Below are 42,463 nucleotides of genomic sequence, written 5' to 3' on the forward strand. Positions count from 1 at the left end.
CCACCCGCTGAGCTGCCGGATCGTCGGCGACGGCCCCGAGCCGGCCTCCGACCACTACGCGGTCCTGGCCGAGCTGCGCTACTAGAGCCAGCCCCGGGCGCGGGCGTGCCGCACGGCCTCGATCCGGTTGCGGGCACCGGTCTCCTGGATGGCCGACGACAGGTAGTTGCGCACGGCCCACGGCACCGCCGTGCTCATCACGGCGGCGGACAGCGCCCCGTACGCGGCCATCGACACCATGATCACCACGCTGTACGTCACACCGCCCGGATCGATCTGCCGGCCGTACATGTTGGCGTTGATCAGGTAGAGCATGACGGGGAAGGCGACGACGAAGATGATGTGGCGCCGGTTGCGCAGCAGGCGCAGGGCCTCGGTCTTGGCGTAGTGCGGCATCAGGACTCCCTGGTGAGGGTGAGGAAGGCGGGTTCGAGGCCGGCGTCCGGCAGGCACACGTCGCGTACGTCGAGCGTGGTGCCCCGGTAGAGCCCGGCGCGGGTGGCGTCCACGTCCGAGGTGTGCAGCGTGGCGACGCCCGCGGCGATCTCGACGGCGCTGACGCCCGGCAGCAGGCCGAGCCCGGCGGCCGGCTGGTCGCGGAGCGAGAAGCGCACGCTCCGGCCGCCGGCGGCCGCCTTGATCTCGGCGGGGGTGCCGTCGGCCGCGAGCCTGCCCCCGGCGACGTCGACCGCCCGGTCGGCGTCCTCGTCGGCGTCCTCCAGGTAGTGGGTGGCGAACAGCACGGTCCTGCATCCGGCCGCGTAGTCGTGCATGCCGGCCCAGAAGCGCAGCCTCGACTCGACGTCCATGGCCACGGTGGGCTCGTCGAGCAGCAGGATCCTGGGCGCTCCGGCGATCGCGAGAGCGAACCTCACGCGCTGCGCCTGCCCGCCCGACAACTTGCCGGCCCGGCGGTCCGCGAGTTCGGACAGGTCGGCGAGCCGGAGCACCTCGTCCAGGGCGAGCGGGCGCGGGTAGAGGCGTCGTACCAGGTCGACGAGCTCTTTGACGGACAGCTCGGGGATGAGCGCGCCGTCCTGGAGCATGGCTCCCGGCTCGCCCGCCCGCACCGCCTCGGCGGGAGTGCGGCCGTTCAGGGTGATCCGGCCGCGCGTGGGCGCGAGGAGGCCGAGCAGGAGCTTGACGGAGGTCGACTTGCCCGCGCCGTTCGGGCCGAGCAGGGCCACGGTGGTGCCTGGCTCGATGGCGAGTGAGAGGTCGTCCACGGCGGGCACGTCCCGTAGAGCTTGCTGACGTGGTCGACACGATGGCGTTCATGTTCAGAACGCTATGGCCGGGGATCTTGCGCGGTTAGTGCGATCCATCCGGCTTAAGTCGCCGTTAGGGTCTCGGAGGGTTCATTCCCTTGACGTGTGACCAGCAAATGCGGACGAGTTCTGCGAGAAAGGTGGCACTACATCGGGCGAGTTCGACTCGGACGCCGATCGGCTTGCCGTTCCGCTCGATCAACTCAATGGACGCCGGGGCCTGCAAGGCGGTTGCCTCGGCAGCCTCAGCCGGCAGGGCAAAGGTGACGTGGGTTTCTCCCTCGACGCCGATCACGTTCTTGCCTTGGATCCGGATCGTGGGCCGTTTGAAGTGAGTTCCCTCCGTCGTGTCCGGCAGACTGAGTGCCAGGCTGCGTAGATCATGCACGGTGCTCACCCGATCACTCTCGCGTCAGCGAGGCGGTCCGGGGCCGCGGCAGCGGCCGTCGTCCGGTGATGGTCAGCAGGATGTCCTTGACTGGCATGTCGACGGGCTCACCCTCGCCCAGGCGTATGTCGGCGTCAGTGCCACGCAACTGCATACCCGTGAGGTCGACCCCGAAGTAGGACAGGCTCCGGTCGTTCGCGGTAGCCAGCACGAGGGCCACGCGCTCGACCGGAGGCGACGGCAGCCCCAGCGGCTCGGTGATGTCAAGGCCGTGGATGGTGTCGTGACTCAGTGCGCCGGCAGGCCCCCCGCCTGGTGGCTGCCACGCGTTGGTGATGTTGGCGCGCAGACATTCGAGGAGTTCGGCATCGGACATACGGGTGGTGTCCTTGCGGGCGGCCCGGTCGGCGTACCGATCGAAGGAGAACCGCGCCGCGGCCAGTCCCGCCACGAGCCGGGGTAGGTTCGTGCGGAACGGCGCGGTGATGTGAGCGACGACTTCACGAATCCGCCACCCCGAGCACAGGGACGGGCTGTCCCACCCCTTGTCGGAGAGTCCGGCGAGCAGACTGGCCAGTCGCTCTCTCTCGGCGTGGATGTGCTGCTTCAGGTCTGCGTCGATCGATGACATGAACGTGGCCTTCTGGTCGTAGTGGACGTGTCGCCCCTTATACGACGGAAGGCGGCTGGACTCATCGGTTCTTCTGAATCAGGGTTCGAGCAGTTCAGGCAGACCGAACTCGCCGAAGCGGTCACCATGGCCCAGGAACGTGGCGATCTCGCTGATGCGCCCGTCCCGCAGTTCGAGCACCAAGAGGGCGAAGGGCATCAGGACCCCGTTCTGGTCTGGCCGATACTGACCGAGCGTCCAGCACCCGTTGGCTGACCCGCCGAGGAGGAGACGGTCCTCAGCGCAGGCATCCGACCCCGCCATCGCCGCAGCGATATGGGCCGGCCCGTCCAGCCACCACAGGAAAGGCGGCATCCCCGACCGGGCATCGTGGGCCAGCACAGCGACCAGTTCGTGGACGTCGTGCGTCTGGAACGCCTGCACATAGCGCTGCAGAAGATCGCGCTGAGTCACATTGTCCAGCTCCGGCACATCAGTGGGATGCGGTCGGTGCTTCTCTAGCGTTGCCCGCGCTCGCTGTAGTGCACTGTTCGCCGCCGCCACCGACGTCTCCATGACATCGGCGGCCTCCGCGGCGGTGAACCCGAGGACGTCCCGCAGCACCAGCACAACACGCTGACGTGGCGGCAGCCACTGCAGAGCGGTGATGAAGGCCAGGCGCAGCGTCTCATGTCGCATCGCGAGGGACGCCGGGTCGACAGTTCCCATCAATCGAGAGTCCGCCAGCGGCTCCACCCACCGCGCAGCCGGAAGAGGGACTCCGATGTCAGTGTTGCCGCTCGATGCCGGCCCCATGTCCCACGGCAACGCCCGTCGCTCTGCGCTTCGCATCATGTCAAGGCAGACATTCGTGGCGATCCTATGCACCCAAGTTGAGAGCCCCGCTCGATCCGGGTCGTAGCCCTCGATGGCCCGCAACGCCCGCACCATCGTCTCCTGCACGGCGTCGTCGACCTCACTTGAGGAACCGAGGATGCGATAGCAGTACCCGGTCAACGGACCCCGCAACGATTCCAGAATCGTCAACAAAGAGTCGAGGTTATCCCTTACGACCACTCACCCATGATGACATTGGATCGATGACCTCAGCAGGCGGGGCAGACGTTGCCGTCTCGCATCTCGTCGGCGTCATCGCCATGGCGCCGGGGGGAGCGGTTGGTCGCACAGCCGTACCCCTTCGAGTGACCGACTTTGGCATGGCCGCCGCCCTCGTTCGCTACTGCCAACTCGCCAAATGAGACGACGTCTTAGGCCATGACATTTGTCAGACCACGCGGCTCACCAGTCCCGTGTCGAGGCTGTAGTACGCGCCGATCATGGTGGCCGCGCCGTGCAGGAGGGGATCGGCCCTCAGGAGGGCCACGGTACGCCGGATGTGCGCGTGCGCCATGGGCTCGACCTGGCCGTCGGCGGTGGAGTAGGCGGGTTCGAGCGCCGCGACGAGGTGGGGCAGCGCGCCGGGCAGCGTCTCCCGCCCGCGTAAGGCCTCGGCGGCCGCGGTGACCGCGCCGCAGCGCTGGTGGCCCAGCACGACCACGAGGGGCGCGCACAGGGCCTGCGGGCCGTACTGGACGGCGGCCGTGACGAGGGAGTCGAGAGTGTGCGCGGCCGTACGGACGACCAGGAGGTCGCCGAGTCCGACGTCGAAGACGACCTCGGGCGGCACACGGGAGTCGATGCACGACAGGACCACCGCGCACGGTGACTGGCCTGCCGCGACCTGACGGCGACGCTCGGGATCCAGGCCCGGGCGGCGGTACGAGCCCGCCGCCCAGCGCCGGTTGCCCTGCTTGAGCATGATCCAAATCCGCCTGGCGTCACCACGCCAGGCAACCGTTTCGTTACGCACGGCTGCGATATGCCCGGCATGCCGGTGACCTAGCGGGAAGATGTCAGAGGCGGCAGGCGTAGATGTCGGTGACCAGAATGGCTCTTGCGCCGATGTCCCACAGTTTGTCCATCACCTGCTGGTGGCCTTTGCGCCGCACCATCGCGCGGACCGCCACCCAGCCCTCGCGGTGCAGCGGGGAGACCGTGGGGCCCTCCATGCCGGGCGTGAGCGCGATGGCCTCCTCTATGCGCTCGGCACGGATGTCGTAGTCCATCATGACGAAGTCGCGGGCGGTCACGACGCCCTGCAGGCGGCGTACGAGCTGCTCGACGCCCGGCGTGTCGATCGCGCCCTGCTGCTTGATGAGCACGGCCTCGGAGCGCATGATCGGGTCGCCGAACACCTCCAGGCCGACGTTGCGCAGGGTGGTGCCGGTCTCCACGACGTCGGCCACCGCGTCGGCCACGCCGAGCCGGATCGCGGTCTCGACGGCGCCGTCAAGCTTGATCACCCGCGCGTCCACACCCTCGTCGGACAGGTATTTCTCCAGCAGGCCCGCGTAGGAGGTGGCGATGCGCTGGCCGTCGAGGTCTTTGACGGACGTCATCGCGCCCGCGCGGGCGGCCAGGCGGAAGGTGGAGGCGCCGAAGCCGAGCGGCATGATCTCCTCGACCGGCGCGCCGGAGTCGATGAGCATGTCGCGGCCGGTGATGCCGGCGTCGAGGGTGCCCTCCCCGACGTAGACGGCGATGTCGCGCGGGCGCAGGAAGAACAGCTCACAGCCGTTCTCCTCGTCGACCACGACGAGCTCCTTGCTGTCTCTGCGCGACCGGTAGCCGGCCTCTTTGAGCATGTTCTGCGCGCCCTCGCTGAGCGCGCCCTTGTTCGGTACTGCCAGACGCAGCATGTCAGGTCCTCGATGTCTCGATGGTGCTTCTCCAGGGGCTTTCTGCGGCGGCGGGCGCGGCGCGCCCTAGAGATGCTTGTAGACCTGGTCGAGGCCGATGCCCTTGGCGATCATGAGCACCTGCACGTGGTAGAGGAGCTGCGAGATCTCCTCGGCGGCCCTGTCGTCTGACTCGTGCTCGGCCGCCATCCAGCTCTCGGCGGCCTCCTCGACGACCTTCTTGCCGATGGCATGGACGCCGGCGTCGAGCGCGGCCACGGTGCCCGAGCCCGCGGGCCTCGTCCTGGCCTTCTCTGACAGCTCGGCGAACAGCTCTTCGAAGGTCTTCATGGTCTCTCTCGTCGGTCGGCTGACGTGCGTGTCAAGCCTAGTCTGCGTCATGCGATGGCCTCGCCCCCCGTCCGCCACGCGAGACAGCCCAGGTCAAATCCCCGGAAAACAGCGCTGCCCGCCGGGCCTCCTGCGAGGGAGGCCCGGCGGGCAGCGGTGAAACAGGGGTCAGCGCTCGAAGCGGCGCCCACCGGTGTTGCTGCGGAAGCCACCGTTGCCGCGCTCGTCCGCGCGCCCGCCACCGGAACGGTAGCCGTCGCGCGGCCCGCGGTCGTCGGACCGGAAGCCGCGGTCACGCTCGGCCGAGAACGGACGGCCCCGGTCGGAACCGAAGCGCGTGCCGCGGTCGTCGGGACGGAAGCCGGGGCCGCGCTGGCCGCGGTCGTCCTGGCGGACAGGGCGGTCGTCGGAGCGGTAGCCGCCCCGCGGCCGGCTGTCGCGGCGGCGATCGTCGCCGACCGGCCGCGACTCCTGGGGACGGCCGAACGGCCGCTCCCCCTCGGTGTGCCGGCGCGGCCGGCGGTCGTCCGAGCCGGACACGAACGGCCGATCGCCGTTCTCGTGCCGGCGCGGGCCCGACCCGAACGAGCGCTCGCCGTCGTTGTCGTGTCGGCGCGGACGGCGGTCACCGTCGAAGTCACGGCGGCCACGACGGCCACGACGCTCGGAGGCGCCGCCGCCCTCACGGCGCGGGCGCAGCGGCTTGCGGACGTCGGGCTCCCACACCGGGATGGACTCGCCACTCGGCGTGCGGGCGCCCGTCACCTCGGCGATCCGGGGATGACCGGGGGTGGCCTTGAGCCGGAACGGCTGGATGCCGGCGCGGCGGGTCAGCGCGTCGGTCGCGCGGCGCTCGTTGGGCAGCACCAGCGTGACGACCGTGCCCTTCTCGCCCGCGCGCGCCGTACGGCCGCCGCGGTGCAGGTAGCTCTTGTGGTCCTGCGGCGGGTCGACGTGCAGGACCAGGCTGATGTTGTCGACGTGGATGCCGCGGGCGGCGACGTCGGTGCAGACCAGCACGTTGACAGCGCCCTCGCGGAACTCGGCGAGGATGCGCGTGCGCTGGTTCTGGCGCTTGCCGCCGTGCAGGCCGCCCGACTTGACGCCGACCCGGGCCAGCTGCTTGCAGAGCCGGTCGACGCCGTGCTGGGTGCGCACGAAGATGATCGTACGGCCCTCGCGGTTGGCGATCTCGGCGATGACGTCGAACTTGTCGTCGCGCGTGACCTGCATCACGTGGTGCTCCATGGTCTCGACCGGCGAGGTCGCGGGGGCCACGGAGTGGGTGATCGGGTCCTTCAGGAAGCGCCGCACCAGCTTGTCGACGTCGCCGTCGAGCGTGGCGGAGAACAGCAGCCGCTGCCCGTCGGACGGAGTCTGCGCGAGCAGCTCGGTGACGACGGGGAAGAAGCCGAGGTCGCACATGTGGTCGGCCTCGTCCAGAACGCTGACGTCGATCTCGGCCAGCGAGCACTCGCCCTGCCGGATCAGGTCACCGAGGCGGCCCGGGGTGGCGATGACGACGTCGACACCGCGCCGCAGCGCCTCGATCTGCTTGCCCATGGACATGCCGCCGACGATGACCTTCATCCGCAGCCCGAGGCCGCGGCCGAGCGGCTCGAGCGCGTCGTGGACCTGGAGGGCGAGCTCACGGGTGGGCACGAGAATCATCGCGCGCGGACGGCCAGGGGCGGGCCTGGTGCCGGCGATGCGGGCCATGGTGGGCAGGCCGAAGGCCAGTGTCTTGCCGGAGCCGGTCTGGCCGCGGCCGAGCACGTCGTGGCCGGCGAGCACGTCGGGGATCGTCGCGCTCTGGATGGGGAACGGGCTGTCGAAGCCCAGCTTGGCCAGTCCGGTGACGAGCGGCTTCGGCAGGCCGAGCAGCTCGAACTCGGACGGGCCCGGCTCGGGAGTCTCACCGAGCGTGGGCATGACAGCGTCAAGCATGGTCACGAAATTCGTGCCTTTCCGTCGAAGTGGCACGTCACTTCTGCGAAAGGACGAGCCGGGACGTGCGGCTCGGGGCCGCACTCGTTCAGGGGCACCCGCCGCCATGGGGGCGGGATCAAAGTGAGGGGGGATACACCAGGGCACCGGCCGCAGGCGATGCGAGACGCGCGATGAGACGTTGGTGTATGTGTACCTCGTGCCAACGCCCGGGATGTTATCGGATATTCCCCGTCATGGACCGGGACTTTCCGAAAACCCGCTGCTGGCACACTGAAGCGGCTGACGTGGGACGCCAGCCGAGACAGCGACGAGAAGATCAGACGTTGAAGCCTAGCATACGGAGCTGGTCACGCCCTTCGTCGGTGATCTTGTCCGGCCCCCATGGCGGCAGCCAGACCCAGTTGATCTTCACTTCGGAGACCATGCCGTCCAGCGCCGAGTTGGCCTGGTCCTCGATCACGTCGGTCAGGGGGCACGCGGCGCTGGTCAGCGTCATGTCGATGGTGGCCACGGGCTTGCCGCCGTCAGTGGGGTCGAGGTTGAGCCCGTAGATCAGGCCGAGGTCGACGACGTTGATGCCGAGCTCGGGGTCGACGACGTCCTTCAGTGCCTCCATCACCTCGTCGACACTGCTGTCGCCGTCGAAGTCGGTAGGGGTCTCCACTGGCTTGCTCATTCGGCGCTCCTCACAACAGCGTCCTTGTACGCCATCCACGAAAGCAGCGCGCACTTGACGCGCGCCGGGAACTTGGCCACGCCCGCGAACGCGACCGCGTCGCCGAGGACGTCCTCGTCGGGCTCGATCTGTCCCCTGCCCTGCATGAGCCGGGTGAACTCGTCGACCACGGCGAGCGTCTCCTCGACCGTCGAGCCGGTGGCGAGCTCGTACAGCACCGAGGCGGCGGCCTGGCTGATCGAGCACCCCTGGCCCTCGTAGGAGACGTCGAGCACTTTGCCGGCGTCGCCCACCTTGACCCTGAGCGTGATCTCGTCGCCGCACGTCGGGTTGACGTGGTGGACCTCGGCGTCGTACGGCTCACGCAGCCCCCGCCCCTGCGGGTGCTTGTAGTGTTCCAGGATCAGCTCCTGGTACATCGACTCGCCGATCATGGCTATGCGAACACCTTCTGAACGTGGTGGAGGCCGCGCACCAGGGCGTCGATCTCGCCCGTGGTGTTGTACAGGTAGAACGACGCCCGCGTGGTCGCCGGTATTCCGAAGCGTAGGTGCAGGGGGCGCGCGCAGTGGTGACCGACGCGTACGGCGACACCGAACCGGTCGTCGAGGATCTGCCCGACGTCGTGCGGGTGGATGCCCTCGATCGCGAACGACACCGTGCCGCCGCGCTGCTCCAGCGAGTCGGGGCCGATGATCCGCAGGCCGGGGATGTCCCTCAGGGCGTCGAGCGCGTAGGCCGTCAGCGTGCGCTCGTGCGCCTCGATGGCGTCCATGCCGACCTCGGTGAGGTAGTCGACCGCCGCGCCGAGCCCGATGGCCTCGACGATCGGCGGCGTGCCGGCCTCGAACTTGTGCGGGATCGGCGCGTACGTCGAACGGTCCATCCAGACCGCCTCGATCATCTCGCCGCCGCCCAGGAACGGGGGCATGGCCTCCAGCAGCTCGGCCCGGGCCCACAGCACCCCGATGCCCGAGGGACCGACCATCTTGTGGCCGGTGAAGGCCACGAAGTCGGCGCCCAGCTCGGTCACGTCGACCGGGTGGTGCGGCACGGACTGCGAGGCGTCCAGCATGATCAGCGCGCCGACCTCGTGCGCCCGCCTGGCCACCTCGGCGACCGGGTTGACGGTGCCGAGCACGTTGGACTGGTGGGCGATCGAGACGATCTTCGTCCGCTCGGTGATCAGGCCGGGCGCGTAGTCGAGCCGCCCGTCGTCGGTGACGCCGAACCACTTCAGCGTCGCGCCGGTGCGCTGCACGAGCAGCTGCCACGGCACGATGTTGGAGTGGTGCTCCATCTCGGAGATGACGATCTCGTCACCCGGGCCGAGCGTGAAGCGCGGATCGGTGTTGGCGGGGTTGCCGAAGGAGTAGGCGACGAGGTTGAGCGCCTCGGAGGCGTTCTTGGTGAAGATCACCTCGTCGCGGGACGGCGCCCCGACGAAGCCCGCGATCTTGTCGCGGGCGTTCTCGTAGGCGTCGGTCGACTCGGCCCCGAGCACGTGCATGGCACGCCCGACGTTGCTGTAGTGCAACGCCAGGTGCTCCCGCATGGTCTCGATGACCTGGTTGGGCTTCTGTGAGGAGTTGCCCGAGTCGAGATAGACGAGCGGTCGCCCGTCGGGCAGCTCGCGGGAGAAGACCGGGAAATCCTTCCTGATCTTCTCCACATCGAAGCTGATGGAAGTCATGCAGATGCCTTCGTGTACTGCTCGTAGCCCTCGGACTCGAGCTTGTCGGCCAGTTCGGGGCCGCCCGCCTCCACGATGCGCCCGCCCGCGAAGACGTGCACGAAGTCGGGCTTCACGTAGCGCAGGATGCGGGTGTAGTGCGTGATCAGCAGCACACCCGTCTCACCCGAGGCGCGGAAGCGGTTGATGCCCTCCGACACCACGCGCAGCGCGTCGACGTCGAGGCCGGAGTCGGTCTCGTCGAGCACCGCGATCTTCGGCTTGAGCAGCTCCATCTGGAGGATCTCGTGGCGCTTCTTCTCGCCGCCGGAGAAACCCTCGTTCAGGTTGCGCTGGGCGAAGGCGGGGTCGATGGACAGCGCGTCCATGCCGTTCTTCAGGTCCTTGGCGAACTCGCGCAGCTTGGGAGCCTCGCCGCGGACCGCGGTGACGGCCGAGCGCAGGAAGTTGGACACCGACACCCCGGGCACCTCGACCGGGTACTGCATGGCGAGGAACAGGCCGGCACGGGCCCGCTCGTCGACCGACAGCTCCAGCAGGTCGGCACCGTCGAGCAGCACCTGGCCGCCGGTGATCGTGTACTTGGGGTGACCGGCGATCGCGTAGGCGAGCGTCGACTTGCCGGAGCCGTTGGGGCCCATGATGGCGTGAGTCTCACCCGACTTCACGGTCAGGTTGACGCCGCGCAGGATTTCCTTGTCCTCGACGGCGACCTGCAGGTCACGAATCTCCAGGGTTGACACTTATGACTCCTTCGAGAGCGAGACGAGGACGTCATCGCCGTCGATCTTGACTGTGTAGACGTTCACGGGCTTGGTGGCGGGCGGGCCGGTGGGCTTGCCGGAGCGGACGTCGAAGCACGAGCCGTGCAGCCAGCACTCCAGTGTGCCGTCGTACACCTCGCCCTCGCTCAGCTTGACCTCGGCGTGGGAGCAGACGTCGTGCAGTGCGAAGACCTCGCGGCCCTTGCGCACGAGCGCGACCGGCGTCTCGCCCACCTCGATGCCGAGCACCCCCTCGTCGGGGATGTCGTCGAGCCTGCACACCTTCTCGAAACTCATCGGGCGAGCTCAGCCTCCAGCGCCCCGAAGACCCGCTCGCGGATCTCCTCGATCTGGATCTTCTCGATCAGCTGGCCGAGGAAGCCCCGCACGACCAGGCGGCGGGCCTCGTCGTAGGGGATGCCGCGGGCCTGGAGGTAGAAGGTGTGCTCGTCGTCGAGGCGGCCGGAGGCGGAGGCGTGCCCGGCTCCCGCGACCTCGCCGGTGAGGATCTCCAGGTTGGGCACCGAGTCGGCGCGGGCGCCGTCGGTGAGGATGAGGTTGCGGTTGAGCTCGTACGTGTCGGTGCCCTCGGCCTCGACCCGGATGATCACGTCGCCGATCCAGACGGCGTGCGCATCCTGGCCCTGCAGCGCGCCCCGGTAGTCGACGTTGCTCTTGCAGTTGGGCTGCGAGTGGTCGACCAGGAGGCGGTGCTCCAGGTGCTGACCGGCGTCGACGAAGTAGACGCCCGACAGGTCGGCGTCGCCGCCGGGGGCGGTGTAGGACACGCTGGGCGACAGGCGTACGAGGTCGCCGCCGAACGTCACCACGAAGCTGCGGAACGTCGCGTCCTTGGCGAGCTGGGCGTGGTGGTGGGAGACGTGGACCGCGTCGTCGTCCCAGTCCTGGAGGCTGACGACCTTGAGGTTGGCCCCGTCGCCGACGATGAACTCGATGTTGTCGGCGTAGACCGCGCTGCCCTTGTGGTCGAGCACGATCACGGCCTCCGCCAGCGGCTCCACCTTGACCACGATGTGGCCGTAGGCGGCGCCGTCGCCCGAGCCCGTCAGCGTCAGCACGGTGTGCTTGGACGTGACGGCCTCGCGCGGCACCGTGATGACGGTGGCCTTCTCGAAGCTGTTCCACGCCTGCGCGCTCACCCGGTCGCCCGGCACGAACGACTTGCCCACGCGGGCGTCGTCGCGGCCGACCGTCTCGACGGTGACCTCGGGGGCCGCGTCGACGTCCACACGGACGTGACCCACGGCCTCCGAGGACGCCGCCTCGCCGTTGTGCAGGCCCTTCAGCCGCGACAGCGGCGTGAAGCGCCACGCCTCCTCGCGCCCGGTCGGGACCTCGAAGTCGGCCAGGTCGTAGGACGCCTTCTCGTGCAGGGTCGACAGGGGCTTCTCGTTCAGGCCCATCAGCCGACGGCTCCTTCCATCTGCAGCTCGATCAGCCGGTTGAGCTCGAGCGCGTACTCCATGGGCAGCTCGCGCGCGATCGGCTCGACGAAGCCGCGCACGATCATCGCCATCGCCTCGTCCTCGCCGAGGCCGCGGCTCATGAGGTAGAAGAGCTGGTCCTCGCTGACCTTGGAGACCGTGGCCTCGTGGCCCATCGAGACGTCGTCCTCGCGGACGTCGACGTAGGGGTAGGTGTCGGAGCGGCTGATCTGGTCGACCAGGAGCGCGTCGCACTTGACGGTGCTGGCGCTGCCGTGGGCGCCCTCCTCGATCTGCACGAGACCGCGGTAGGAGGTACGGCCGCCGCCGCGCGCCACCGACTTGGAGATGACGCTGGAGCTGGTGTTGGGCGCCAGGTGCACCATCTTGGAGCCGGCGTCCTGGTGCTGGCCCTCGCCGGCGAACGCGACGCTCAGCGTCTCGCCCTTGGCGTGCTCGCCCATGAGGTAGACGGCCGGGTACTTCATCGTGACCTTGGAGCCGATGTTGCCGTCGATCCACTCCATGGTCGCGCCCTCGTAGGCCACGGCGCGCTTGGTGACCAGGTTGTAGACGTTGTTGGACCAGTTCTGGATGGTCGTGTAACGGCAGCGGGCGTTCTTCTTCACGATGATCTCGACGACGGCGCTGTGCAGCGAGTCGCTGGAGTAGATCGGCGCGGTGCAGCCCTCGACGTAGTGGACGTAGCTGTTCTCGTCGACGATGATCAGCGTCCGCTCGAACTGGCCCATGTTCTCGGTGTTGATCCGGAAGTAGGCCTGCAGCGGGATCTCGACCTCGACGTTCGGCGGCACGTAGATGAACGAGCCACCGGACCACACGGAGGTGTTGAGGGCGGCGAACTTGTTGTCGCCCACCGGGATCACGGAGCCGAAGTACTCCTGGAAGATCTCCGGGTGCTCCTTCAGGCCCGTGTCGGTGTCGAGGAAGATGACACCCTTCTCCTCGAGGTCCTCACGGATCTTGTGGTAGACGACCTCGGACTCGTACTGGGCGGCGACACCGGCGATGAGGCGCTGCTTCTCGGCCTCGGGGATGCCGAGCTTGTCGTAGGTGTTCTTGATGTCGGGGGGCAGCTCGTCCCACGAAGCGGCCTGCTTCTCGGTCGAGCGCACGAAGTATTTGATGTTGTCGAAGTCGATGGCGGTGAGGTCGGAGCCCCACGTCGGCAGCGGCTTCTTGTGGAACAGGCGGAGGCCCTTCAGGCGAAGGTCGAGCATCCACTCCGGCTCGTTCTTGAGCGCGGAGATGTTGCGGACGACCTCCTCGGACAGGCCGCGCTTGGCCGCCGCACCCGCGGCATCCGGGTCGGCCCAGCCGAACTTGTAATTCCCGAGGCCTTCCAGCTCCGGGCGGTCGGTGACAGTCACCTTCCGGTCTCCTTGCTCTTGTCTCTCTGTGCGGGATCGCCCAAACTCTGCGGGCTCACATGTGTCGTGCAGACCCCGTCGCCGTGGGCGATCGTGGCCAGGCGCTGCACCGGCGTGCCGAGCAGTTGCGCGAACGCCTCCGTCTCGGCCTCACACAGCTGCGGGAACTCCGCGGCCGCGTGCGCCACCGGGCAGTGGTGCTGGCAGAGCTGGTCTCCGCCCGACTTGGCCTTGCTGGCCGAGGCGGCGTACCCCTCCGCCGACAGCGCCTGCGCCAGCACCTGCACGCGCTGGTCCGCCGGCACCGTCCGCATGACCGGCTCCAGCCGCTTCAGCAGGCTTGAGACCTGCGAGCGGGCGAAGTCGGCCACGGCTTCTTGCCCCATGCGGTCGGCCAGGTAGCGCAGCGCGCTCCCGGCCAGGTCGTCATAGGCGTGCTCGAAAGCACTGCGCCCCGCGTCGGTGATGGCGAACAGCTTGGCCGGCCGTCCGCGCCCGCGCTGCCCGCGCGGCCGGACCGTGCGGGGCTCTATCATTCCGTCTGCCAGCAGCGCGTCGAGATGACGGCGAACCGCTGCGGGGGTGAGCCCGAGCCGCTCGCCCAGGGCGGCGGCCGCGACGGGACCATGCTCAAGAATCAGCCTGGCGACGCGGGCACGCGTGCCGCGCTCACCGCCTGGCTCCATCGTGGGCATGTTTTTCACAACATCAGTGTGCCGTAATTCCTTCCCGCTTCACAAACGGATCTGAGCAGGGACGGGAATGGAATTACTCACGCAGGGTAGCCTTACCTAACTGCGCGGACCGCCGTTCGGCGGCCCAGCAGGACGAACATGAGGCCCGCGCAGATGATGAGGCCGAGCATCACGCACGCCATCGGCACGGCGGTGCCGGAGCCCACCAGGCCGACGAGCGGCGCCGCCAGCGCGCCCAGCGCGAACTGCAGCACTCCGAGCAGGGCGGAGGCGCTGCCCGCGATCTGCGGGGGCTGCGAGGCCAGCGCCAGCGCGCCCGTGCCGGGCATCACCAGGCCCTGGCCGAGCATGATGACGAACAGCCCGCCGACGACCCCCCACAGGCCCATCCCGGTCAGCGCCGCGGTCAGCAGCAGCACGGCGCCGACCAGGGCGATCACCAGGCCGATGAGCACCAGGCGCACCGGCGGCACCCGGCCCGACAGCCGTCCGCCGACCTGGGCCGTGAGGGTCAGGCCGAAGGCGTTGAGCCCGAAGATGAGCGAGTACTGCTGGGGCGTGGCGCCGTAGACCTCCTGCAGCACGAACGGCGAGCCGGAGATGTAGCCGAACATCGCCGCGAACGCCAGCCCCGCGGTCAGCGCGCAGGCCATGAACGCCCGGTCGCGCAGCAGGTGCCAGAAGGTGCGGATGGTGTGCCGCAGCCCGCCGCTCTCGCGCGCGGAGGCGGGCAGCGTCTCCCGTACGCCGGTCAGCACGCACACCAGCAGCACGATCCCGGCGACGCTGAGCGCGACGAAGACGCCCCGCCAGGAGGTGAAGGCCAGCAGCTGGGCCCCGGCGATGGGGGCCAGGATGGGCGCCAGCCCGCTGACGAGCATGAGCGTGGCGAAGATGCGGGCGATGGCCGCGCCGTCGTACAGGTCGCGGACGACGGCCCGCACGATGACCAGCGCCGCGCCGCCGAGGATGCCCTGCAGCAGCCGGAAGGCGATGAGCATGGGCACCGAGGGGGCGAACGCGCACAGCAGCGAGGCCGCCATGAAGCCCGCCACGCCGACGATGAGCGGCACCCGGCGCCCGCGTACGTCGCTCACCGGGCCGGCGATCACCTGGCCGACGGAGACGCCGATGAGACACGCCGTCAGGGTGAGCTGGACCTGCGCCGGCACGCTGAGCATCTCGGAGGTGATGGCGGGCAGGGCGGGCAGGTACATGTCGATGGACAGCGGGCCGATCGCCGAGAGCGCGCCCAGGATCACCAGCAATAACGCCCGGCGGCTCCTCTGCTCCGGCCGTACGGCGGTGGCGGTGGCGGTGGCCTCTGCCACGGACATTCGTGACCCCTTCCTCGCAGGCATGGCGGCCCACGAGGGCCCTCGGGTCAAACCGGGTTAAGGATCCTCCTAATTCCCGGTTATCAGATATTTAACATGATAGTTTCCTGCCCCTCTGTCTCATAGGTCCCGGCCGCATGAACGCCCGGCGGCGGCGGGCCGCGCCGTCGCCGGGAAGAACGCACCTGAGGCCCGGACCGGGCGGGACAGTCCCTAAACTCGTGGCCATGGACTCCCCAGCCGTCGAGATCGTCGACCTGGTCAAACGCTACGGGGGCACGACCGCCGTCGACGGCCTCACGCTCAGGGCCCGCCGCGGCGCGGTGACCGCGGTCCTCGGCCCCAACGGCGCGGGCAAGACATCCACGGTCGAGATCTGCGAGGGGTTCCGCGCCCCCGACGCGGGCACGGTCCGGGTGCTGGGCCTCGACCCCGCCACTCCCGGGCTGCGCCCGCGGATCGGGGTGATGCTCCAGGCGGGCGGCGTGCCGCCGGCGATGCGCTGCGCGGAGTGGCTGCGGCTGGTCGCGCGCTTCTACGCCCATCCCCTCCCGCCACAGGCGCTGCTCGACCGGCTGGGGCTCGCCGACCACGCCCGCACGCCCTACCGGCGGCTGTCGGGCGGCCAGCAGCAGCGGTTGTCGCTGGCCGCGGCCGTCGTGGGCCGGCCCGAGCTGGTCTTCCTCGACGAGCCGACCGCCGGCCTCGACCCGCAGGCCCGCCACGCCTGCTGGGACCTCGTCGGCGAGCTGCGCACGGCGGGCGTCTCGGTGGTGCTGACCACCCACCACATGGACGAGGCCGAACGCCTGGCCGACCACGTGGTGATCATCGACAGGGGCCGGGTCGTGGCCGAGGGCACCCCCGCCACCCTGACCGGGGCCGAACGCCAGCTCCGCTTCCGCGCCCGGCCGGGGCTGGGCCTGGAGGAGCTGCTCAACGCGCTGCCGACCGGCAGCGCGGCCAAGGAGTCGCCGGCCGGCCACTACATCATCGAGGGCCAGGTCGGCCCCGAGCTGCTGGCCACGGTGACGGCCTGGTGCGCGGCCGAGGGCGTCACGGCCGACGACCTGAGCATCGAGCGGCGCACCCTCGAAGACGTCTTTCTCGAGCTGACCGGCAGGGAGCTGCGTTGACCGCCCACGATCCGGCACTCGACCTCACCCCGGCCCCCGGCGCGGCGCCGTTCGGGCGCATGGTGGCCGCCCAGGCGGGCGCCGAGCTGCGCGCGATGCTGCGCAACGGCGAGCAGCTGCTGCTCACCCTGGTCATCCCGGTGCTGCTGTTGGCCGGGTTCTCCCTCGCACCGCTGATCGACGTCGGCGGCGGCCGGCGGGTCGACTTCCTGGTGCCCGGCGTGCTGGCGCTGGCGGTGATGTCCACGGCGTTCACCGGGCAGGCCATCGCGACCGGGTTCGAGCGCCGCTACGGCGTGCTCAAGCGGCTGGGCGCGACCCCGCTGTCCAGGAGCGGGCTCATGCTCGCCAAGACGACGGCGGTGGTGGGCGTGGAGGCCATCCAGGCCGCGGTGATCGTGGTCGTGGGCCTCGCGCTGGGATGGCGGCCGCAGGGGTCGTTCCTGGGTGCGGCGCTGCTCGTCGTGGTCGGCACGGCCGCCTTCACCGGGCTGGGGCTGCTCATGGCCGGCACGCTGCGCGCGGAGGCCACGCTGGCCGCGGCCAACCTGGTCTACCTGGTGCTGCTGGGCGCGGGCGGGGTGGTGTTCCCGCTGTCGAAGTTCCCCGAGTCGGTGCGGCCGGTGCTGGAGCTGCTGCCCATCTCGGCGCTGACCGGCGGGCTGCGCTCGGTGCTGGCCCAGGGCGCGGGGCTGCCGCTGGTGCCGCTGGCCGTGCTGGCCGTCTGGGCGGTGCTGTCGCTGGGGCTGGTCTCGCGTACGTTCCGCTGGGAGTGAGGGCTCAGCCGGGCTGCGTGCCGTAGCGGTGCCGGGTGACGACGGCGACCGCGGTCAGCGGCACCGCGGCGACCGCCGCGATGCCGAACAACAGCCCGTACCTGCCGTGCTCGGCCAGGGGGCCGGCCGCCCACGAGGCGATGGCGCTGCCGGTGAACAGCGCGCAGGCGAAGAACGCGATGGTCGTCCCCCTGGCCTCGGGCACGACCGAGGTCGCCCAGTTCTGCAACGAGGAGTGCAGGAACGAGTAGCCGCCGCCCAGCAGCAGCGCGGTGACGACCACCGCCGGGACGCTGACGTGCACGCTCACCAGGGCGAACCCGGCGCACAGCTGGCTGCCGCCGGCGAGCATGAGCGCGGGGGCGGGCCAGCGGCCGGACAGCCGCTTGACCAGCCGGGAGAACGCCCACAACCCGAGCCCGTACGCGGTGATGGCCAGGCCCGCCACGGCGGCGGCCAGCCCGTCGTGCTGCAGCGCGGTGGCCAGGAACGGCATGGTGCCGAGCATGATCGCCCCCTCGGTGAAGGCCAGCGCGAACACCAGCAGCGCCCACCGGTGCCCGAGCACCAGGCCGAGGTAGCGGGCCACCCCGTGACCGGCGCCCTCGTGGCGGGGCGGCTCGGGCAGCGTGCGCAGCGCCAGCGCGCACGCCAGGGCGCACGCGGCCGGCACGGTGAAGGCCACCCGCCAGTCGACCAGGCCGGCGAGCACGCCGCCGAGGCCCGTGGCCACGGCCGTGCCGAGGGCGGTGGCGGCCATCAGGTCGGTGAGCGCCCGCTGGCGTACGGCGGGCCGCACGGTGTCGCCCACGTACGTCAGGCTCGTGGGGATGACGGCGCCGAAGCACGCGCCCGTCACGACGCGGGCCACCACCAGGGCGGCGAGCGCCGGCATCAGGGCCGAGACGGCTCCCGCCAGGGCCGCGACGTACAGGGCGAAGCGCATCACCCGCACCCGGCCGAACCGGTCGGACAGCACGCCCCACAGCGGCTGCGTCAGCCCGTAGGCGAGGTAGTAGCCGCTGGCGGCGGCGACCGAGGCCGACAGCGAGACGCCGAGGTCTGCCGCGATGAGCACGAGCATGGGGCTGACGGCGAAGCGGTCGAAGGCGCTGACGAACGAGGCCACGGCGAGAGCCGGCGGCGGTCGGGTGAGGCTCACGGGGGATGGCTTCATTACGTCCATTTGTCCGAGTAAATGATCGATTTGGCAGTAGGACCACCTTAAATGCCGCCACTTTGGGCGGGGTCAGTAGGCTCGGACGGTTGACGCGCATTCCCACAAGGAGCCCTGTGACCTCCTACGACGACGCACTCCCGGGTGACCGGCGCCTGCCGGGCAACCCCCTGCGCAGCGCCGCGGACTCGATCCCGCCCTCCGGGCTCGTGCTGCTGGCGATCTTCTCGGTGCAGCTGGGCGCCGGTTTCGCCAAGGAGCTGTTCGCGGCGCTGCCGCCGAGCGCCGTGGTGTTCCTGCGCATCGCGGCCGGGGCGCTCATCATGGGGGCCGTCGCGCGGCCCCGGCTCAGAGGACTCTCCCGGGGCTCCTGGGCGGTGGGGCTCGCCTTCGGCGTGACGCTCGCCCTGATGAACCTGACCTTCTACGAGGCCCTGTCGCGGCTGCCGATGGGCATCGCGGTGGCGATCGAGTTCCTCGGGCCGCTGGGCGTGGCGGTGGCGGCCTCGCGGCGCCGGATCGACCTGCTGTGGGTGGCGCTCGCGGCGGCGGGCGTGGTGATGCTCGCCCCCTGGTCGGAGTCGGCGTCGGTGAGCTGGATCGGCATCGGGTTCGCGCTGCTGGCCGGGGTCTGCTGGGCCGGCTACATCCTGTTGTCGGCCGCCGCCGGGCAGCGCTTCCCCGGGACGACAGGGCTGTCGTTCGCGATGATCGTCTCGGTCGTGGTCATCGCCCCGGTCGGCGTCACAACCGGCGGGACCGACCTGCTGCAGCCGGAGCTGCTGCTCATCGGGCTGGGGGTCGGGCTGCTGTCGTCGGTGATCCCGTACTCGCTGGAGCTGCAGGCGCTGCGGCGGATGCCCAAGCACGTGTTCGGCATTCTCATGAGCGTGGAGCCGGCCGTGGCGGCGCTGATCGGCCTGCTGGTGCTGAGCGAGGTGCTGCACGTGCAGCAGTGGGCGGCGATCCTGTGCATCGTGGCGGCCAGCCTGGGCTCGACCCGCACGTCGCGGCGCCAGTAGCTCCCGGAGCCGCCGCGCGCCCGTTGGGATGGGGTCTCGGGCGCGCGGCGGAGGGCTCGGCTCGGTGGGCGGGGTTGTGCCGAGCCCTGCGACGGTCAGCGGAATGCGGGTGTCCGCGTGACCAGGCACGAAGCCACCACCTGAGGAAGGGGTGACCGGGACGGTGGGACCGCCGGCGCTCTCGCGCGGCGTCACTCGCGCCGTTCCGCTTCGAGATTACCGCCATCAGGGAGCGGACGATCCCCGAATATCCGAACTTTTCCTCAGTGTTCAGCCCAGATGCCGCGTACGTGCCCGATGTGCTCGGTCATGATCCGCCCGACGGCCTCGGCGTCGCCGTCCTTGAGCGCGTCCAGCAGCGCCAGGTGCTCAAGAGCGGAGTCGGTCAGCGTGCCGCGCTCGGACAGCTGCGACAGGCCGTAGAGGCGGGCCCGGTTGCGCAGGTCACGCACCACCTCCACCAGGTGGGCGTTGCCCGACAATGCCAGCAGCTCGACGTGGAAGCGCAGGTCGGCGTCGACGTAGGCCAGCAGGTCGCCGCGCTCGCCGGCCGCGACGATCTCCTCGGCGACGGGCCTGAGGCGTTCGAACTCCTCGGCCCGCGAGCGGTCGGCCAGCCTGGCCGCGGTGGGCACCTCGATGAGCTGGCGGATCTCGGTGAGCTCGTCGAGGTCGCGGTCGGACAGCTCGGTGACCCGGAAGCCCTTGTTGCGCACGGCCTCGACCAGGCCCTCCTTGGCCAGGTCGAGCATGGCCTCGCGGACCGGCGTGGCCGAGACCCCGAACTGGGCGGCCAGCACGGGAGCGGAGTAGACCACCCCCGGCCGCATCTCCCCGGTGATCAGCGCGGCGCGCAGCGCGTGCGCGACCTGCTCGCGCAGGCTCTGCCGCTCCCCCACCATCGGCAGGTCGAGTCGGTCGTCGGCAGCCATCCGCCCATCCCTTCCTACGTCCACGCCTCGTAAGCGGCAGCCGCGACCACGAGGTCCTCCCATGCCATGCCCGTGCTCTTGAACACGCGCGGCCCCGGGCCGGCGACCACCCTTCCGGCGATCAGATCGGCGAGGTCTCCGGCGAGATGACGGGAGGTGATCGTACCCCGGCGGATCGCGACGACGATGTCTCCAGCCTCTTCCAGGGCGGCCGTCCTCGCCTCGACGACCACCGTGGCGCGGGCGACGAGGTCGTCGCCGAGCTCCCGGGCGTCGGGCTCGTGCGAGCCGACGGCCACGACGGTGGCGCCGTCGCGGACGAGTTCACCGGGGAAGAGCGGCTCCCTGGCCGTCGTGCAGCAGGCGACCAGGTCGGCCCCAGCCACGGCTTCAGCCACGGCTTCTGCCACCGCTTCGGCCACAGGGCCCGCCGCGGCGCTCGTGAGCCCTCGTGCCGTCAGCCCGAAGTCGCGGCAGCGGGCGGCCAGCGCCTCCGCACGGTCCAGGTCGCGGCCGACGACCGTCACGTCCCGCACCGGCCGCACCGCGCGCAGGGCGAGGACGTGCCCCCACGCCTGCGGGCCGCTGCCGAAGACCACCAGCCGCCGCGCGTCCGGCTCGGCCAGGTGCCGGACGGCGAGCGCGGAGACGGCGGGCGTGCGCAGGGAGGTGAGCGCGATGCCGTCGAGCACGGCCAGCGGCGCCAGGCTCCCCCCGTCGAACAGCAGGTACGTCCCCTGGATTCGGGGCAGCCCGCGCTCGGAGTTGGCGGGGGCGATGGTGACGGCCTTGACGCCGGCGTACCGGCCCGTGAACGCGGGCATGAGCAGGAGCTGCCCGGCGGGCACGTCCACGATCGGCCGCTGCGGCGTGGCCTCGGGGTCGAGCCCGGCGCGCAGGGCGTCCTCCAGGACGTCCACGGCCCGCTCCATCGGCACCAGCCGCTCCACGGTGGCGGCGTCGAGATACGGCAGCGCGCTCATCGCAGGGTGAACCCCGTTCCGATCGGATCGTCGGGGTCGAGTTCGAAGGCGTGCCGCCCGGTGCGGTACGCCATGCCCTCGATCTCCGGGACGACCCCGTCCCCGGTGACCTCGGCCACCCGCGCGCGGAACTCGCTGCCCACGATGCTCGTGTGGAGCAGCGGCCGGCGCAGCCCTTCGTCGTGCAGCAGCGCGAGCCGCGCGGCGGTGCCGGACCCGCAGGGCGAGCGGTCCACCTCGCCGTCGGCGAACACCGTGACGTTGCGCTGGCACGCCGCGTCGCCCGCGTCGGGCAGCTCGTCGTAGAAGATCACGCCGTAGACGCCGGACAGCCGCTCGTCGGCGGGATGCCGGGAGGCCGGGTGGCCGGCCAGGTCGGCCTTGATGCGGCGGGCGTACCCGATGAGCTCGGTCAGGTGCCGGGGCTCCACCGACAGCCCCAGCGCCGCGGCCGGCACCGAGGCGTAGATGGCTCCCCCGTAGGCGAGGTCGGTCTTCACCCCGCCGGCCGGCACGCCACGGGCGATGACGTACGACGGGACGCTGACGAAGGTCACCCCGCGCACCTTGCCGCCGGCGCGGCGCACGCGGGCCGTGACGCGGCCGGACGGCACGTCGATCACCACGTCCGTCTCGCCGTCGGGGTCGGCCTCGACCAGCCCCTCGTGCACCGCGTACGCGCCCAGCGCGATGGTGCCGTGCCCGCAAGCGGTGGAGAAGCCGTCCTTGTGCCAGAACAGCGCCCCGAGGCGGGCCCCCGGGTCGTCCGGCGGGACGAGGAAGCAGCCGTACATGTCGGCGTGGCCGCGCGGCTCGTGGCAGAGCAGCCGCCGCACGTCGTCGAGGCGCTCCATGGCGGAGCCACGGCGGGAGAGCAGGTCGGAGCCGGGGATCTCGGGCACCCCGCCGGTGACGATCCGGAACGGCTCGCCACCGGTGTGGTAGTCGACGGTGGTGATCACGGCACCGGCCGCGCCGGCACCGTGATCGTGATGCTGCTGGTTCACTGGCTACGCTCGCTCACAGCTCGAACCCCGCCGGGAACGGGTCGCGGGGGTCGAGGAAATACTGGGCGGTGCCGGTGACCCAGGCCCGCCCGTTGATCGACGGCAGGACCGCGGTGCCGCCGCCCACGGTCGTCTCCTCCAGCAGCCGGCCGATGAACCGGGTGCCGATGAACGACTCGTTGACGAAGTCGCGGCCGAGCGGCAGCTCGCCGCGGGCGTGCAGCTGCGCCATGCGGGCGCTGGTGCCGGTGCCGCAGGGCGAGCGGTCGAACCAGCCGGGGTGGATGGCCATGGCGTGCCGCGAGTGGTGGGCGTCGGAGCCGGGGGCGGTGAAGTACACGTGGTGGCAGCCGCGGATGCGGTCGTCCTCGCGGTGCACGGGCTCGTCGGCGGCGTTGATCGCCTCCATGGTCGCCAGGCCGGCCGCGATGATCTCGTTCTTGGCCTTGCGGTCGAACGGCAGGCCGTAGCGGTCGAGGTCGACGACGGCGTAGAAGTTGCCGCCGTAGGCCAGGTCGTACGGGATCTCGCCGAAGCCCGGCACCTTCACGGAGGCGTCCAGCCGGTCGCAGTAGGAGGGCACGTTGCGCAGCGTCACCGACATCGCCTGGCCGTCCTCGACGGCCACGTCGACCTCCACCAGCCCGGCCGGCACCTCCAGGCGCACGGTCGTGATCGGCTCGACGACCTCCACCATGCCGGTCTCGACCAGCACGGTGGCCACGCCGATGGTGCCGTGGCCGCACATCGGCAGCAGCCCGGATACCTCGATGAACAGCACGCCGAAGTCCGCGTCGGGCCGGGTGGGCGGCTGCAGGATGGCCCCGCTCATGGCCGAGTGGCCGCGCGGCTCGGTCATCAGCAGGGTGCGGATGTGGTCGAGGTGGTCGCGGAAGTACACCCGGCGCTCGGCCATGCTGGCGCCGGGGATCACCCCGATGCCGCCGGTGATGACGCGGGTCGGCATGCCCTCGGTGTGGGAGTCGACGGCGTGGAAGACCCGTTTGGTCCTCATCTGAGGCCCTCCGCGAGCGCCTTCTCGGTCGCCGCGCGGATGACGGTGGCCTGCTCGTCGGTCAACGGCTGCCGCGGCTGCCGGCAGGGGCCGCCGTGGCGGCCTGCGAGGTCCATGGACAGCTTGATCGCCTGGACGAACTCGGTCTTGGAGTCCCAGCGCAGCAGCGGGTGCAGGGTCCGGTAGAGCGGCAGCGCGGTCTCCAGGTCGCGGGCGACCGCGGCGCGGTAGAGGGCGACGTTGGAGGCGGGCAGCGCGTTCGGGTAGCCGGCGATCCAGCCGACCGCCCCGGCCACGGCCAGTTCGAGCAGCACGTCGTCGGAGCCGACCAGCAGGTCGAGCCCGGGCGCGAGCTCGGCCAGCTCGTACGCGCGCCGCACGTCGCCGCTGAACTCCTTGATCGCCACGATCAGCCCCTCCTCGTGCAGCTTGGCCAGCAGCGCGGGGGTCAGGTCGACCTTGGTGTCGTAGGGGTTGTTGTAGGCCACGATCGGCACGCCGGCCTTGGCCACCTCGCGGTAGTGGGCGATGACCGCCCGCTCGTCGGCCCGGTAGGCGTTGGGCGGCAGCAGCAGCACCGAGCCGCACCCGGCCTCGCGCGCCTGCTCGGCCCAGCGGCGCGACTCGGCGGCGCCGTACGCACCGACCCCGGCCATCACGTTGTGGCCGCCGACGGCCGCGACGGCGGTCTCGATGACCTTGGCGCGCTCCTCCGGGAGGAGCGCCTGGTACTCGCCGAGCGAGCCGTTGGGCACGACGCCGTCGCAGCCGTTGTCGACCAGCCAGCGGCAGTGCTCGGCGTAGGCGTCGAAGTCGACGGACAGGTCCTCGCGCAGGGGCAGCGCCGTGGCGACCATGACGCCCTGCCAGGGCTTGCTGCGGTGTTCCATCAGGGAGTCCTCCATGTCATTGGGCGGCTTCATCGGGCGAATCTTCTGGGGCGGCCTCGGCGAGGGCGCCGAGGGTGACCGGCTGGGCGACGGGCCTGCGGGGCGGCCGGGGTGCCTCACCGGCCAGGCAGGATACGGCGTAGCCGCAGACGCGGCCCTGGCACCACCCCATGCCGGGGCGGGCCAGCAGCTTGACGGAGCGCGCGTCGGTGGCGCCGAGCTCCAGCGCCTCGCGGACGCGGGCGAGCGGCACCTCCTCGCACCGGCACACCAGCGTGTCGTCGCGCAGCCAGCTCTGCCAGCCGGGCCGCACCGGGTAGGCGCGCTGCAGCGCCTCGCCGAACGCCCGCCACTGCCTGCGCCGCCGCAGGAGCACACCGTCGGGACCGCGGCGGGCGATCGGGCGGGCTTCGCCCACGATGGCGCGGCCCGCGATGCGGCCCTCCACCTCGGCCTGCCGCCAGCCGGCCACACCGGTGGGCTCGCCCGCGGCCCAGACGCCGGGGACGCTGGTGCGCTGGGCGGCGTCGACGCGCAGCACGGGGCTGCCGTCGGGGTCGCCGCGCGTCTCGCAGCCGAGCTGCGTGCCCAGCTCGATCTGCGGCACGAACCCGTAGCCGACGGCGAGCGTGTCGCAGCCGACGATCCGGGTGGACAGAACGTTCCAGTCGGGGTCGAGGCGGGCCACGGTGACGGCCTCCACCTCGCGCTCGCCGTGCGCCGCGATCACCGCGTGACGTGTCCGGTACGGCACGCGGTGGCGGGCCAGCGCGGCGGCGTACGCGGCGGCCTCGCCGGCCTTGCCCAGGGCCAGCAGCGGGTGGCGGGCCAGGCCGAGGCCGCCGTTGGCCTCGTACACGCCGAGCACCGCCGCCCCGGCCCGGGCGAGTCCGGAGGCGACCGGCAGCAGGAACGGCCCGGTGCCGGAGATCACGACGCGCCGGCCGGCGAGCACCCCGCCGCCCTTGAGCAACGCCTGCGCGCCCCCGGCGGTGAGCACCCCGGGCAGGTCCCAGCCGGGGAACGGCAGCGGGCGATCGTGGGCGCCGGTGGCGATCAGCAGCCTGCGCGCCCGCAGCGTCACCGGCCGCTCGCCGGAGGAGTCGCGCGTCAGGGCGTGCACGGTGAGGTCGCCGCCGGGCTCGCGGGAGACGTTCCACACCTGGTGGCGCGTCAGCACGTCGGCCCGCCCGTCGAGCAGGCGGGCCTGCAGCAGGAACCGGTCGAGCCCGGGCTCCCGCTCCGGGACGGCCGCGTGCCGGAAGTACTGGCCGCCGAGGCGCGCGCCGGAGTCGAGCAGCGCCACGCGCAGCCCGGCCAGCGCCGCCGTGAGCGCGCCCGCCACCCCGGCGGGCCCGCCGCCGACCACCACGAGATCGTACGGTGCGCCCGTCATGCCGTCGTCACCTCGTCCCCCGGCTCGGCCTCCAGCAGGCAGGCCCGTTCGGGCGGCCGCCCGTTGACCGAGATCAGGCAGTCGAAGCAGACCCCGATCCCGCAGAACAGCCCGCGCGGCCGCCCGCCGAACCGGGTCGTGCGCCAGGACCGCACCCCGGCGGCGTGCAGCGCCGCGCCGATGCTCTGGCCCGGCACGACCGGCACCGGCCGGCCGTCGACGGTGATGTGGAAGGTCACGCGGCCTCCTCGGAGAAGCGGTCGGGGCGGAAGGGACGCAGGTCGAGGTCGGGCCGCTCGCCGGCGAGGAGCTGGGCGAGCAGGTGCCCGGTCGCCGGCGCGAGCCCGATGCCCGCGCCCTCGTGCCCGCACGCGTGGTAGAGCCCCGGCACGCGCGGGTCGGCGCCGATGACGGGCAGGTGGTCGGGGCAGTACGGCCGGAAGCCGCAGTAGGAGCGGATGGCGCGCACCTCGCGCAGCGCGGGGAAGAGCGCGACGGCCTGCTCGGCCAGCCGCGCCAGCACCGGCACCGACGTCGTGCGGTCGAAGCCGACCCGCTCCCTGCTGGCCCCGATGAGCACGGTGCCGGCGGGCGTGCCCTCGACGACGGCCGAGGTCTCCAGGCCGGCGGAGTCGCTGGCGACGTTCGTCACGTAGGCGGCGGTGTAGACCTTGTGCCGGATGAGCGGCTCGCGCAGGGGCTCGGTGACGAGGATGAAGCCGCGCCTGGGCAGGATCGGCAGCTCGACGCCGGCCAGCGCGGCGATCTCACCGCCCCACGTGCCGGCCGCGTTGACCACGGCGTCGCCGAGCACGTCGCCCTGGGAGGTGCGCACGCCCGTCACGCGGCCGCCCGAGCGCAGGACGCCGGTCACGGTGACACCGAGCCGCAGCCGCAGCGTGCCGCGGCCGAAGCTCTCGGCGCCGTGGCGCAGCAGGCTCGCGGCGGCCAGCATGGGCTGGACCTGCGCGTCCTGCGGGTAGTAGACGCCGCCGGCCAGCCCTTCGGCCAGGTGCGGCTCGTAGTCGCGCAGCTCGGCGCCGCTCACCATGGCGTGCTCGACGCCCTGCTTGCCCGCCAGCTCGGTGAGCCGGCGCTGGATCTCGTCGGTCTCGGCGACCACGAGGCCGCCCTTGGGCTCGAACTCGAACCCGCCGTGCTCGGCCAGCGCCCGCCACAGCCCGTTGGAGAGCATGGCGAGCTCCAGCTCCGGCCCGGGCTCCTTGTCGGACACCAGGACGTTGCCCTCGCCCGAACCCGTGGTGCCGCCGGCCACCGGCCCCCGGTCGACCACGGTCACGTCGAGGCCCGCGCGCGCGGCGTAGTAGGCACAGGCTGCCCCCACGACTCCGGCGCCGACCACGATCACGTCGGACATCGTCACCTCCCTTCGGTAATATGTCACATACTTATACGCTTGAGAAGCCCGTTCCCGGTGGCGGGACCGGGCACTACGGCCCGTACCATCGATGCCGTGAAGCTACCCTCGGACTCTGTCAACCCTCTCGTGCGCCTCCTGCGGTCGTTGTGGGCGCCCACGACGCGGTCGATGCGTGGCTGGGCGATGGCGTCCGTGGTCGTCAACGCGGGCATCGCCGTGACCGGCGCCGGTGTCCGTGTCACCGGTTCCGGCCTCGGCTGCCCGACCTGGCCGAGGTGCACGCCGGACAGCTTCATCCCGGTCGCGCACCCCGAAGTCTCAATGATCAACATGGCGGTCGAGTTCGGCAACCGGCTGCTGACGTTCCTGGTGCTGGCCGTGGGCGCCGCCTGTGTGATCGCCGCACTCCGGCTCGCGCCGCGCCGGCGCTCGCTGCTGAGGCTGGCCTGGCTGCAGCCCGCGGGCATCGTGCTGCAGGCGCTGTGGGGCGGGGTGGTGGTCAACACGCTGCTCAACCCGTTCACGGTCGGCATGCACTTCGTCTTCTCGGTCGGGCTGATCTCCGCCTGCTGGCTGCTCTACGTCCGGGCGGGCGAGGGCGACGGCCCCCTGCGGCGGGTGGTCCACCGCGACGTCCGCAGGCTCGGCCACGTGCTGGTCGCCGCGACGTTCGCGCTGGTGGTGGCGGGCGTGGTGGTCAGCGGCACGGGGCCGCACTCCGGCGACGAGATGGCCTCGCGCTTCGACCTCGACATCGAGGCGATGGCCCGGCTGCACGCCGACGTCGCCTACCTCGTGGTGGGCCTGACGTTCGCGCTGCTGTTCGCGCTGCACGTCAGCGGCGCGCCGCGGGCGGCCAGGAGAGCGGCCGGTGCGGCGCTGGCGGTCGAGCTGGCCCAGGGCGTGATCGGCTACACGCAGTGGTTCCTGGCCGTGCCGGCCATGCTGGTCCTGCTCCACGTCCTCGGCTCCACGCTGGTCTGGATCTCCGTGCTGCGGGCCACGACCTCGCTGCGCACGCGCGAGCCCGAGCCCCTCCCCGCCGACCACTCCCCCACCGAAGCAGCCGCCGTCGCCTGAGCGGATATGCCAGGGTATGTGGCGATAGATCCGCCACTCCCCCGGCCCGGAAGGGGTGCGATTTGCGAGGAAAAGTCCGCCCCTCTCGGAAGGCGCTGCGCCGCGCGTACCAGGGGCTGGTGCTGCTCAGCGTGCTGGCCCTGGCGCCCATGACGTGGGCCTGGCTGGGCAGCTCGGCGCACCGGGTGACGGCCGAGGGCGCGGGGTGGCTCGCGCGGGTGCCCGAGGCACAGGCCGCGCTCGTGCTCGGAGCCGGCCTGTACGCCGGCCGCCCCACCCCCATGCTGGCCGGCAGGCTCGACATCGCCGCCGACCTCTACCACGCCGGCAAGGTGCGGGCGCTGCTGCTGTCGGGCGACAACAGCCGCCCGGACTACGACGAGCCGACCGCCATGCGCGACTACCTGCGCGCCAAGGGCGTGCCCGACGCGGTGATGGTGCTCGACTACGCGGGCTTCGACACCTGGGACTCGTGCGTACGGGCGCGCGAGGTGTTCGGGGCCGAGCGGGTGACCGTGGTGACCCAGGAGTTCCACCTGCCCAGGGCCGTGACGCTGTGCCGGACGGCCGGGCTGGCGGCGTTCGGGGCCGGTGACGACTCCGCACGCCGCTGGGCCGCCACGACGTACGCCTACGCCGCCCGGGAGTTGCTCGCCACCGGAAAGGCGTTCGCCGACGCGGTGGTCCTCAGGTCGGACCCGGTCTTCCCAGGGCCGCGCGAGGTCTCGCTCTCCCGGATCCTCGCCCAGCGCTAGAGACCGGCGCTTGAGACCGGCGCTAGAGACCGGCGCTGAGGTCAGCCGGGAGCGCCGGGCGCGTAGCCGGGCGGGGGTGAGCCCCTGGCCACCGAGCGGGCGTGCGGGCTGGGCACCGGGAAGTCGGCGCGGGCCGTGCTCATGCACTCCAGCAGGGCCCGCTGCTCCTCGTGGAAGGTGTGCTCGTCCACCATGTGACGGGCCGCGCGCTCGTGCAGCAGGCCGAGCTCGGTGGCGGCCAGCTGGTAGTCGCGCATCGCGCGCAGGCCCCGCTTGCCGCCGTGGGCCCTGGCCCACTGGCGGGCCTGGCGGCGCCGGGCGAAGGCCGACAACATATAGATGTCGGCCTCGGTGACCAGCTTCGTCGGCTCGTACGGCGGCAGGTAGCGCTGGATGAGCGCCACGATGCGCCGCCGGTCGCGGAAGACCACGCCGACAAGCACGACCAGCACCACCAGCAGCGCCAGGTAGGCCACCACGAGCCCGGGGAAGCCGCCGTAGGAGGCCAGGCCGTTCCACAGTCCGTGCAGGATCATCGCCCCCGACCAGCCCGCCAGCACGTACGGCACCCGGTCGGAGCCGCCGCGCCGGGCCGCGTACGCGACGCCGACCCCGATCATGGAGCTGAACAGCGGGTGCGCCAGCGGCGACAGGATGCCGCGCAGCACCACGGTGACCGCCAGGCCCTTGACGCCCGAGGTGGACAGGGCCGCGATGTAGTAGCTGACGTTCTCACTCATGGCGAAGCCGAGGCCGACCATGCTGGCGTAGATGACGCCGTCGGTCGGCCCGTCGAGCTCGGCCCGCCGGAACCTGAGCAGGCCCAGCAGCACCAGGCCCTTCATCGTCTCCTCCACCACGGGCGCGCCGAAGGTGGCCGCGATGTTGCGGGCACTGGCCTCCGACAGCTTGGCGGTGTCGATGATGTAGTGCAGGTTGAGCGAGTTGATCACACCGGCGACGAGCACGGCGACGCCCGCGCCCCACGCGAAGGCGAAGATCAGGTTGCTGCGCGGCTCGGGCTCCAGGCGGTCGAGCGCCAGCACCAGGGCCAGCAGCAACGGCACCGGCGCCAGCGCCAGCATGAGCGCGATGAAGAACTGCACCGGAGCGCCGTTGACGAACACGTCGAAGGAGAACGAGACAAGCGCGCAGATGCCGGTGAGGACCAGCCCGGTGATCAACGCGAACGAGGGGCGGTCCTTCAACACCCAGCGTGGATCACGGGTCGCCATAGGGTGACTTTAACGGATCAGGGTGGCGGAACGCCGACCAGGCGGACACCAGGCGGACACCCTACAGCTACCGGGCGGACACACGGGCGACCACATAAGGCGGCAGGTCAGGACAGCAGCGGGTCGATGGCCACGGCCAGGAACAGCAGCGCGAGGTAGGCGTTGGACCAGTGGAAGAAGCGCATGGGCCGCAGGTCGACGCCGCTCTTGCCGGCGTTGAGCCGGGCCAGCAGGCGGTGGACCTCCCACAGGCACATCGCGCCCAGCACGGCGGCCACGACGGGATAGAACAGTGTCGTGCCGGCCACCGGCCACAGTGCCAGCGAGCAGAGCACGGTGGCCCAGGTGTAGGCGATCGACTCCAGGACGACCCGCCGCTCGGTGGCCACGACGGGCAACATCGGCACCTTGGCCGCCGCGTAGTCCTCCTTGTAGCGCATGGCGAGGGTCCAGGTGTGCGGCGGCGTCCAGAAGAACACCACGCCGAAGAGCACCAGCGGCGCCCAGTCGAGCCGCTCGGTGATGCCCGCCCAGCCGATCATCACCGGCATGCAGCCCGCGATGCCGCCCCACACGATGTTCTGGGCCGTGCGCCGCTTGAGGATCATCGAGTAGACGAGCACGTAGAACAGGATCGCGCCGGCCGACAGCAGCGCCGCGAGCCAGTTGGTGGTGACCCAGAGCCCAACGGTGGACAAAATCCCGAGCACGATGCCGAAGACCAGCGCGCCGCGCGGGGAGACCTGGTGGCGGGCCAGCGGCCGGCGCCGGGTGCGGCGCATCTTCTGGTCGATGTCGCGGTCGACGTAACAGTTGAGGGCGTTGGCGCTGCCGGCCGACAGGGTGCCGAAGACCATGACGGCGAGAGACGTCCACAGCGGGGGCAGGCCGCCGGCCGCGAGGAACATCACCGGCAGCGTCGTGATCAGCAGCAGCTCGATGATCCGAGGCTTGGTGAGCGCGATGTAGGCCTTCACGACCGTGCCGATCGTGCGCGGCGGCCCCGTCTGCGGTGAGGGGGCCGTCGCCTGCCTGTTGGTCAGCACCGTCAAGGCGCTTCCAGCCTGTGCGGAGTCAACGCGTAACCTCTGATTAGAGCGGATCCATGGGTGGGCGCCGTGACGCCTCTGCGAACAAACAAACTGTAGTCGCAGGGGCGGCCGGTCCGGCCAATGGGGGGCTTGAGCCCCCATGGAGACGCGTGGGTGGGATGGGAATCGCCGGAAGGCTCCACTCGGTTAAGGTCCCGTGTGGGCGGGATAGCCAACCGGTACATACCAATGACAACTAGACTCCGGAGATCGAGCTTGAGCACCGAACTCGTGCCAGCCCTTGAATGGACCGACCTCGACAAGAAGGCGGTCGACGTCGTTCGAGCACTGGCGATGGACGCAGTGGAGAAGGCGGGCTCGGGTCACCCCGGCACCGCGATGAGCCTGGCTCCCGCCGCATACCTGCTCTTCCAGCGTGTGATGCGCCACGACCCGACCGACCCCGGCTGGCTGGGGCGCGACCGGTTCGTGCTGTCGTGCGGCCACACCAGCCTGACCCTGTACCTCCAGCTCTACCTGTCCGGCTACGGCCTGACCCTCGACGACCTGCGGCGGCTGCGCCAGTGGGACAGCCTCACGCCCGGTCACCCCGAGCACGGCCACACCGCCGGCGTCGAGACCACGACGGGCCCGCTCGGCCAAGGTCTCGGCAACGCGGTCGGCATGGCCATGGCGGCCCGCCGCGAGCGCGGCCTGTTCGACCCCGACGCCGCGCCCGGCGCCTCGCCGTTCGACCACCACATCTGGTGCTTCGTCAGCGACGGCGACATCGAGGAGGGCATCAGCCACGAGGCCAGCGCCCTCGCCGGTCACCAGAAGCTGGGCAACCTCGTCGTCATCTACGACGACAACCACATCTCCATCGAGGACGACACCCTGATCGCCAAGTCGGAGGACGTCGTCGCCCGCTACGAGGCCTACGGCTGGCACACCCAGAGCGTCGACTGGACCGCCACCGGCGAGTACGCCGAAGACGTCCAGGCCCTCTACGACGCGCTGATGGCGGCCAAGTCCGAGACCGACCGGCCGTCGTTCATCCGGCTGCGCACGATCATCGGCTGGCCCGCGCCCAACAAGCAGAACACCGGAAAGATCCACGGGTCGGCCCTGGGCGAGGCGGAGGTCGCCGCCACCAAGGAAGTCCTCGGCATGGACCCGAGCAAGACCTTCCACGTGCCGGACGAGGTGCTCAAGCACGCCCGCGGCATCGCCCAGCGCGGCCGCACCCTGCACGCCGAATGGGAGAAGGGCTACGCCGAGTGGCGCACGGCCAACGCCGAGCGCGCCGACGAGCTCGACCGCATCTCCCACCGCGTGCTGCCCAACGGCTGGGCCAAGGCGCTGCCGTCGTTCGAGACCGGCACCTCGATGGCCACCCGCAAGGCCTCCGGCGAGGTGCTCAGCGCCCTCGCGCCGGTGCTGCCCGAGCTGTGGGGCGGCTCGGCCGACCTGGCGGAGTCCAACAACACCACGATGAAGGGCGAGCCGTCGTTCATCCCGGAGGAGTACCAGACGAAGGACTTCCCGGGTAACCGCTACGGCCGCACCCTGCACTTCGGCATCCGCGAGCACGCCATGGGCGCCATCCTGAACGGCATCGCCCTGCACGGCGGCACCCGCCCGTACGGCGGCACGTTCCTGGTCTTCTCCGACTACATGCGCCCGTCGGTGCGGCTGGCCGCGCTCATGAAGCTGCCGGTCACGTACGTGTGGACGCACGACTCCATCGGCCTCGGCGAGGACGGCCCCACTCACCAGCCGATCGAGCACCTGTGGGCGCTGCGCGCGATCCCCGGCCTCGACGTGGTGCGCCCGGCCGACGCCAACGAGACGGCGTACGCGTGGAGGGCCGTGCTGGAGCACACCGACCGGCCGGCCGCGCTGGCGCTGACCCGGCAGAACCTCCCCGTCTACGAGGGCACCAGCGCCGACGGCGTGGCCCGCGGCGGCTACGTGCTGCGCGAGGCGTCCGACGGCCAGCCGCGGGTGATCCTCATCGCCACGGGCAGCGAGGTGCAGATCGCGGTCGAGGGCCGCGAGCTGCTGGAGGCGCAGGGCATCCCGACGCGAGTGGTGTCGATGCCGTGTGTCGAGTGGTTCAACGGGCAGGAATCGGCATATAAGCAGACGGTTCTGCCCTCGTCGATCCGGGCTCGGGTGGCGGTCGAGGCGGGCGTCGCACTCGGCTGGCACCAGTACGTCGGCGAGTGCGGCGAAGTGGTCAGCCTCGAACACTTCGGTGCCTCGGCCCCGTACAGGACGTTGTACGAGCAGTTCGGGCTGACGCCGGAGAGGGTGGCGGCGGCGGCCAAGGCGAGCCTGGCCAAGCTGGGCCAGGACAAGGGCGAGACGACGGGAAACTGAAGAAGAGATGAGCGAGATCCTCAAGAAGCTGTCCGGCCAGGGCGTTGCCATCTGGCTCGATGACATCAGCCGTGAGCGCCTGCGCAGCGGCAACCTCGAACAGCTGATCCGCGAGAAGAACGTCGTCGGAGTCACCTCCAACCCGACGATCTTCGCCAGCGCTCTCAGCAAGGGCGACGCGTACGACGCCCAGCTCCACGACCTGGCCGTACGCGGCGTCGACGTGGGCGAGGCCGTGCGTTCCATCACCACCTACGACATCCGCTGGGCCGCCGACGTGCTGCGCCCGGTCTACGACGCCACCGGCGGCGTGGACGGCCGCGTGTCGCTGGAGGTCGACCCGCGCCTGGCCCGTGACAGCGAGAAGACGATCGCCGAGGCCAGGGCGCTGTGGTGGCTGGTCGACCGGCCCAACCTGTTCATCAAGATCCCGGCCACGGTGGAGGGCCTGCCCGCGATCACGCAGGCGCTGTCGGAGGGCATCAGCGTCAACGTCACGCTGATCTTCTCCCTCGAGCGCTACCGCGCGGTCATGGACGCCTGGCTGGCCGGCCTGGAGGCCGCGCAGGCCAAGGGACTCAACCTGGCCACGATCGAGTCGGTGGCCTCGTTCTTCGTCAGCCGCGTCGACACCGAGATCGACAAGCGGCTCGACAAGCTGGGCAGGGCCGACCTGAAGGGCAAGGCGGGCGTGGCCAACGCGCGCCTGGCGTACGCGGCGTTCGAGGACGTGATGAACTCCGAGCGCTGGCAGCGCCTGCGCTCGGCGGGCGCCCGTCCGCAGCGGCCGCTGTGGGCCTCGACCGGCGTGAAGAACCCGGAGTACCCCGACACCCTCTACGTCGACCAGCTCGTGGCGCCCGGCACCGTCAACACGATGCCGGAGAAGACGCTCGACGCGACCGGCGACCACGCCAACGTCACGGGTGACACCATCCGCCCCTTCTACGAGCAGGCCTGGAACACCATGGCCGCGCTCAAGGAGGCCGGCATCGACTACGACGACGTGGTCAAGGTGCTGGAGGACGAGGGCGTGGAGAAGTTCGAGGCGTCCTGGAACGAGCTGCTCGAGAGCGTCACCAAGAACCTGGTTCCGTGATGGAGGTCTCCTACCGCGAGGAGGAGGTGGCCTCCGCCGCCTCCTCCGTCGCGGGGCGTCTCACCGCCCACGGCGTGCCCGCGCGGCTCGCCGGGGGCGACCCCACGCTGTGGGGCGAGGACGCCGAGGCGGAGGCGGCGGCCGGCCTCGGCTGGCTGGCGCTGCCCCGCTCCTCCCGCGAGTTGCTGCCCGAGCTGGGCCGGCTCGCGGGTCGCACCCGCGCCGCGGGCCTGACGAACGTCGTACTGGCCGGGATGGGCGGCTCCGCGCTGGCCGCCGAGGTCATCTGCGACACCTGCGACGTGCCGCTCACCGTGCTCGACACCACCGACCCGGCGCAGGTCCGCCGGGCCTTGGCCGAGCAACTGGACAACACCGTCGTGGTGGTGGCGAGCAAGAGCGGCACCACCGTCGAGACCGACGCCCTGCTGCGCGTCTACGAGGCCGCCTTCGCCGAGGCCGGCATCGACCCGGCCGGGCGCTTCGTGGTGGTCACCGACCCGGGATCGCCGCTGGAGAAGCGGGCCGTCGAGGCCGGCTACGCCCTCGTCACCGCCCGGCCCGACGTGGGCGGCCGCTACGCGGCGCTGTCGGCGTACGGGCTGGTGCCGGCCGCGCTGGCGGGCGCCGACGTGGAGCGCCTGCTCGACGAGGCCGGGCAGGTGCTGCCGCTGCTGTCGCGTGACACCGGCAACCCCGGCCTCGACCTGGGCGCCGCGCTCGGCGGCGCGGCGCTGGCCGGTCGCGACAAGCTCGTGCTCGAGGACCAGCTCTCGGCCATCAACGGGCTGCCCGGCTGGATCGAGCAGCTCGTCGCCGAGTCCACCGGCAAGCAGGGCAGGGGCATCCTGCCCGTCGTCGCCGCCGACCCCAACGGGACCGGTGACGAGCTGGTCGTCGCGATCGAGTCCGACGTCGGCGACGTGCGCGTGGACGGCCCGCTGGGCGCGCAGTTCCTCGTCTGGGAATACGCGACCGCGATCGCCGCGCTGCTGCTGGAGGTCAACCCCTTCGATCAGCCCGAGGTGGCCGAGTCGAAGGCGAACACCACCGAGCTGCTGACCCTGCCCGACCTGCCGGCCGGCGCTCCGGCGTTCACCGACGGGCCGGTCGAGGTGTACGGCGCGGTGCGGGCCACCGACCTGCCGGGGCTGTTCGCCGAGGTGCTGCACGCCATCCCCCGCGACGGCTACCTGGCGGTCATGGCCTACCTCGACCGGCTGGCCGCTTTCGACGCGCCGGTGCCCGACGGCGCCGACTTCGAGCACATGACCGACGCCTGGATGATGGCCGACGCCGCGACGCTGCGGGCGCTGCTCGCGCTGCGCACCGACCGGCCGGTCACGTTCGGGTGGGCGCCCCGGTTCCTGCACGCGACCGGGCAGTACCACAAGAGCGGGCCGCAGAACGGCGTGTTCCTGCAGATCACGGGGGAAGTGGCCGAGGACGTCGCGGTCCCCGGGCGGCCGTACACGTTGGGCCGGCTGCAGCTGGCCCAGGCGCTCGGCGACCTGGGGGCGCTGGAAACGCGCGGGCGTCCGGCCGTACGCCTGCATTTGACCGACCGCGCGGCGGGAGTCGCGCGTTTGCTCGAAGCCGTACAGGAGGCTTGAGATGACTGACGACCCGGCAGCTCCCGTGGAGGAGGCCGTCACCGTGGCGGCCGCCGTCGCGGGCACCGCCACCACGCTGGAGGTGGAAGCCGCGAACCCGCTGCGCGATCCGCGCGACAAGCGGCTGCCCCGGGTGGCGGGTCCATGTGTGATGGTGTTGTTCGGCGTGACGGGTGACCTGGCCAAGCGCAAGCTGTTGCCGGCGATCTACGACCTGGGGAACCGGGGGCTGCTGCCACCGGGCTTCTCGCTGGTCGGCTTCGCCCGGCGCGATTGGAAGGACCAGGACTTCGCCCAGTTGACGTACGACGCTGTCAAGGCTCATGCCCGTACGCCCTTCCGCGAAGAGGTCTGGAAGCAGATCCGCGAGGGCATTCATTTCGTCCCCGGCGAGTTCTCCGACGACGGGGCGTTCGACGCGCTGGCGATGGCGTTGAGCGAGATCGACGAGACCCGGGGCACGGGCGGAAACTACGCGTTCTACCTGTCCGTGCCGCCGAAGTTCTTCCCCATGGTGGTCAACCAGCTCAAGCGCACCGGGCTGGCCGACGCGCCCGAGGGTTCGTGGCGGCGGGTGGTCATCGAGAAGCCGTTCGGGCACGACCTGCGGTCGGCCCACGAGCTGAACGAGATCACCACCTCGGCCTTCCCGGAGAGCTCGATCTTCCGGATCGACCACTACCTGGGCAAGGAGACCGTCCAGAACATCATGGCGCTGAGGTTCGCCAACAACCTCTACGAGCCGATCTGGAACCGCGGGTTCGTCGACCACGTGCAGATCACGATGGCCGAGGACATCGGCATCGGTGGCCGGGCCGGTTACTACGACGGCATCGGCGCCGCCCGCGACGTGATCCAGAACCACCTGCTGCAGCTGCTCGCGCTGGTCGCGATGGAGGACCCGACCTCGTTCGAGGCCTCCGCGCTGCGCCGCGAGAAGGAGAAGGTGCTCAAGGCGGTGCGGCTGCCCGAAACCCTGGCGCTCAACACGGCCCGCGGGCAGTACGCGGCGGGCTGGCAGGGCGGCGAGAAGGTCGTCGGCTACCTGCAGGAGGAGGGCATCTCGCGCGAGTCCACCACCGAGACGTACGCGGCCATCAAGCTGGAGATCGCCAACCGGCGGTGGGCAGGGGTGCCGTTCTACCTGCGCACGGGCAAGCGCCTGGGCCGCCGGGTCACCGAGGTGGCCGTGGTGTTCCAGCGGGCGCCGCACCTGCCCTTCAGCAAGGACGACACCGAGATCCTGGGCCAGAACGCGCTCGTGATCCGCGTCCAGCCGGACGAAGGCATCACCGTGCGCTTCGGCTCGAAGGTGCCGGGGACCGCCATGGAGGTGCGCGACGTGTCCATGGACTTCGCCTACGGCGAGTCGTTCCTGGAGTCGTCGCCGGAGGCGTACGAGCGGCTGCTGCTCGACGTGATGATCGGCGATCCGCCGCTCTTCCCGCACCAGCGGGAGGTGGAGCTGTCGTGGAAGATCCTCGACCCGATCGAGGAGTTCTGGGCCACGCAGGGGCAGCCGGAGCCGTACGAGTCGGGCTCGTGGGGGCCGCCGTCGGCCGACGCCATGATGGCCCGCGACGGCCGCGTCTGGAGGAGGCTCTAGATGACCACATTCATGTTGTCGGACACGACGGCCGGCAAGATCTCGGCGCAGCTCATGCACCTGCGCCACCAGATGGGCGCGCCGGCCATCGGCATGGTGCTGACGCTGGTCGTGGTGTGCGAGGAGCGCGACCAGTACGACTCGCTGCGCGCCGCCACCGAGGCGGCCCGCGAGCACCCCTCGCGCATCATCGTGGTCATCAACCGCGAGCCGGACGAGCCCATCCGGCTCGACGCCGAGCTGCGCATCGGTGAGTCGACGCCCGGTGAGGTCGTGGTGCTGCGCCTGTACGGCGAGCTGACCCAGCACGCCGACTCCGTCGTCAGCCCGCTGCTGCTGCCCGACACGCCCGTGGTGGCGTGGTGGCCGGGCAAGGCGCCCGAGGTGCCGTCCAAGGACGCCGTCGGGGCGCTGGCGCAGCGGCGCATCACCGACGCCAAGGGGTTCGACGACGGCGGCGTCCGGTCCCTGGTGACGCGGGCCAAGGGCTACGCGCGCGGCGACACCGACCTGGCCTGGGCCAGGCTGACGCCGTGGCGCAGCCTGCTGGCCGCCGCGTTCGACCAGCCGGTGGGCCAGGTTCAGGAGGGCGTCGTGGAGGCCGCGAGCGGCCACCCGAGCGCGCCGCTGCTGGCCGCGTGGCTGTCCGAGCGGCTCGGCGCCCCGATCCGGGTGGCCGACACGCAGGGGCCCGGCCTGACCGCCGTGCGGCTGCGGCTGGCCGACGGTGAGCTGTCGGTCTCCCGGCACGACGCCCGTCTGGCCACGCTCTCCCGTCCCGGCCAGCCCGACAGGAACGTCGCCCTGGCGCGGCGGCAGACGTCGGAGCTGGTGGCCGAGGAGATGCGCAGGCTCGACACCGACGAGATCTACGAGGCCGCGGTCAAGCGGTTCGCGAGGACGTACAAGGGATGACCGTGACCACTCCCCACATCGCCGTACACCGCGACGCCGGTGTCCTGGCCGAGGCCGTGGCCGCGCGGATCATCACGCGGCTGGTCGACGTGCAGTCGGCCACGGGGTCGGCGTCGATCGTGCTGACCGGCGGCACGGTCGGCATCGCGACGCTGGCGGCCATCGCGGCGAGCCCGGCGCGCGACGCGGTCGACTGGCGGCGTCTGGACGTCTGGTGGGGCGATGAGCGTTTCGTGCCCGCCGGCGACAAGGAACGCAACGAGACCGGCGCCCGCGACGCGCTGCTCGACCACGTGGACGTGGACCCGGAGCGGGTGCACGTCATGCGCGGCCCCGACTCGGGCATGACGGCCGAGGAGTCCGCCGACGCGTACGCCGCCGAGCTGCGCAAGGCGGCCCGGCCCGAGGACCACGGGCCGGTGCCCGCGTTCGACGTGATGCTGCTCGGCATGGGGCCCGACGCCCACGTGGCCTCGCTGTTCCCCGGCCTGCCCGCGCTGTACGACACCCGTACGGTGGTGGCCGTGCACGGCTCCCCCAAGCCGCCGCCCACGCGCATCTCGCTGACGCTGCCCGCCATCCAGGCCGCGCGCGAGGTGTGGGTGGTGGCCGCCGGGGAGGAGAAGTCGGGCGCGGTCCGGCTGGCCCTGTCGGAGTCCGGCCCCGTCCAGGTGCCGGCGGCGGGGGCCCGCGGCCGCAGCCGCACCCTGTTCCTCCTCGACCGCGCCGCCGCCGCCAAGATCCCCCCGCAACTGGGCCGCCTGGCCTCCCCGTGACCCGTCAGCCGGGCGGCGGCGTCGCGTTCCGGCGAACCGCCGCTCGGCCGCCCCGGCTCTCACGCCGACGTCATCGGCGGAGTCTTGGCAGGCCTTCCGCGGCCTGCCTGCGGACCCTCTTGCTTCTGCCGTGTCCGGCCAGGATGTCCAGCACCATGGCGTCCGGCACGTCTTCGGTGATGCGCCGTTGCAGCCAGTCGGACCAGCCTTCCAGATCGTCCGCGACCTGCTCTGCGGACAGGTCGCCGGAGCGCAGGACATCGACGATCTCGAGCTCGGCCATCCGTCTCAGCGGGTAGGCGCGGCTCTCCTCAGGGAGCCGCTCCACCCAGGCGGTCCTGTCGCCGGGCGCCGTTCGTTCCAGCATGTGGACCGATCGTCAAGCGTGTCGGACAGCGGCGTGCCGGGTGGCGCGGCGCGCTCAGGTCCCCGTGGCGAGGAGGGCGTCGATCTCGGCGAGGAGGGACTGCTTGCGGGGCTCCGGCAGGTACGACGCCCGTACGCCGTTGGCGGCCAGGCGGGCCAGGTCCGCGCGGGCGAGGCCGAAGACCTCGGCGGCCACCCGGTACTCCTCGGCCAGCGTCGTCGCGAACATCGGCGGGTCGTCGCTGTTGAGCGTGACGTACAGGCCCTCCTGAAGCATCCGCGGCAGCGGATGGTCCTCCATCCGGGCGATCTGGCCGGTGCGGAGGTTGGAGGTGGGGCAGACGTCGAGGGGGAGCTGGGTGTCGCGCAGGTGGGCCACCAGGCGGGGGTCGGACAGGCAGGTGATGCCGTGGCCGATGCGCTCGGCGCCGTAGCCCTCGATGACCTCCCAGATCGTCTCTGGCCCGCTCATCTCCCCACCGTGCGGGACGCTGTGCAGGCCCGCCGCGCGGGCCGCCGAGAACGCCGATCGGTACGCGTCCCGATATTTCACACGATCCTGTTCGATACCGCCGATGCCGAAACCTACCAGCGCCGCGGGAGGTTCACGCAGCGCGTGCTCCAGCGTCACCTGGGCGGCCTCCTCGCCGTACTCGCCGGGGATGTCGAAGATGTACGCCATCTCCACCCCGTGCTCGTCCAGCGACCGGCGGGCGGCCACGTCGAGCGCCTCGGTCACCTCGCGCATGGGCATGCCGACGACATGGTGAGCGTACGGCGTGACCTGGAGCTCCGCGTAACGGGCGCCCTGCGGGGCGAGGTCGCGGGCCAGGCCGAGGACGAGCGTCGCCACGTCCTCCGGCTCCCGCACCAGCGCGTTGACCGCCCCGTACACCTGGGCGAAGTGCGGGAAGTCGCGGAAGGTGTAGAAGCGGCGCAGTTCCTCCTCATCGGTGGGGACCTCGCTGCCGGGGTGCCGGCGCGAGAGCTCCAGCACGGTGCCGACCGAGGCCGAACCCACCAGGTGCACGTGCAACTCGACCTTGGGAAGGGCTGCGATGAAGGCGTCGATGGTCATGCCGACGACCATAGAGCCGACATTTCCCCGAAAACCAGGTTTTCGCCGGTAATCTCACGCCAGAATGTCAGGTTCTCCATGGTTCCGCTAGGCTGGCCGCCGTGACCAACGCCGAAGCGTACGACCGCGGCTTCGCCTGTCTCACCTCCCACGCGGTCGGCCCTCTCCTCGCCCCCGCCTGCGAGATCCGCGCCGGGCGCCTGCTCGACGTCGGCTGCGGCACCGGTGTGGTCACGGCGGCCGCCCTGGCGCTGGGCGCCGAGGTCACCGCCGTCGACACCGACCCCGCCATGCTGGCGCTGACCGCCCGCCGCCACCCGTACGCGACCATCCGGCAGGCGACGCTGCCCGAGCTGCCGTTCGAGGACGAGCGGTTCGACGCCGTGGCCGGAAACTTCGTCATCAACCACGTGCCCGACACCGCGAGAACGCTCCAGGAGCTCCGCCGTGTGCTGCGGCCCGGCGGCTCGCTCGCGCTGACCTGGTGGAAGGCCGACGAGATGACGGCCACCGACGTCATCGCCGAGGCCATCGCCGCCGCCGGGGTCCCCTACGACCCTCCGCCGCGCCCGTTCTCCGCCTGCGACACGCCGCCGCGTTTCGCGGCCCTGCTGGAGGAGGCCCGGTTCAGGGACGTGACGATCGACACCCTCAGGTGGCGTCACCGGGTCGACCTCGCGGCCTGGTGGACCGACGTCGTGCAGGCGGGCGGGCGCCGGTTCGGGTTCATCGCCGGCCAGCCGCCCGAGGTCGCCGAGCGCGTCAAGGCTCACTACCTGCGCCTGGCGGCCCCGTACGCGGAGGACGGCTTGCCGGTCTGTGCCCATCTCGCCCGCGCCACCCGCTGACACCTCTCCCCGCGGCGCTCCCACCAGCCCTGCCTGCCTGCCTGCCTGCCAAGCCTCCGTACCAAACCTGCCTGGCTGCCAAGCTTGCTCGCCAAGCTTGCTCGCCAAGCCTCCGTGCCAAGCCTGCTTGTCACGCCTCCGTGCCGGGCCTGCCTGCCAAGCCCTCCGTCTGCTCTCCGAACCGGCCCTCCCTGCCGGACATCCGTCCCGGTATGGCGGGCCGCAGTGGGCGTTCATCGGGGGGCTAGCCGTTCAGGCGGCGGCGTGCGTTGCGTTCCTCGCGCCGCGCGACCTCCAGCCGCTGGGTCACGTCGGCGAGCTTCTTGCGTGCCTTGGCCAGCTTCCGCTCCAGCCGCTCGACCTTCTCCGCGCGCTCGTCGTGCTCCCGCTGCGCCGTCTCCAGCACCTCGAGCCACTCCCGGTGCGCCGCCTCCGCCTCGGCGCGTTCCTTCGCCTTCCTGGCCTCGGCCTCCTCACGCCGCCTGGCTTCCTCCTCCTCGCGCCGCCTGGCCTCGTCAGCGCGGGCCTTCGCACCCCGCCCGGAGTCGGGCCTCTCCGCCTCGGCGCCGCCCGCCTCCGTGTCCCGCCGGGAATCGGCCACCTCCTCCTCGGCAGCGGCCTTACGCCGGGGGGCGGGGCGCTCGCGCGTGATGGG

General features: G+C 71.4%; 44 protein-coding genes. 12 read left to right on the forward strand and 32 right to left on the reverse strand.

Features of this window, described 5'->3' with window-relative positions; genetic code table 11:
* Positions 1-81: 81 nt before the first annotated feature.
* The 18 genes from E1286_RS50330 to E1286_RS20615 all read right to left on the reverse strand — a co-directional run bounded on the left by E1286_RS50330 (position 82) and on the right by E1286_RS20615 (position 15,306).
* The gene (locus tag E1286_RS50330; protein ID WP_132614893.1) at positions 82-396 is read right to left on the reverse strand and encodes a helix-turn-helix domain-containing protein; all 315 of its coding nucleotides are present in this window, start codon (positions 394-396) and stop codon (positions 82-84) included.
* A complete protein-coding gene (locus tag E1286_RS20535) occupies positions 396-1,226 on the reverse strand; it encodes an ABC transporter ATP-binding protein (protein ID WP_246075003.1) in 831 nt (276 codons plus the stop codon). The genes E1286_RS50330 and E1286_RS20535 overlap by 1 nt, the downstream gene beginning before the upstream one ends.
* A gap of 115 nt (positions 1,227-1,341) precedes the next feature.
* Entirely contained in the window at positions 1,342-1,665 is a 324-nt protein-coding gene (locus E1286_RS20540) for an MmcQ/YjbR family DNA-binding protein (RefSeq protein ID WP_132614897.1), read from the reverse strand.
* 4 nt (positions 1,666-1,669) lie between these two features.
* Positions 1,670-2,287 (reverse strand): maleylpyruvate isomerase family mycothiol-dependent enzyme, encoded by a 618-nt coding sequence (locus tag E1286_RS20545; RefSeq protein ID WP_132614899.1) that lies wholly within the window; start codon positions 2,285-2,287, stop codon positions 1,670-1,672.
* Positions 2,288-2,365: 78 nt separating this feature from the next.
* Positions 2,366-3,316: an RNA polymerase subunit sigma-70 gene (locus E1286_RS20550; RefSeq protein ID WP_246075004.1), complete on the reverse strand. Its 951-nt coding sequence runs from the start codon at positions 3,314-3,316 to the stop codon at positions 2,366-2,368.
* Between the two features lie 235 nt (positions 3,317-3,551).
* Positions 3,552-4,085 carry a carbonic anhydrase gene (locus E1286_RS20555; protein ID WP_132614901.1) on the reverse strand — a complete coding sequence of 178 codons (534 nt, stop codon included), beginning with the start codon at positions 4,083-4,085 and terminating at the stop codon, positions 3,552-3,554.
* A 94-nt stretch (positions 4,086-4,179) separates the two neighbouring features.
* Complete coding sequence (gene hisG, locus E1286_RS20560; protein WP_132614903.1) at positions 4,180-5,025, reverse strand: ATP phosphoribosyltransferase; 846 nt, start codon at positions 5,023-5,025, stop codon at positions 4,180-4,182.
* Between the two features lie 66 nt (positions 5,026-5,091).
* Positions 5,092-5,355, reverse strand: coding sequence for a phosphoribosyl-ATP diphosphatase (locus E1286_RS20565; RefSeq protein WP_020547470.1), 264 nt, complete (start codon positions 5,353-5,355; stop codon positions 5,092-5,094).
* A gap of 168 nt (positions 5,356-5,523) precedes the next feature.
* Positions 5,524-7,302 (reverse strand): DEAD/DEAH box helicase, encoded by a 1,779-nt coding sequence (locus tag E1286_RS20570; RefSeq protein ID WP_132614905.1) that lies wholly within the window; start codon positions 7,300-7,302, stop codon positions 5,524-5,526.
* Between the two features lie 319 nt (positions 7,303-7,621).
* Positions 7,622-7,981, reverse strand: a complete 360-nt coding sequence (locus tag E1286_RS20575; protein ID WP_132614907.1) for a metal-sulfur cluster assembly factor — start codon at positions 7,979-7,981, stop codon at positions 7,622-7,624.
* Positions 7,978-8,415 (reverse strand): Fe-S cluster assembly sulfur transfer protein SufU, encoded by a 438-nt coding sequence (gene sufU / locus E1286_RS20580; protein ID WP_132614909.1) that lies wholly within the window; start codon positions 8,413-8,415, stop codon positions 7,978-7,980. Before sufU ends, E1286_RS20575 begins: the two co-directional genes overlap by 4 nt.
* Positions 8,416-8,417: 2 nt before the next feature.
* Positions 8,418-9,674 carry a cysteine desulfurase gene (locus E1286_RS20585; protein ID WP_132614911.1) on the reverse strand — a complete coding sequence of 419 codons (1,257 nt, stop codon included), beginning with the start codon at positions 9,672-9,674 and terminating at the stop codon, positions 8,418-8,420.
* Positions 9,671-10,417 (reverse strand): Fe-S cluster assembly ATPase SufC, encoded by a 747-nt coding sequence (gene sufC, locus E1286_RS20590; protein ID WP_132614913.1) that lies wholly within the window; start codon positions 10,415-10,417, stop codon positions 9,671-9,673. Before sufC ends, E1286_RS20585 begins: the two co-directional genes overlap by 4 nt.
* Positions 10,418-10,735: a non-heme iron oxygenase ferredoxin subunit gene (locus tag E1286_RS20595; RefSeq protein WP_132614915.1), complete on the reverse strand. Its 318-nt coding sequence runs from the start codon at positions 10,733-10,735 to the stop codon at positions 10,418-10,420.
* The gene (gene sufD / locus E1286_RS20600; protein WP_132614917.1) at positions 10,732-11,862 is read right to left on the reverse strand and encodes a Fe-S cluster assembly protein SufD; all 1,131 of its coding nucleotides are present in this window, start codon (positions 11,860-11,862) and stop codon (positions 10,732-10,734) included. The genes E1286_RS20595 and sufD overlap by 4 nt, the downstream gene beginning before the upstream one ends.
* Positions 11,862-13,274, reverse strand: a complete 1,413-nt coding sequence (gene sufB / locus E1286_RS20605; protein WP_132614919.1) for a Fe-S cluster assembly protein SufB — start codon at positions 13,272-13,274, stop codon at positions 11,862-11,864. Before sufB ends, sufD begins: the two co-directional genes overlap by 1 nt.
* Positions 13,271-13,969: a helix-turn-helix transcriptional regulator gene (locus E1286_RS20610; protein ID WP_132614967.1), complete on the reverse strand. Its 699-nt coding sequence runs from the start codon at positions 13,967-13,969 to the stop codon at positions 13,271-13,273. The genes sufB and E1286_RS20610 overlap by 4 nt, the downstream gene beginning before the upstream one ends.
* 92 nt (positions 13,970-14,061) lie before the next feature.
* Positions 14,062-15,306: a multidrug effflux MFS transporter gene (locus E1286_RS20615; RefSeq protein ID WP_132614921.1), complete on the reverse strand. Its 1,245-nt coding sequence runs from the start codon at positions 15,304-15,306 to the stop codon at positions 14,062-14,064.
* Positions 15,307-15,533: 227 nt separating this feature from the next.
* On the opposite strand from E1286_RS20615, the gene E1286_RS20620 reads away from it, so the two are divergent.
* Positions 15,534-16,442 carry an ABC transporter ATP-binding protein gene (locus E1286_RS20620; RefSeq protein ID WP_132614923.1) on the forward strand — a complete coding sequence of 303 codons (909 nt, stop codon included), beginning with the start codon at positions 15,534-15,536 and terminating at the stop codon, positions 16,440-16,442.
* Between the two features lie 59 nt (positions 16,443-16,501).
* Positions 16,502-17,218, forward strand: a complete 717-nt coding sequence (locus E1286_RS20625; RefSeq protein WP_132614969.1) for an ABC transporter permease — start codon at positions 16,502-16,504, stop codon at positions 17,216-17,218.
* 4 nt (positions 17,219-17,222) lie between these two features.
* Here the strand turns inward: E1286_RS20625 and E1286_RS20630 are convergent, their stop codons facing one another.
* Entirely contained in the window at positions 17,223-18,380 is a 1,158-nt protein-coding gene (locus E1286_RS20630; RefSeq protein WP_246075005.1) for an MFS transporter, read from the reverse strand.
* 131 nt (positions 18,381-18,511) lie between these two features.
* Between E1286_RS20630 and E1286_RS20635 the strand changes: the two genes are divergently transcribed.
* On the forward strand, positions 18,512-19,417 hold the full coding sequence (locus tag E1286_RS20635; protein ID WP_132614927.1) for an EamA family transporter: 906 nt from the start codon (positions 18,512-18,514) through the stop codon (positions 19,415-19,417).
* 263 nt (positions 19,418-19,680) lie between these two features.
* Here E1286_RS20635 and E1286_RS20640 read toward each other — a convergent pair whose 3' ends face one another.
* From E1286_RS20640 to E1286_RS20675, 8 genes are read right to left on the reverse strand one after another with little or no spacing between them, the layout of a single operon-like run.
* Positions 19,681-20,349 (reverse strand): GntR family transcriptional regulator, encoded by a 669-nt coding sequence (locus E1286_RS20640; RefSeq protein ID WP_132614929.1) that lies wholly within the window; start codon positions 20,347-20,349, stop codon positions 19,681-19,683.
* Between the two features lie 14 nt (positions 20,350-20,363).
* Positions 20,364-21,332, reverse strand: a complete 969-nt coding sequence (locus E1286_RS20645) for an ornithine cyclodeaminase family protein (RefSeq protein ID WP_132614931.1) — start codon at positions 21,330-21,332, stop codon at positions 20,364-20,366.
* Positions 21,329-22,339 (reverse strand): proline racemase family protein, encoded by a 1,011-nt coding sequence (locus tag E1286_RS20650; protein ID WP_246075006.1) that lies wholly within the window; start codon positions 22,337-22,339, stop codon positions 21,329-21,331. The genes E1286_RS20645 and E1286_RS20650 overlap by 4 nt, the downstream gene beginning before the upstream one ends.
* 13 nt (positions 22,340-22,352) lie before the next feature.
* Positions 22,353-23,354 carry a proline racemase family protein gene (locus E1286_RS20655; RefSeq protein WP_132614933.1) on the reverse strand — a complete coding sequence of 334 codons (1,002 nt, stop codon included), beginning with the start codon at positions 23,352-23,354 and terminating at the stop codon, positions 22,353-22,355.
* Complete coding sequence (locus tag E1286_RS20660; RefSeq protein WP_246075007.1) at positions 23,351-24,277, reverse strand: dihydrodipicolinate synthase family protein; 927 nt, start codon at positions 24,275-24,277, stop codon at positions 23,351-23,353. Before E1286_RS20660 ends, E1286_RS20655 begins: the two co-directional genes overlap by 4 nt.
* Positions 24,261-25,640 carry an FAD/NAD(P)-dependent oxidoreductase gene (locus E1286_RS20665; protein WP_132614935.1) on the reverse strand — a complete coding sequence of 460 codons (1,380 nt, stop codon included), beginning with the start codon at positions 25,638-25,640 and terminating at the stop codon, positions 24,261-24,263. Before E1286_RS20665 ends, E1286_RS20660 begins: the two co-directional genes overlap by 17 nt.
* On the reverse strand, positions 25,637-25,879 hold the full coding sequence (locus E1286_RS20670; RefSeq protein WP_132614937.1) for a (2Fe-2S)-binding protein: 243 nt from the start codon (positions 25,877-25,879) through the stop codon (positions 25,637-25,639). The genes E1286_RS20665 and E1286_RS20670 overlap by 4 nt, the downstream gene beginning before the upstream one ends.
* Positions 25,876-27,018, reverse strand: coding sequence for an NAD(P)/FAD-dependent oxidoreductase (locus E1286_RS20675; RefSeq protein WP_132614939.1), 1,143 nt, complete (start codon positions 27,016-27,018; stop codon positions 25,876-25,878). Before E1286_RS20675 ends, E1286_RS20670 begins: the two co-directional genes overlap by 4 nt.
* 96 nt (positions 27,019-27,114) lie before the next feature.
* On the opposite strand from E1286_RS20675, the gene E1286_RS20680 reads away from it, so the two are divergent.
* Positions 27,115-28,101, forward strand: a complete 987-nt coding sequence (locus E1286_RS20680; protein ID WP_132614941.1) for a COX15/CtaA family protein — start codon at positions 27,115-27,117, stop codon at positions 28,099-28,101.
* A gap of 62 nt (positions 28,102-28,163) precedes the next feature.
* A complete protein-coding gene (locus tag E1286_RS20685; protein ID WP_132614943.1) occupies positions 28,164-28,856 on the forward strand; it encodes a SanA/YdcF family protein in 693 nt (230 codons plus the stop codon).
* Positions 28,857-28,897: 41 nt separating this feature from the next.
* Here E1286_RS20685 and E1286_RS20690 read toward each other — a convergent pair whose 3' ends face one another.
* Positions 28,898-30,091: a PrsW family intramembrane metalloprotease gene (locus tag E1286_RS20690; RefSeq protein WP_132614945.1), complete on the reverse strand. Its 1,194-nt coding sequence runs from the start codon at positions 30,089-30,091 to the stop codon at positions 28,898-28,900.
* 107 nt (positions 30,092-30,198) lie between these two features.
* Positions 30,199-31,143 (reverse strand): heme o synthase, encoded by a 945-nt coding sequence (locus tag E1286_RS20695; protein ID WP_132614947.1) that lies wholly within the window; start codon positions 31,141-31,143, stop codon positions 30,199-30,201.
* A 228-nt stretch (positions 31,144-31,371) separates the two neighbouring features.
* Here E1286_RS20695 and tkt point away from each other — a divergent pair, with 228 nt between their 5' ends.
* The 6 genes from tkt (at position 31,372) to pgl (ending at position 39,516) form a co-directional block, all read left to right on the forward strand.
* Entirely contained in the window at positions 31,372-33,507 is a 2,136-nt protein-coding gene (gene tkt / locus E1286_RS20700; protein ID WP_132614949.1) for a transketolase, read from the forward strand.
* 7 nt (positions 33,508-33,514) lie between these two features.
* Positions 33,515-34,606, forward strand: coding sequence for a transaldolase (tal, locus tag E1286_RS20705; RefSeq protein ID WP_132614951.1), 1,092 nt, complete (start codon positions 33,515-33,517; stop codon positions 34,604-34,606).
* The gene (locus E1286_RS20710; RefSeq protein WP_132614975.1) at positions 34,606-36,219 is read left to right on the forward strand and encodes a glucose-6-phosphate isomerase; all 1,614 of its coding nucleotides are present in this window, start codon (positions 34,606-34,608) and stop codon (positions 36,217-36,219) included. The genes tal and E1286_RS20710 overlap by 1 nt, the downstream gene beginning before the upstream one ends.
* Positions 36,220-36,370: 151 nt before the next feature.
* Positions 36,371-37,825, forward strand: coding sequence for a glucose-6-phosphate dehydrogenase (gene zwf / locus E1286_RS20715; RefSeq protein WP_425464766.1), 1,455 nt, complete (start codon positions 36,371-36,373; stop codon positions 37,823-37,825).
* Positions 37,826-38,740, forward strand: a complete 915-nt coding sequence (gene opcA / locus E1286_RS20720) for a glucose-6-phosphate dehydrogenase assembly protein OpcA (RefSeq protein ID WP_132614953.1) — start codon at positions 37,826-37,828, stop codon at positions 38,738-38,740.
* A 2-nt stretch (positions 38,741-38,742) separates the two neighbouring features.
* Positions 38,743-39,516 (forward strand): 6-phosphogluconolactonase, encoded by a 774-nt coding sequence (gene pgl / locus E1286_RS20725; protein WP_132614955.1) that lies wholly within the window; start codon positions 38,743-38,745, stop codon positions 39,514-39,516.
* Positions 39,517-39,586: 70 nt separating this feature from the next.
* Here the strand turns inward: pgl and E1286_RS20730 are convergent, their stop codons facing one another.
* Entirely contained in the window at positions 39,587-39,883 is a 297-nt protein-coding gene (locus E1286_RS20730; RefSeq protein ID WP_132614957.1) for a hypothetical protein, read from the reverse strand.
* A gap of 54 nt (positions 39,884-39,937) precedes the next feature.
* On the reverse strand, positions 39,938-40,960 hold the full coding sequence (gene add / locus E1286_RS20735) for an adenosine deaminase (protein WP_132614959.1): 1,023 nt from the start codon (positions 40,958-40,960) through the stop codon (positions 39,938-39,940).
* A gap of 101 nt (positions 40,961-41,061) precedes the next feature.
* Here add and E1286_RS20740 point away from each other — a divergent pair, with 101 nt between their 5' ends.
* On the forward strand, positions 41,062-41,808 hold the full coding sequence (locus tag E1286_RS20740) for a class I SAM-dependent methyltransferase (protein WP_223190162.1): 747 nt from the start codon (positions 41,062-41,064) through the stop codon (positions 41,806-41,808).
* Between the two features lie 244 nt (positions 41,809-42,052).
* Here E1286_RS20740 and E1286_RS20745 read toward each other — a convergent pair.
* On the reverse strand, positions 42,053-42,463 hold a 411-nt coding region (locus tag E1286_RS20745), incomplete at its 5' end, for a hypothetical protein (protein WP_425464765.1).

This window comes from Nonomuraea terrae, from assembly GCF_004348995.1.
GTDB classification, from domain to species: Bacteria; Actinomycetota; Actinomycetes; order Streptosporangiales; family Streptosporangiaceae; genus Nonomuraea; species Nonomuraea terrae.

What these genes read in the sequence shown, in the direction of transcription:
- E1286_RS50330 (WP_132614893.1), bottom strand. Translation starts at nt 396, where the DNA reads ATGCCGCACTACGCCAAGACCGAGGCCCTGCGCCTGCTGCGCAACCGG.
- E1286_RS20545 (WP_132614899.1), bottom strand. Translation starts at nt 2,287, where the DNA reads ATGTCATCGATCGACGCAGACCTGAAGCAGCACATCCACGCCGAGAGA.
- E1286_RS20555 (WP_132614901.1), bottom strand. Translation starts at nt 4,085, where the DNA reads ATGCTCAAGCAGGGCAACCGGCGCTGGGCGGCGGGCTCGTACCGCCGC.
- hisG (WP_132614903.1), bottom strand. Translation starts at nt 5,025, where the DNA reads ATGCTGCGTCTGGCAGTACCGAACAAGGGCGCGCTCAGCGAGGGCGCG.
- E1286_RS20565 (WP_020547470.1), bottom strand. Translation starts at nt 5,355, where the DNA reads ATGAAGACCTTCGAAGAGCTGTTCGCCGAGCTGTCAGAGAAGGCCAGG.
- E1286_RS20570 (WP_132614905.1), bottom strand. Translation starts at nt 7,302, where the DNA reads ATGCTTGACGCTGTCATGCCCACGCTCGGTGAGACTCCCGAGCCGGGC.
- E1286_RS20575 (WP_132614907.1), bottom strand. Translation starts at nt 7,981, where the DNA reads ATGAGCAAGCCAGTGGAGACCCCTACCGACTTCGACGGCGACAGCAGT.
- sufU (WP_132614909.1), bottom strand. Translation starts at nt 8,415, where the DNA reads ATGATCGGCGAGTCGATGTACCAGGAGCTGATCCTGGAACACTACAAG.
- E1286_RS20585 (WP_132614911.1), bottom strand. Translation starts at nt 9,674, where the DNA reads ATGACTTCCATCAGCTTCGATGTGGAGAAGATCAGGAAGGATTTCCCG.
- E1286_RS20595 (WP_132614915.1), bottom strand. Translation starts at nt 10,735, where the DNA reads ATGAGTTTCGAGAAGGTGTGCAGGCTCGACGACATCCCCGACGAGGGG.
- sufD (WP_132614917.1), bottom strand. Translation starts at nt 11,862, where the DNA reads ATGGGCCTGAACGAGAAGCCCCTGTCGACCCTGCACGAGAAGGCGTCC.
- E1286_RS20610 (WP_132614967.1), bottom strand. Translation starts at nt 13,969, where the DNA reads ATGCCCACGATGGAGCCAGGCGGTGAGCGCGGCACGCGTGCCCGCGTC.
- E1286_RS20615 (WP_132614921.1), bottom strand. Translation starts at nt 15,306, where the DNA reads ATGTCCGTGGCAGAGGCCACCGCCACCGCCACCGCCGTACGGCCGGAG.
- E1286_RS20620 (WP_132614923.1), top strand. Translation starts at nt 15,534, where the DNA reads ATGGACTCCCCAGCCGTCGAGATCGTCGACCTGGTCAAACGCTACGGG.
- E1286_RS20625 (WP_132614969.1), top strand. Translation starts at nt 16,502, where the DNA reads ATGGTGGCCGCCCAGGCGGGCGCCGAGCTGCGCGCGATGCTGCGCAAC.
- E1286_RS20640 (WP_132614929.1), bottom strand. Translation starts at nt 20,349, where the DNA reads ATGGCTGCCGACGACCGACTCGACCTGCCGATGGTGGGGGAGCGGCAG.
- E1286_RS20645 (WP_132614931.1), bottom strand. Translation starts at nt 21,332, where the DNA reads ATGAGCGCGCTGCCGTATCTCGACGCCGCCACCGTGGAGCGGCTGGTG.
- E1286_RS20655 (WP_132614933.1), bottom strand. Translation starts at nt 23,354, where the DNA reads ATGAGGACCAAACGGGTCTTCCACGCCGTCGACTCCCACACCGAGGGC.
- E1286_RS20660 (WP_246075007.1), bottom strand. Translation starts at nt 24,277, where the DNA reads ATGAAGCCGCCCAATGACATGGAGGACTCCCTGATGGAACACCGCAGC.
- E1286_RS20665 (WP_132614935.1), bottom strand. Translation starts at nt 25,640, where the DNA reads ATGACGGGCGCACCGTACGATCTCGTGGTGGTCGGCGGCGGGCCCGCC.
- E1286_RS20675 (WP_132614939.1), bottom strand. Translation starts at nt 27,018, where the DNA reads ATGTCCGACGTGATCGTGGTCGGCGCCGGAGTCGTGGGGGCAGCCTGT.
- E1286_RS20690 (WP_132614945.1), bottom strand. Translation starts at nt 30,091, where the DNA reads ATGGCGACCCGTGATCCACGCTGGGTGTTGAAGGACCGCCCCTCGTTC.
- tkt (WP_132614949.1), top strand. Translation starts at nt 31,372, where the DNA reads ATGACAACTAGACTCCGGAGATCGAGCTTGAGCACCGAACTCGTGCCA.
- tal (WP_132614951.1), top strand. Translation starts at nt 33,515, where the DNA reads ATGAGCGAGATCCTCAAGAAGCTGTCCGGCCAGGGCGTTGCCATCTGG.
- E1286_RS20710 (WP_132614975.1), top strand. Translation starts at nt 34,606, where the DNA reads ATGGAGGTCTCCTACCGCGAGGAGGAGGTGGCCTCCGCCGCCTCCTCC.
- zwf (WP_425464766.1), top strand. Translation starts at nt 36,371, where the DNA reads ATGGTGTTGTTCGGCGTGACGGGTGACCTGGCCAAGCGCAAGCTGTTG.
- opcA (WP_132614953.1), top strand. Translation starts at nt 37,826, where the DNA reads ATGACCACATTCATGTTGTCGGACACGACGGCCGGCAAGATCTCGGCG.
- E1286_RS20730 (WP_132614957.1), bottom strand. Translation starts at nt 39,883, where the DNA reads ATGCTGGAACGAACGGCGCCCGGCGACAGGACCGCCTGGGTGGAGCGG.
- add (WP_132614959.1), bottom strand. Translation starts at nt 40,960, where the DNA reads ATGACCATCGACGCCTTCATCGCAGCCCTTCCCAAGGTCGAGTTGCAC.